This window comes from Microbacterium pollutisoli, assembly GCF_053586795.1.
Map to the genome: position 1 here is coordinate 1 of NZ_JBNYWT010000002.1, position 57,671 is coordinate 57,671.

Here is a 57,671-nt window from a genome sequence, read left to right on the forward strand (position 1 = left end):
GCCGACCTCGCCGAAACCCAGCGTCTCCTCAACATCCGCCCCCGCGCCGTCCTCGGCTTCCACACCCCATCTGAAACACTGAACTCACACATAGCGCGTGTTGCACTGACCACTTGAGACCGCCTGCCGGGTACCCCACATTCGCGCCAACTTGAAGCAAGGCTGCCCCTCGCCCGTGTCATCAAATTGGCGCGTCGGTTGGGAATGGATGCCCGATACCCCCCATTCGCGCAACTTGAAGGAGACAAGCGCTCGCCTCACTCTCACAACCCCGAAAACATGAGAGATCTCTCATGTAAGGGGTAGAGTGCTCAGCATCCGACGTGGGGATGTCGGCATGACCACTTCTGGGGGAATTATGACGATGCGTGCGCGCCTGTCCATGGCGGCCGGACTCTCTCTGATCGTGTCGCTGCTGGCTGTCGCGCCGTCGGCTTCTGCGGCACCGACACTCGCGTCCGATCTCCCGGGCCTGCTGCGGGTCGCCGCCGAGACGACCACGCCCAAGTACGATCGCAGCCGTTTCGAGCACTGGATCGATGCGGATCGGGACGGCTGCAACACGCGCTACGAAGTGCTCATCGAGGAGTCGACCAGCCCGGTGACCATCAGCGGCGGTTGCTCGCTGAGCGGTGGCACCTGGGTGTCGGCCCTTGACGGCGCCGTCGCCAACTCGCCGACCCAGGTCGAGATCGATCACCATGTCGCCCTCGCGGAGGCGTGGCGATCTGGCGCGTCGGCGTGGACGGATGCGCAGCGCCGCGACTTCGCCAATGACCTGGCGTATCCGTATGTGCTGAACGCGACTTCGTCGGCATCTAACCAGTCCAAGGCCGACAAGGACCCGGCCGAGTGGATGCCGACCAACTCGGCGTACCGCTGCGAGTATGCGACGAGCTGGGCGCTCGTGAAGTACCGGTGGTCACTCGCCGTCGACCCGGCGGAGCTCGCCGCACTCACAAACGAATTGAGCGGCGACTGCGGCGCCACGCCGGTGTCACTGTCGACGGTGGCTCTGAACCACTCCGCGCTTCCGACGACCCCCACCGTCACCACGCCTGCGGCAGGCATCACGCGACTCGCCGGCAGCGACCGGTACGCGACGGCCATCCAGGTCGCCCGCCAATACGCGCCGAACGTACCCGCCGTCTTCGTGGCCACCGGCGCGAACTTCCCTGACGCGCTGTCTGCCGCCGCTGCCGCGGCCCTGGTCGGCGGCCCGTTGCTGCTGACCCCCACGGCGGCGCTCCCCGAGTCCGTCGCCAGCGAGATCAAACGCCTGCGTCCCGCGAAGATCTACGTTCTCGGCGGCACCGGCGTCGTGTCGGCGAAGGTGGCCGGCGCCCTCAGCAGGATCGCGCCGACGACCCGCCTCGGCAAGCTCGACCGCTACACGACGGGTCTTCATATCGTCGATTCCCTGTTCACCTCGGCCGGAACGGCCTTCATCGCGACAGGTAGGTCCTTCCCCGACGCCCTCGCCGCCACCGGTGCTGCCGGTGCACTCGACGCCCCGGTGATCCTCGTCGACGGCGCGCGCTCGAGCGTCCCCACGGGAGTGCTGAACTCGCTCCGGCGGCTCGGCGTGACCGATATCGTGATCGCCGGCGGCACCGGCGCTGTCTCCGCCGGCATCCAGAACCAGCTCGCACGCTCGTACAGCGTGACGCGTTCGGGCGGCGCCGACCGCTACGAGACGGCCGCTCTGATCAACGCGCGGTTCTTCCCGACCGGCTCGTCCGACACCGCGTTCCTTGCCACTGCGCTCAATTTCCCCGACGCTCTCGCCGGTGCGGCGCTGGCCGGCACCGTCGGCGCACCGCTGTACGTCACCGCCCCGACGTGCGTCCCCGACTCGGTACGGCCCGACATCGCAGAGTTCGGCGCCTCGAAGACTCTGGTACTCGGCGGCACGAGCGTGGTCAGCGATGCCGCCGCGAAGAACATCGGGTGTCTCGCCTCCGCGGCCCCGACCGTGTCGGGAACGGCGAAGGTGGGCAGCACCCTCACCGCGCGCACGGGCGCGTGGACATCGGGGACGTCGTTCTCGTATCAGTGGTATGCGGGCCGTGCGGCGATCGCCGGCGCCACCGGGACATCACTGAAGCTCGGCACGGCGCAGGCAGGTAAGAAGATCAGCATCAAGGTCACCGGCCGCAAGTCCGGATACACGACCGTCTCCCGCACTTCGGCCGCCACCGCGCAAGTCGGCTATCCGACGCGTACGAGCCCGACGTCGAAGACCTGTCCGTCGTGGGCGCCCATCAAGGGCAACGCGAACTCGATGATCTACCACCTGCCGAGCGGTCGCTATTACGACCGCACCGTGCCCGAGGACTGCTTCCGCACGGAGTCCGCGGCCCGCGCCGCCGGCTACCGCGCCTCGAAGGTCTGACGTCGCGGGTGGGGTGACGCGCCCTTGCACCGCCCCACCTGACGCCTCGCGCGCTTCCCTGACTTGGCGCGTGTGTGGGGAATGGATGCTGAATACCCCACATTCACGCCAACTTGAAGCAGACTGCTCCACGCCCGCCTCGCCAACTTGGCGCGAATATGGGGAATGGATGCTGGATACCCCACATTCGCGCCAACTTGCGGCGGGCTGAGCACCCGACCACAACAGCACCCAGCATGCAGCGCGCCGCGCCCAGCACCCAGCGCGCCGGGCGCTCCGCCTACAGCGCCGGCACGGCGGCGGGCAGCCGGCCCTCGGCCTTGAGCGCGTCGGCCTCGGCCCAGGTCTTCGCCTCGACGTCGAACGCGCCGCGGTAGCGGGCGGCCGGATGCCGGTCGTTCAGGAGCGGGGCGCCGAACAGCTTCTGCCGCAGCGGTCCGGGAGCGTAGGCGGTCTGCGCAAGGCCGCGGTCCTGCAGCACGGGCACGATCTTCTCGGCGAACTCCTCGAAGGACCCGGGCAGCACCCAGTTGATGATGTTCAGGCCGTCGACACCGGCATCCTGCCACTGCTGGATCTGGTCGACGATCTGCTCGGGCGTGCCCACGATGCGGTTGCTGCGGGTGAGTCGGCCGGCGACGTCGGCGACGACCGGCTCCCGGTCGGTGATCGCCTTGCCGATGACCTCCTGGAACCCCTTGGCCGTGTTGGTGTCGATGTCCTTCAGCGGCGTGTCGGGCGGGTATACGCGGCCGGTCTTGTCGACCAGCGCGCTGTGCGCGAGGAACCCCTCGGCGCTCGACCAGCGGTCAAACTCCTCGGCCTTCTCCGCCGCCTCGATCGCGGTGTCGCCGATCACGAAGCTCAGCCCCTGGAAGAACTTGATGTCGCCGGGCTCGCGGCCGTATTCGACGGCCAGGCGGCGCGTCTCGTCGATCTGCCACTTCGCGACCTCGGGGGTGGGGGCGATGATGAACGTCGCTTCGGCGTTCGCGGCGGCGAACCGGCGCCCCGACCCCGACGACCCGGCCTGGAACAGCAGCGGCGTGCGCTGCGGCGACGGTGCCGGCAGGTGCGGCCCCTCGACGCGGTACCGCTCCGACTCGTGGAAGATCTTGTGGATCTTCGACACGTCGGCGTAGACGCCGTTCTCCTTGTCCTTCAGGACTGCGCCGTCGTCCCACGACCCCTCCCACAGCTTGTAGACGACGTCGACGTACTCCTGCGCCCACCGGTACCGCTCCGCGTGGTCGGTCAGCTGCGGCAGACCGAAGTTGCGGGCGCCGTTGTCCTGCGTACCGGTCACGATGTTCCAGGCGATGCGGCCGCGCGAGATGTGGTCGAGCGTCGAGACCTGGCGGGCGAAGTTGAACGGGTGGTTCTGCGCCACGTTCGAGGTCAGTGCGAGCCCGATGTCGGTCGTGGTGACCGCGAGCGCGCCCAGCAGCACCGTCGGGTCGTTGCTGGGGATCTGCAGCCCGTGCCGCGCGTACACGTCGATGTCGGCCTCGGCGTCGCCGTAGTGCCCCGTGACGTCGGCGAAGAACATGGCGTCGAACTTCGCCTCCTCGAGGGTGCGCGCCAGGTCGATCCACAGATTCACGTCTTCGAAGTCGACCTGGCGCGCGTCGGGGCGGCGCCAGTGGCCGTGCTGGATGTGGGAGTTCGTGTTCATCACGAACGCGTTCAGGTGCAGGGGGCGGATCTCGGTCATGTCATGCTCCGTTCGGGTGGGTCTCGAGCGTCGCCAGCGAGGCGACGAGTTCGCGGGTGTAGGGATGCTGCGGGCGCAGGAACACGTCGTCGGAAGCGCCGGCCTCGACGACGGCCCCGTCCTTCATGACCAGCACGCGGTCGCTCATGTGGTGGATGACACCGAGGTCATGCGAGATGAACAGGTAGCTCAGCCCGTGCGCGTCCTGCAGGTCGACCAGCAGATCGAGGATGCGGGCCTGCACCGACACGTCGAGGGCCGAGACCGCCTCATCGAGCACCACGATCTCCGGGGTGGATGCCAGTGCCCGCGCGATCGCGATGCGCTGACGCTGCCCGCCCGACAGGCGCAGCGGCAGCCGGCCGAGCAGGTCGGCCGGCAGCGCGACCTGGGCCAGCAACTCGCGCACGCGGCGTTCCCGCGCGCTCCGCGACAGGCCGGCGTCGGCCGGGATCGCGTCCAGCAGGATGCGTTCGGTCGTCCACCGCGGGTCGAACGAGCTCAGCGGGTCCTGGTAGACCACGGAGATGCGCGAGCGCAGGGCACGGCGCTGCCGGTCGGAGGCGGCCGACCAGGGGTGGCCGAGCAGCGTGACCTCACCGGCATCCACATGCTCGAGGGCCAGCGCGAGCCGCGCGGTGGTGCTCTTGCCCGAGCCGGACTCGCCGACGATGCCGAGTGTCTCGCCGCGGCGCAGCTCGAACGAGACGCGGTCGACCGCGCGGCGGGCGCGGCCGTCGGGGCCCGTGAAGTCCTTGATCAGGTCGCGTGCGACCAGTACAGGTGTGGTCGGCGTGGTGACGGAGCGGGCGGTCTCGCCCCCGCCGCGCACGGGAACCGACGGCGCCACCGCCAGCGGTGCGAGTCGCTCGCCGCGCGTGTGACTGCCGGGCACGGCGCTGATGAGCGCCTGGGTGTACGGGTGCGACGGCGCGGTCAGGACCGTCGCGGCCGGACCCTGTTCGACGACGACGCCGCCCTGCATGACGAGGATCTCATCGGCCAGCTGTGCCACGACGGCGAGGTCATGGCTGATGAGCACGATCGCGGTGCCACGCCGCTTGAGGTCGCCCAGCAGCGCGAGGACCTGTGCCTGCACGGTGACGTCCAAGGCGGTGGTCGGCTCGTCGGCGATCACGACCTCGGGGTCGCAGGCCACAGCCGAGGCGATGAGCGCGCGCTGCCGCAGCCCGCCCGACAGCTCGCCGGCGCGCTGACGGGCGCGCACCTCCGGCTCGGGCACGCCGACGCCGGCGAGCAGGTCGATCGTCTTGCGACGCCGGGCCGCGCGGTCGCGCCAGCCGTGCAGCCGCAGCGCTTCCTCGATCTCGGCACCCACGCGGCGCAGCGGGTCGAGCGAGACGAGGGCGTCCTGCTGGATGAACCCGATGCGGCGTCCGCGGATGCCACGCCACGAGCGCGCGGTTTGCGCGGTCAGGTCATCGGTCCCCAGCCGCAGTGCGTCGGCGGTGACCACGGCGCCGTCGCCGGTGAGCCCGGCGATCGTGCGGGCGGTGACGCTCTTGCCCGACCCCGACTCGCCGACGATCGCGACGCAGCGGCCGGCCGGCAGCGTGAACGAGACGCCGTCGACGATGGGACGCACGGTGCGCCCGCGGCGGAACCCCACCGTGAGGTTCTCGACATGCAGCCGCACGGCGGCGTCCACGCTCTGCGGTGCGGCCTGGGGCCGCTCGGTCACGAGTGTCATCGTCAGTCTCCGCTCTCGAGTCGCGTCTGGATGTGCTTGCCGAGCACGGTGGCCGACAGGGCCAGGGCGAGGATCACGAGCCCGGGGATGAAGGTGAGCCACGGCGCCTGCACGACGTACGGCCGCCCGGCGTCGAGCAGCGCACCCCACTCGGGCGACGGCGGCGCGACGCCGAGCCCCAGGAAGGACAGGCCCGAGGCCCACACGATCGACTGGCCGACGGACATGGTGAACAGCGCGATCAGCGGCCGCAGCGCGTTGGGCAGGATGTGCTGCCGGATGACCCGCCCTCGGCCGTGCCCGAGAGCGGTGGCCGCCTCCACGTAGCCGGCACCCCGCGCCGCGAGGATCTGACCGCGCACCATGCGGGCATATCCGGGCGCGGTGCCGAGCCCGACGGCGAGCACGCTCGTGGCGACGCCCGGCCCGAGGATCGCGACCACGAGCAGCGACAGCAGCAGCATGGGGAAGGCGAACAGCACCTCGATGAACCGGTTCACGATGGTGACCGTGACCCGGTCGGCGAGGGATGCCAGGGATCCCAGCAGGACCGCGAGGGTCAGCGACAGGGCCGCCGCGCCCAAGCCGATCGCGAGCGACAGGCCGGTGCCGTGCACGACCCGGCTGTACAGGTCGCGGCCGGCCTCGTCGGTGCCGAACCAGTGTGCGGCCGACGGCGGCTGCAGACCGGCGGTCAGGTCGACGACGAACGGGTCATGGGTGGCCAGCGTCGCCGGTGCGAGGGCGGCCAGCGCCAGCACCAGCAGTACGAACACCGAGGCCACGACGCTCGGCGCCCGGTGCGGGTGCAGACGCTGGGCCCAGCGGCGGGCGGCGGGGGTGGATGCCGCGGACTCCACGGATAGCGGCTGTTCACCCGACACGGTCGGATCGAGGGGTGTCAGGGTCATGAGATCTTCACTCTCGGGTCGATGAGGGTGTACCCGACGTCGACGAGCAGGTTCACGACGACGTAGGCGAAGGCGATGAGGACGACGACGCCTGTGACGACGGGAAGGTCGTGGGAGCTCACGGCATCCACGAGGGTCTTGCCGATACCGGGCCGGGAGAAGACGGACTCGACGATGACGGCGCCGGAGACCGTCGCGCCCAGGGCCCAGCCGGTGAGGGTGACGGCGGGGATCGACGCGTGCCGCAGCACGTGCCGCAGCCGGATCTGCACATCGCCCATGCCCCGCATGCGCGCGCTCAGGACGAACGGCTGCTCGAGCGTGCGCTCGAACTCCGTGCGCACGGCCTGTCCCATGAAGCCGGCGAGCGGCAGGGCGAGGGTGAGTGCGGGCAGCACCAGCGCGCTCGGCCCCGTGCCACCCATCACCGGGAACCAGCGCAGCTGGAAGGCGAACGCGATCAGCAGGAGGATGCCCAGCCAGTACTGCGGCAGGGCGGCCGTGACGGTGTCGAGCGCCGAACCGAGCGCACGCACCCGCGGGCCGCGTCCGGCGGTGAGGGTCACCCAGACGATCATGAGCACCCACGACAGCGCGATGGCGGCCACGGCGAGCACGAGGGTGGCCCCCAGCTGGTCGCCGATGACCTCCCACACCGGGCGGAACTCGGTGTAGGAGGTGCCGAGGTCGCCGCGGAGCAGTCCGGCCAGGTAGTCGAGGTACTGCGCGACCACAGGGGCGTCGAGCCCGAACTGTGCGTTGACGGGCGCGAGCTCCTCGGGCGTGCGCGCCTGGATCTGACCGGTGCGGATGTTCAGGATGGCGGTGGCGCGGTCGCCCGGCAGCGCGAGCTGGGCGAGGAAGGCGACCGTGGCGGTGCCCCACAGCACGACCACACCGCCGGCGACCTGCGAGAGCAGGCGACCGAGGCCCGCCGTGACGCGCGACCCCGTGGGCGCAGGGGTGCGGGCGTCAGCGGTCACGACCGGCGCCGCGACCTCACTCGACGAAGTACGCGTCATAGAACGTCGGCCCTCCCTGCGCGTGCTCCTGCCAGACGCCCTTCAAGCGGGGCGAAACTGCCAGTGTGCTGAGGCGGTCGTAGACCCCGAACGACAGCGCATGCTCGGCGATGTACTCCTGCGCCTGCGCGTAGGCGGCATGCTGGGCCGCTGCGTCGGGCGCGGAGTTGCCCTGCAGGATCAGCGCTTCCAGCTCGGCGCTGTCGTAGAAGGCGGCGTTGGAGTGGTTCGGGTTGTCCTCGGTGCTCGGCCGCCAGTTGATGTAGAGGATGCCTCCCGAGATCGACGTCCAGTACCCGACTGACAGATCGCGTTCCTCGGCCGTGGAGTAGGCGCCGGCGGCCGACTCGGAGGGCGAGACCGGCACGAGGTCGACCTTGAAGCCGGCCTGCTTCGCCTGCTGCTGCAGCGTCTGCAGGATCGCGCCGCCGTCGCCGTTGATGATGCGCCCGGCGGCGTAGGGCAGCACCACCTCGAGGGTCTGGCCGTCCTTGACGCGGTAGCCGTCGGCGTCGCGGGAGGTCCATCCGGCCGCGTCGAGCAGCCGGGCCGCTTCATCCGGGTCGTAGTCGTACCAGTCGGCGGCCTTCTGGCTGTAGCCCGGGGTGGTCTGGCTGACCGCGCCATTGCCCTCGTAGGGGATCACGCCCTGCCCGATCGTCTCGACGGCCGCCCGGCGGTCGAGGGCGTAGATGAAGGCCTTGCGCACGTTCTCGTCGGCGAACACACCGCGCGACGTCGTGAACGAGATCTGCTGCGGACGCCCGCCGGTGACGTACTTCTCGAGGGTGTAGCCGGCCGCATCGAGCCCGGCCCATTCCACGGCGGGGATGTCGTAGATCGCGTCCGCCTCCCCCGACTGCAGCGCAGCGACCCGGGTGATCGGCTCGGACACGAAGCGCCAGTCGACCTTCTCGACGTGGGCGGGCCCGGTGTGCAGCGCATTGGCCGGCCACGACCGGTAGTCGTCGTTGCGGGCAAGGATCACGTTCTGTCCGCGGTTCCACTCCTCGACGACGAACGCACCGGACCCGATCGGGGCGGCGCAGTTCTCCTCGTCGGTGCGGGTCTGCAGCGCCTGCGGCGATTGGATGCCGAAGTATCCCTGCGTGAGGTTGACGATGAAGTCGAGGTAGGGGCGCGACAGGGTGACCTCGACGGTGTGCTCGTCGATCGCGGTCGCCGACTCGTAGTAGCCACCGAGCCAGACCGCCGCCGTGCCGTTGCCGCCGGCTGCCCAGTAGTCGAAGTTGTAGGCGATCGCCTCGGCGTCGACGGGCGTGCCGTCCGTGAACTCGATGCCCTCCTTGAGCGTGATCGTGTAGGTCAGCCGGTCCTCGGACACCTGCCACGACTCGGCCAGCCACGGCACCGGCTGGCCGTTCTCGTCGAGCGAGAAGAGGCTGTCGAGCACCTGGTAGGAGATGTAGGCCTGCTCGATCCACCCGCCGTAGATGCAGTCGGGCTCCTGCTGGTGGGCGTACACGATCGTGCCGCCCTCCACCGGCTGCGCATTCCCCGCGGGCACCGCCGGGCCGGAGGCCGCGCAGCCGCTCACCATGAGCATCGCCGCAGCGCAGGCGGCGACCAGCGGGACGGTTCTCAGGGCGGTACGGGCAGTCATATCGGGCCTCTCGTCAGGGATGGACCCGGTCAGCCTGACACCGCGGCCGCGCCGTGCGCGCGGGCGGTTGTCGCGTGACGACTCCCCCGGTAACGCGCCGTCACATGCCGTCATCGACGGCCGCGGTGGGTCGCGGCGGAGCCGGCGGGGTATGCCGGGACGGAGCCGCCGGGTGCGAGCGTGACCAAGCCGCCGGGGTGCGGGCCGTGGCGGAGCCACCCGGAGGTATGCCGCGCGCGGCATCCACCCCTGCGTAGAGTCGCGAATACGGCGGTCGGCGCTGACCGTCACCATCCAGTGTGGCTCTCGGGTCGTTCTGACGACCTGAGGAGACCGCCATCAGCACCATCACCGCCCCCGCCTCGACGCTCGGTCCGATCCGGCAGACCTACGCCTCGTCGTTCCCCGCCATCGGCCGCGCCTACACCCAGGTCTCGAATGTCGCGAAGGAGACCGGGCTGCTGGCACGGACGCCGTGGTTCTACGCCCTCGTCGGCACCGCGATCGCACTCGGCATCGGGGGCTGCGTCGCCGGGTTCATCCTGCTGGGCGACAGCTGGTTCCAGCTGCTGATCGCCGGAGCCCTCGGCATCCTGTTCACCCAGGCAGCCTTCCTGGCGCACGAAGCGGCGCACCGCCAGATCCTGAAGACGGGACCGGGCAACGACCGGCTCGCCCGGATCCTCGGCTCCGCGGTCGTCGGGATGAGCTACTCGTGGTGGGATGCCAAGCACTCACGCCACCACGCCAACCCGAACCGCGTCGGCAAGGACCCCGACATCGAGATCGACACGATCTCGTTCCTCGACGAGGACGCCGCGAAGGCGCGTGGCCTGCAGCGCTGGATCACGCAGCGGCAGGGCTGGCTGTTCTTCCCGCTGCTGACGCTCGAGGGGCTGAACCTGCACTTCCTCGGCATCAAGTACCTCGTCACGACGCCGGGGGTCAAGGGCCGCTGGGCCGAGCTCGCGATGATCGTGGCGCGCCTGGCCGTGGTCATCGTGCCGGTGTTCCTGCTGCTGCCGCTGGGCATGGCATTCGCGTTCCTCGGCGTGCAGCTGGCCGTGTTCGGTGTGTACATGGGCGCGTCGTTCGCGCCGAATCACAAGGGCATGCCCATCATCGCGCCCGACGCCCGGCTCGACTTCTTCACCAAGCAGGTGCGCACCTCGCGCAACATCCGCGGCGGCTGGTGGGCCACGTGGCTCATGGGCGGCCTCAACTACCAGGTCGAGCACCACCTGTTCCCGAGCATGGCCCGCCCGCACCTGGCCAAGGCCCGCGAGATCGTCCGCGACTACTGCGCCAGCCTCGACGTGCCGTACACCGAGACGAGCCTGTGGCGGTCGTACGCGATCGTGGTCGACTACCTCAACCGCGTCGGCCTCGCCGCACGAGACCCCTTCGACTGCCCGATGGTCGGTCAGTACCGCCGCGTCTGAGTGCTCGACGGCGCCGGCTCCCAGCATCCACCTAACCCGCGTGGATAGCGTCGGGGCATGGACGCTTCGCGGGCTGTCTCCGTCGTCACCGACATGGGGCTGGAGACGTTCTCCCCCGAGCAGCTGCGCGCGATGCGCGACGAGTTCCAGCGGTTCCTGATGCGGTACCGGTTCGGACTCCGCGAGGTCGAGACCAAGCTCGGGATCCTGCGCGACGAGTTCCAGCTCGTGCACGACTACAACCCCATCGAGCACGTCTCGGGCCGGGTGAAGTCCGCCGACAGCCTCGTCGACAAGGTGGTCCGCAAGGGCATCCCGGCCGACTTCGCGTCGATCCGCGAGCACATCACCGACATCGCCGGCGTGCGCGTGACGTGCAGCTTCGCGACCGACGTGTACCGGCTGTTCGATCTGCTGACCCAGCAGGACGACATCACCGTCGTGCAGGTCAAGGACTACATCGCAGAGCCCAAGCCCAACGGCTACCAGAGCCTGCACGCGATCGTGCGGGTGCCGGTGTTCCTCTCGTCGGGCCGCGTCGACGTCACCGTCGAAGTGCAGTTCCGCACGATCGCGATGGACTTCTGGGCCAGCCTCGAGCACAAGATCTACTACAAGTACGACGGCGCCGTGCCCGAGGGGCTGCTGGCCGAGTTGAAGGATGCCGCGGACTCGGCCGCCGAGCTCGATGCCCGCATGGCGCGACTGCACGGCCAGCTGCACCCCGCGCCGAGCACGCGCCTGACCGCCGTGTGAGGCCGCGCCGCGGGTGTGGCCGCGCGGGTGTGGCCGCGCGGAGGTGGCGCCCCCCGCGAGCGGGCTCGCCCGCGCAAGTTGGCGCTAAAGGGGCTTATGAGGTGCTGATACCCCACATAAGGGCCAACTTCGGGGCGGGGGCCGGGGACAAGGGGGGCCGGCGACGAGTTGGCGCTAAACATTGGCGCCAATTTCCGGCGAGGGTCGGGAACAAAGGTGGCCGAGGGCCGCACGGCCGTGCAACGCGAAGCGGCGCCCGAGCCGAAACCCGGGCGTCGCGCGATCAGCGCGAGTGAAGGATGCTGGTTACCGGGCGCCGTCGCGTCCGGGCAGACGCATCCGCGACCGCGAACTGTACGCCGATCCGCGACCGAGTCAACCGCCTCCCCTGCCGCTCCACCGGTGTCTAGCCTCGCGGTATGGCTATCGAACTGAACCGTCCTGCCCTGGAGAACGCGCGCTCGCTCGTGCGTGACGGCAAGGTCGTGCGCGACGAACGCGACGACTGGTCGGAGGCCGCGCCGACGCCCGACGAGGAGAACAGTTTCATCGAAGAGCACGGCTGGACCGAGTTCTCCCACTGGCACCTCGGCATCGACAAGTCCGAGAACCGCGAGACGAAGCAGGCCTACTCGTTCCCGTTCGGCGACTTCCGCAAGGTTCGACGCTCCGGGGTCATCTCAGGAGAGAGTCGCGCTGGACAGTACGGCCACACCGAGATCCGCAACGAGCTGCGCAAGCTGCTCGAACTGATCGACGGGGAAGGGAAGAGATGAGCGTCGCTACCGGGGCTCTTGCCGCTCGTTCTTGATCAGGGCGCCCGCGGCGATGAACGCCACCGCGGCGGCGATCTGGGCCGCGGTCCACCACGGCCCGGAGAAGTCGAACGGGTACACCGGGTTCCACACGATCGCGACGGCGACGAACACGACCGTCCACCACCACTGACCCGCCTGCAGGGCGAACCACGCGACGATGAGCGCCAGGATCGCCACCACGAACCGGATCACGGTCGCGCCGACCCCGTCGGCGAACAGTGGCGACAGGAACAGTGCGATCGCTGCGAGAAGACCGGGGGCCAGCGCATTCCGCTGGAACGGAGCGGGCTGCTGTCGCGAGGAACTCATGACTCCAGTCTCGCGGATGCCGCGACCGGACAGCGCCGGCGAGCGCTGCCCCACTAGACTGGCGCGCAACCCCGCTCTGCTTGGCGGGTATCCCCGGCCGTGATCTTGGCCGCTTGTCATCCGACGTTCGACTTGCGCCCAGGAGCCCCATGCCCGCCCCACGCCACCGCACCGCCGCCCTCGCGGTACTCGCCGCTCTCACCCTCGCCGGCTGCACCGCCGCCGACGCCGCGCCTCCGGCATCCACCCCCGACGCCGCGCCTCCGGCATCCATCGCCGACGGCCACCCCCTCACGATCGACAACTGCGGCACCGAGGTGACCTTCGACGCCGTCCCCGAGCGGGTGCTCGCGATCAAGTCGACGTCGATCGAGATGATGCTCGCACTGGGCCTGGAGGACCATCTCATCGGCACGGCCTTCTCCGACGGCGAGCCGTCCGCGCAGTGGGCCGACCGGGCCGAGGGCGTGCCGGTCATCTCCGACCGCGTGCCCGGGCAGGAGGCGACCCTCGCGCTCGAGCCCGACCTCGTCTACGCCGGGTGGGAGTCCAACGTGACCGCCGACGGGGCCGGTGACCGCGACACGCTGGCCACGCTGGGCGTCGACACCTATGTGAGCCCGTCGGCCTGCCAGGAGCCCGGGTACCAGCCGCATCCGCTCACCTTCGACCACGTGTTCGCCGACATCGCCGAGATCGGGACCATCTTCGGCGTGCCCGACCGCGCCGAACGTCTGATCGACGAGCAGCGCGCCGCCCTCGCCGCCCTCACCCCCGACGACCGCGGCCTGACCGCGCTGTGGTTCAGCTCCGGCAGCGACACCCCCTTCGTCGGCGCGGGCATCGGCGCCCCGCAGATGATGATGGATGCCGCGGGCCTGACCAACATCGCCGCCGACATCGACGAGACGTGGTCGTCGCTGAGCTGGGAGGTCGTCGTCGAAGCGAACCCCGACGTGATCGTGCTCGTCGACTCGGCGTGGGGGTCGACCGAGAAGAAGATCGGTGTGCTCGAGGCGAACCCGGCCACCGCCGCCCTGCCCGCGGTGCAGGAGGGTCGGTACCTGGTCGTGCCGTTCCCCGCCGCCGAGGCCGGGGTGCGCAACGTGGAAGCGGTCGAGTCGCTGCTGGCCCAGCTTGCAGAGCTCCCGCTGCCGTGACCGCGCTCGCCCCGCCTCCGACAGCCCGGTGCGCCGCGCGCCCCACACGCACGCGCACGGGCGTGTGGGCGCTCGTGCTGCTGGCCGGCCTGGTGGCGTCGGTCGTGACGGCGGTGGCGATGGGTCCGGCCGACCTGACCCCCGGCGAGGTGTGGGGCAGCATCCTGGCACATCTGGGGATCGGCGAATCGTCGTTGTCGCCGCTGCGCGACGGCATCGTGTGGGAGCTGCGGATGCCGCGGGTGCTCGCCGCCGCCGCCGTCGGCGCGGGCCTGGCCCTGTGCGGCGCGATCATGCAGGCCGTGCTGCGCAACCCGCTCGCCGACCCGTACTTATTGGGTCTGTCGTCGGGTGCGTCGTTCGGCGCCGTCGCCGTCATCGTGCTGGGGTTCACCCTGGCGCTGCCGATCGCGGCGTTCACCGGGGCACTGGGCGCCCTCGTCGCGACCCTCGCACTGGCCGGTGCCGTGGGCCGGCTCACGTCGTCGCGGACGATCCTGGCCGGCATCGCCGTGTCGGCGGTGCTGGGCGCCCTCACGAGCCTGGTCATCTTCTGGAGCGCGACCGGCGACAGCTACCGCGAGATCCTCGGCTGGCTGCTCGGATCACTCGCCGGCGTGACGTGGCCGACCGCTGCCGTCGCCCTGATCGCGGTCGCCGTAATCGGGCTGCCGCTGCTGGCAGGCGCCGGCACCCTCGACGCCTTCGCATTCGGCGACCGGGCGGCCGCGTCGCTGGGCATCGCCGTCGGGCGCACCCGCTGGGTGCTGCTGGGCGGCACCGCACTGCTGACCGGGTGCCTGGTGGCCGTGAGCGGTTCGATCGGGTTCGTCGGCCTCGTCATCCCGCACGCCGTCCGCCTGCTCGTGGGCGCGCGGCACCGCGCCCTGTTGCCGCTGTCGCTGCTGACCGGCGCCATCTTCCTGGTGTGGGCCGACACGTTCGCGCGCACGCTGTTCGACCCGCGCGAACTGCCGGTGGGCGTGGTGACCGCACTCATCGGGGCGCCGCTGTTCGCCGTACTGCTGCTGCGCTCGCGGAGGATCTCATGACCGCCCTGCACACCCACGACCTGTCGTTCTCCCGGCAGGGCCGGCTCATCGTCGACGGCGTCGACTGCACCGTCCAAGCGGGATCGCTCACCGCCCTCGTCGGACCCAACGGCGCCGGAAAGTCGACGCTGCTGTATCTGATCGCAGCGGCTCTGCAGCCGCAGTCCGGCGCGATCGCCTTCGCCGGCACCGACACGCGGGAACTGCGCCGCCGTGACCGCGCCCGCTACAGCGCACTGGTCGAGCAGCAGGCCGAGACCGACCTCGACCTCGCGGCCCTGGACGTCGTGCTGCTGGGCCGCACCCCCCACATCCCGCTGCTCGGCGCACCCGGTGAGCACGACACCGAGATCGCGCGCCGCGCGCTCGACCGGGTGGATGCCGGTGACCTGGCCGCCCGCCGATTCCACGAGCTGTCCGGCGGCGAGCGCCAGCGCGTGCTGCTGGCCCGGGCCCTGGCGCAGGAGCCCACGCTGCTGCTGGCCGACGAGCCCACCAACCACCTCGACATCCGCGCGCAGCTGCACACCCTCGCGCTGCTGCGCACCCTCGCCGACGACGGCACGGCGGTGCTCGCCGCCCTCCACGACCTCAGCCTCGCGGCCCAGTACGCCGACCAGGTCATCGTGCTCGATCAGGGCCGCGTCGTGGCATCCGGTCCCCCGGCGACCACGCTCACCGGCGCTCTGATCGAGCGGGTCTACGGCGTGCGCGCCGATGTCGTCGCCCACCCGGTCGACGGCACGCCGCTGATCGCCTTCTCCCCGCTGGCGGCGCCGGCCGGTCCGGTCGCCTCGCCGGCATCGGTAGGCTCGATCGGATGAGCACTCCCCTTCGCATCGGCATCGTCGGCTACGGAAACCTCGGACGCGGCGTCGAGATCGCGATCGACCACAACGACGACATGCGCACGGTCGGGGTGTACACGCGTCGCGATCCACAGACGGTCGCCACCCGGCATCCCTCGACCCCGGTGTTCGCTCTCGACGCGCTCGACGCGCACGCCGACCGGCTCGACGTGCTGATCCTGTGCGGCGGGTCGAAGGCCGACCTGCCGGTGCAGTCGCCCGACCTCGCGGCACGGTTCAACATCGTCGACAGCTTCGACACGCACGCCCGCATCCCCGAGCACTTCGCCGCCGTGGACGCCGCCGCCCGCGCCGGCCGGACCACGGCGCTCATCTCCGGCGGATGGGACCCGGGCATGTTCTCGATCAACCGCGTCTACGGCGAAGCGCTGCTGCCGGCGGGCGAGACCTACACGTTCTGGGGGCGCGGGCTCAGCCAGGGGCACTCCGACGCGATCCGCCGTGTGCCCGGCGTCGCCGCGGGCGTGCAGTACACGCTGCCCAGTGAGGAGGCGATCGCCGCCGTGCGGGCCGGCGGGCGGCCCGAGCTGACGACCCGGCAGAAGCACACCCGGGAGTGCTTCGTCGAGCTCGAAGAGGGGGCAGATGCCGCCGAAGTGCGCGAGGCCATCGTCTCGATGCCGCACTACTTCAGCGACTACGACACCACCGTGACGTTCATCACCGCCGACGAGCTCGCCCGCGACCACGCGGCGATGCCGCACGGCGGCGTCGTGATCCGCAGCGGTGAGACGAGCGCGGGCACCACGCAGACCATCGAGTACTCGCTGGCGCTGGGCAGCAACCCGGAGTTCACCGCGAGCGTGCTCGTGGCATACGCCCGCGCGGTCGGCCGCCTGCACGCCCAGGGCCGCTTCGGTGCGCACACCGTGTTCGACGTCGCGCCCGGGCTGCTGTCGCCCCGCTCGCCCGAGCAGCTGCGCGCCGACCTGCTCTGACCCACGCGCCGCGCAGCGGCGGCGGGTTACAGGGCGCGCAGGCGCGGGGCGAGGTCGCGCTCGAACAGGTTCATGAAGCGCTCCTGGTCGTGACCGGGGGCGTGGAAGACGAGGTGGGTGAAGCCCCAGTCGACGTAATTCTTGACCTGCGCGACGACCGCGTCGGGGTCGGTGCCCACGATCCACCGCTTCGCGACCTGCTCGATGGGCAGCGCGTCGGCGGCCTTCTCCATCTCGATCGGGTCGTCGATATCGTGCTTCTGCTCCTTCGACAGCGACAACGGCGCCCAGAACCGGGTGTTCTCCAGCGCCGCCTCCTCGGTCTCCTCGTACGAGATCTTGATCTCGATCATCCGATCGATCGACGCGAACTCGCGCCCCGCCGCCGCCGCGCCGTCCTTGACGGCGGGGATGAGCTGGTCGACGTACAGCTCCGGCCCCTTGCCCGACGTGCAGATGAACCCGTCACCGGCCCGCCCGGCATACTTGGCCACCAGCGGTCCGCCGGCGGCGATGTAGACCGGGATGCCGCCGTCCGGCACGTCGTAGATCGAAGCCCCGTGGGTGGAGTAATACTCGCCCTCGAAGTCGACCCGGTCGCCGGTCCACAGCGCCCGCATCAGCCGCACCGCCTCGCGCAGCCGCGCGAAGCGCTCCTTGAACTCCGGCCACTCCTGCTGCCCCGCCCCCTGGAAACCGGTCGCGATCTCGTTGAGCGCCTCACCCGTGCCCACCCCAAGGAACACCCGGCCCGGGTACAAGGAGCCCAGCGTGCCGAACGCCTGCGCGATCACCGCAGGGTTGTACCGGAACGTCGGCGTCATCACACTCGTGCCGATCCGGATCCGCTCGGTGCGCTCCCCCACCGCCGCCGCCCACACCAACGAGAACGGCGCATGCCCACCCGTATACCGCCACGGCTGAAAATGATCACTCACCGCCACCGACTCGAACCCGTGCCGCTCCGCAGCCACCGCGATCTCCACCAGCTCGCGCGGGCCGAACTGCTCCGCCGACGCCTTGTAACCGAGGGTGAGGGTCATATATCGCTCCTGTCGTCGGTGGGGGTGGGCTGATCTCCGTGGATGCCGCCGGCCCCGGCCCGCCCGGCCGCGTAGCCCTCCGCGTACCCGTGACGATGCGCTTCGTCGGCACCGAGCCGGAACATGTCCTTCTCGATCGGGCGGACGATGCTCGCGGCGCCGGGCAGGGTCAGTGGGCCGACGAGCCGGCCCATGCCGCGGACGACGGCGACGGGGCAGCCGCTGAGCTTGCCTTTGACGAGGTCTGCGGCGGATGCCAGTTCGTCGGCTACGCACGGCAGGGTGACCACGAGGGGTTTGCCCGCGCTGTCGACCTGCCCGTCCAGCCGGTCGAACACCTCCACGCCGCCGGCCCCGATGGCCACGTCGGTCTGGCCCTCGCGCCAGGCGCGGCCCAGCGTATCGCTGATGATGACGCCGACCTCGACGCCCGCCCGCGACCGCAGCTCGCCGGCCAGCGCCCGCGCCGACGCGTCCGGGTCGAGCGGCAGCAGCAGCACCGTGCCCGGTTCGGTGTTCGAGGCGTCGACACCCGCGGCGGCCCCGACGATGCCGAGTCGGTTCTGCACGATGCGGGTGACGCCGCCGTCGGCCCGCGCCCGTGTCGCCACCACCCGGACAGTCTCCGCCGTGATCGCCGCCTCGCGATCGTCGGCGACGACCGCGCGTCCTTCGGCCTTCGACACGATCTTCGAGGTCACCACCAGGATGTCGCCGTCGGCGAGCGCCTCCCCCGACCGGGCGACGGCGTCGCGGATCAGCGCTGCGAGATCGTCGCCGGCGCGCACCTGCGGCATCCCCGGCAGTGCCCAGACACTCATCCCGCCCATCAGTGCACCAGCTTCGGCAGCACGTCGCGGGCGAACACATCGATGAACTCGTCCTGCGCGCGGCCGACGTTGTGCACGTGGAGGGCGTCGAAGCCGAGGTCGAGCAATCCCTGCAGGTGAGCGCGGTGCACCTCGAGGTCGGCGGTGACCGGGATGCGCGCGCGGATGTCGTCGATCGTGACCGAGCGGGCCAACTGGTCGACATCGAAGGGCGAGCGGATGTCACCGCGCGGAAAGCGCAGCCCGGCCATCGGCCAGTCACGCAGCGCCTGCGCCTGCGCGGCCTCGTCGGTGGGTGCCCAGGACAGCTGCACGTGCGCGGTCGCGCGCGGCGCCGGCGTACCGCGGCTGTTCTCGCGGAAGGCGGTGAGCACAGCGGCCATCCGCGGGAGTGGTCCGGCCTGCACCACGATACCGTCACCGGCGTGCGCTGCCCGGCCCGCGGTCACCGGACCGCCGGCCCACACCTGCGCCGGCGGGGGTTCGGCGGGCATGGTCCACAGCCTCGCCGTCTCGAGCCGGAAGTGGTCGCCGGCGTGCCGCACGTCGTTGCCCTTGGCCGACGCCGTGAACAGGCGGCGGATCACCGCGCTGGCCTCGAACAGCCGCGCGGCGCGCTCGGGCGCCTCCGGCCAGTAGCCGCCGACCACATGCTCGTCGATGGCGTCGCCGGCCGACAGCACGAGGCGGTGCCGGTTCGGGTAGAGGGATGCCAAGGTGGCGCTGGCCTGCGCGAGCGCGGCGGGGTGCATGCGGAACCCGGGCACGGCCGAGACGGTGACCTCTCCGGCGGTCTGCTGCCCGATCGCCCCGGCGACCGCCCACACGAACGAAGCGTTGCCCTGAGCGGGCAGCCACGGTTGAAAGCGGTCGGTGACCACGGTCCCGGCGAAGCCGGCGCGATCCGCGACGGCGGCCAGCCGCACCGCCTCGCGGGGTTCGAGCTGCTCGAGCGCCGCGACGAAGTGGATCTGGGGGCGCGTCGTCACTCTGCACACCTTACTGGATCCGGCCGGGCGCAGCCGGGATCCGGGGTGACGCGATCTCGCCCATACTGAACGGGTGAAGGCAGTCGTCTACGGCGCCGTCGGTGAGATGCCGCAGGTGCGTGAAGTCCCCCGCCCCGTGTGCCCCGCCGGTGGCGCGCTGATCCGGGTGGAGGCCACCGGGGTGTGCCGTTCGGACTGGCACGCCTGGCGCGGCCACGACCCCGTGCCGCTCCCCCACATCCCGGGGCACGAGTTCGCGGGGACGGTCGTCGAGGTCGGGGAGGGCATGCGCTCCTGGGCGCCGGGCGACCGCGTGACGGCACCGTTCGTCAACGGCTGCGGTGCGTGCGCGTACTGCGCCCGCGGCGAGGCGCAGGTGTGCCCCGACCAGACTCAGCCGGGCTTCACCCATGCCGGCTCGTTCGCCGAGTACGTCGTGGTGCGGGCCGCCGACCTCAACCTGGTCGGCCTGCCCGACGCGATCGCGTTCACGACGGCGGCGGCGCTGGGATGCCGGTTCGCGACGGCGTTCCGGGCGGTGTCCGTGCACGGCGCGGTGGGAGCGGGCGACGAGGTGGCGGTGTTCGGGTGCGGCGGCGTCGGGCTGTCGGCGATCGCGATCGCCGTGGCGCTGGGCGCCCGGGTGACCGCAGTCGACGTGTCGCCCGAGGCGCTCGCCCGCGCGCGAGAGCTCGGCGCGAGCGAGGTGGTCGCCGGCCCCGCCCCTGTGGATGCCGTCGTGCACGCGACCGGCGGGGGCGCACACGTGACCATCGATGCGCTCGGCTCGGCCACGACGGCCGACGTCGCTGTGCGAAGCCTGAGGCGGCGTGGTCGGCACGTGCAGGTGGGACTCATGCTCGGCGCCCACGCGACGGCATCCCTGCCCTGGGACCGCGTGATCGCCCACGAACTGACGGTGACCGGCTCGCACGGGATGCCGGCGTCGGACTACCCGGCGATGATCGAGATGATCACCGCCGGTCGACTCGCCCCGGAGCGACTGATCGGCACGCTCACCGATCTGACCGGCGCCGCCGAGGCACTCATGGCGATGGACGCGCCGTCCGCCGCGCCCGGCATCGTGGTCGCCCGCCCCTGACGGTGGATGCCGCCGGTCACCGATCGCCGATCAGCCAGCGTCGCATCCATTCGCGCCGCGCACGGTGCGCCTGGCCGACAGGAGCGGGCGCTTGTCCGCGCAGTCGGAGGCGTCGAAAGGCCCCCGACCAGACGTGCAACTCGGCGTGACACCGTTCGGCCCAGAGCGCCGACGCGAACGCGACGACCCCGTCGCGGAACAGTTCAGCCGTGCCGACGCGCGACGATGCAGATCAGGGCTGGGCGGTCGGCCGTGGGTTCGTGCACGACCTCAGGACGGGCTGACGGCGGGCGGCCCCGACCCGGTGCGCTCAGCCGGCGTCGAACTGCGCTCGCAGGTACTTCGGCGCCTGCACTCGCCACGCTTCTGTGACGAGCTCCGCGAGGTGCTCCTCGTCGATGCGCGCCATGCGGAATGCGACCTTCGGCTCCCCCCACCGCGTCGTAGTGCGCAGGAACACATCGGATGCCATCTCCGTCAGGGCGAGCGCGTCTTCGCGCTCTCCGACCTTGACGCCGACGACGAGCTCGGCGGAGATGATCGCACGCATGTCGGGCGGGATGCTCGGCCACGGATGGCACTCCCAGGCGTAGAGCTTGTTGCGTACGAACCACGCGGCACCACCGGTCGTCGCCCGCTCCTCACTGCCGGGCAGGCGGGCGGCCAGTCGCCGAAGATCATCCAGGTCAGCCACTCCGCGAGTGTAGGGCCGACCACCGACACCGGGTTCGTCGGCATCCGCGGCGCCTGGGGTCGCGGTCTACCCGTGGGATGCCGCGCCGTCAACCCCCGGCGGCACATCGGTGTTCACCGGCACGATGGACTCGGACATCCGACAGACGGACATGTCGACCGAGCCGGTCGCCCGGCACAGAGGACCCCCGCATGCCGCAACGCGACACCCCCGTGGAGATGAGCCCGCCGCCCGACCGCCTCAGGCGCCGCATCACCACGCCGCTGCTGTTCCTGTTCATCCTCGGCGATGTGCTCGGCGCCGGCATCTATGCCCTCATGGGGGTGCTCGCGCAGGAAGTGGGGGGCATGCTGTGGGCGCCGCTCGTACTCGCGCTGCTGCTCGCTCTGCTCACGGCCGGGTCCTATGCCGAGCTGGTGACCAAGTACCCGCGCGCCGGCGGAGCCGCTGTCTTCGCGCAGCGCGCGTTCCGAAAGCCGCTGGTGTCGTTCCTCGTCGGATTCAGCATGCTGGCCGCCGGTGTCACCAGCGCCGCGGGCCTGTCCCTGGCGTTCGCGGGCGAGTATTTCCGTACGTTCATCGACCTGCCCATGATCCCGGTCGCGATCGTGTTCCTGCTGGTCGTGGCCGCCGTCAACATGCGCGGCATCCGTGAATCGATGGCGGCCAACGTGGCGATGACGATCATCGAGGTGAGCGGCCTGGTGATCGTCGTGGTCGTCGTCGCGCTCATGGTCGGCGGGGGCGGCGGGGATGTGAGCCGGGTCATGGAGCCGGCCGGCACCGGCGGGGTCGGGTTCGCGGTGCTCGGTGGCGCGATCATCGCGTACTACTCGTTCGTCGGCTTCGAGACGTCCGCGAACGTCATCGAGGAGGTGCGCGAACCGCGCAAGAGCTACCCCACGGCACTGTTCGCCTCACTGGTGACCGCGGGGGTCGTGTACATCCTCGTGGGTCTGGCCAGTTCGATCGCCCTGCCTGCTGACGAGCTCGCCGCCTCGACCGGGCCGCTGCTGGCTGTCGTCGAGGCCAGCGGCGTCGCCGTGCCGTCGTGGCTGTTCAGTCTCATCGCCCTGATCGCGGTCGCCAACGGCGCACTGCTGACGATGATCATGGCCAGCCGCCTCGCGTACGGCATGGCGGAGCAGGGCCTGCTGCCGGATGTCCTGGCCCGCGTCCTGCCGAAGCGGCGCACACCCTGGGTCGCGATCCTGGCCACCACGGCGGTCGCGGTCCTGCTCACGCTGGTCGGCGACCTGTCGACCCTCGCCGAGACCGTCGTCCTGCTGCTCCTGTTCGTGTTCCTGAGCACGAACATCGCCGTGCTCGTGCTGCGCCGAGACCAGGTCGAAGCCGACCACTTCCGGGTGTGGACGTTCGTCCCCGTGCTGGGCATCGGGTCGTGCCTGCTGCTGCTGAGCCAGCAGCGCCCGCTGGTCTGGCTGTTCGGTGCGGTGCTGCTCGCCGTCGGGGCCGTCCTGCACTTCGTCGCGAAGTGGGCCGACCGCCGCAGCGGAGGTGACCGCCCGGCATCCGCTCACGAAGAGGGCGACCGGCCCACGTCCTGATCCGCGCAGCCCGACCGCTCCGCCGGAGGGGTGGTCAGCGCGCGTGCCGACTGGCAGGATGAGGGGCCAGCACAACGGAAAGGACGACGATGTCCGATCAGATCTTCCTCTACCTGGCGCTGGGGCTCTACTTCGCCGCGATGCTGCTCATCGGGTACCTGGCGTTCAAACGCACGACCGACCACGAGGACTACATGCTCGGCGGCCGCAATCTGCCGCCGTGGGTGGCCGCCCTCAGCGCGGGCGCCTCGGACATGTCGGGGTGGCTGGTGATGGGCCTGCCGGGCGCCATCTACGTCTCCGGCCTCATCGACGCGTGGATCGCGGTCGGCCTCACGATCGGCGCCTACCTGAACTGGCTGCTGGTGGCTCCGCGCCTCCGCGCCTACACGCAGGTGTCGCGCAACTCGATCACCGTGCCGAGCTTCTTCGAGAACCGACTGCGGGACTCGTCGCGGCTGCTGCGCATCCTCGCGGGCATCGTCATCCTGGTCTTCTTCACGCTGTACATCTCGTCGGGCATGGTCGCCGGCGGCGTGTTCTTCGAGAGCTCGTTCAACTCCGACTACGCGCTGGGCATGGCCCTGGTGGCCGGGGTCACGCTGCTCTACACGCTGTTCGGCGGGTTCCTGGGCGCGTCGTTCACCGACGTCGTGCAGGGACTCATGATGGTGATCGCCCTGATCGTCGTCCCGGTCGCGGCGGTGATCACGATCGGCGGGTTCGGCGAGTTCGGGGCGGCGCTGGACGAACTGGCCCCGAACCACCTGTCGCTCACCGGCGGCGCGGCGCTGACCGGCGGCGCACTGCTGGCCATCATCTCGGCGCTGGCATGGGGGCTGGGCTACTTCGGTCAGCCGCACATCATCGTGCGGTTCATGGCGCTGCGCAACCCGCGCGAAGCGAAGACCGCCCGCCGCATCGGGATGAGCTGGATGATCGTCTCGCTGGTGGGCGCGGTCTTCTCGGGTCTGGTCGGCATCGGCTACATGGCCAGCCAGGGCATCGACCTGGGCGACCCGGAGACCGTGGTGCTGGTGATGTCGCAGACGCTGCTGCACCCGTTCGTGGCCGGCCTCGTGCTGGCCGCCGTGCTCGCGGCGATCATGAGCACGATCTCGAGTCAGCTGATCGTGTGCTCGTCGGCGCTGGTCGAAGACCTGTACAAGGTCATGAAGAAGACCCCGCCCGACGGCAAGCGCATGGTGCTGCTCGGCCGCATGGCGGTGTTGGTCGTCGCCATCATCGCGGCGATCCTCGCCATCGTGCCCGACGACACCATCCTGGGCCTGGTCGCATTCGCCTGGGCCGGCTTCGGTGCCGCCTTCGGGCCGCTCATCCTGCTCAGCCTGTTCTGGCGCAAGCTCACCAACTGGGGTGCGCTGGCCGGCATGTTCGTCGGCGCGGCGGGCGTGTTCATCTGGGACGCGGTGTGGACGGAGATGTACGAGCTGCTGCCCGCGTTCGTGTGCGCCCTGGTGGTCGCGATCGTCGTCAGCCTGCTCACCTACCGGGGCGAGTCGGACCGCCAGCAGGAGATCCAGCAGGAGTTCACCGACACCGGGACCCTGCTCACGGTCAACGGCGTCGGTCGCCGCCGCGCGGCCCGGCAGGTGCCTTAAGCCGTCTGCCGCGGGCGGGATGCCGGAGCGCGCACACAACCGCCCGGGCAATGGCATGACCCGCGTCGGCGCTGTCGTCAGCCCCTATCACCATCCGCCCGAATCGCTGCGGGAGGCGGTGCAGACCGCCGAGGCCGCACGGGTGCCCGAGCTGTGGCTGTGGGAGGACTGCTTCCGCGAGTCGGCGTTCGCATCCGTCGCCGCGGCGCTCGCGTGGACGGACCGGTTGCACCTCGGCCTCGGCATCGCGCCGATTCCCCTGCGCAACGTCGCCGCGACCGCCATGGAGATCGCCACGATCGAGCGGATGTTCCCGGGACGTTTCTCGCCGGGCGTCGGGCATGGCGTGCTGCCGTGGATGGCACAGGTCGGTGCGCGGGCGGCATCTCCGCTGTCACTCATGCGGGAATACCTGCCGCCGCTGCGCGCACTGCTGGCCGGTGATGAGGTCACGGCCCGCGGAGATCACGTGAGGCTCGATCGGGTGCGCCTGGATTGGCCACCTGCCTCCGCCCCGCCGGTGTACGCCTCCGCCGAGGGGCCGAAGACGCTGGCGGTGACCGGCGAACTCGCCGATGGGACGATCCTCAACTGGGGATACACGTCCGACGAGGTCGCCGCACAGGTCGCCCGCGTCCGCGAGGCACGTGCCGCCACAGATCGCGACGGCGAGGCGACGATCGTCGCGTATGTCAGTACCGCGTTCGGCGACGGCGCCCGAGGTCGCGTGGCCGATGCGTTCAGCGACCGTGCTGACCCTGAGGCGCGGGGAGTCTGGGGCGACCCTGGTGACGTCGCGACCGGCCTGCGCCGGTTCGTGGATGCCGGAGTCGACGCCGTCGTCCTGGTGCCAACCCCCGGCGACGATGACCTCGTCCCGTTCCTGCACGCCGCCGGCGAGGTCGCTCGGCACCTGGAGTGAGCGCCTCCGCCCGGGAGTTGACTCCTCCTGCGGCCCGGGCCATAATCCTCACGTGGGCACCCGCCCCACCTGAGGATTGTTACTGCACGGCAGGCGAGACCTCCACCGCGTTGAGCGGTGCGAGGTCTTTTTTGTTGCCGTCAGGCGAGACCGGTCACCATCCAATGAAGGAGGAACCGTGGCATCCACGGAGACAGATGTGCATCTGGCACGGACGATCGGCGAGCTCGTCGGCGGACCGGCCAACGTGGCATCGGTACACAACTGCACGACGCGACTGCGTTTCGTCGTGCGCGACGAGAGCAAGGTCGACTTCGAGCGACTGGGCGACACCCCCGGTGTGCTCCAGGCAATACGCGGCGGCGGGCAGGTGCAGGTCGTCATCGGCACCCACGTCGACCGCGTGCGCGACAGCCTGGTGGCGCTGCCCGATTGGCGTGCACTCGAAGACACGACGCCGGCCGCGACGGCACGGCGCCGACCGCTCGACGCCGTGTTCGACTTCCTCGGCGCGACGTTCCAGCCCCTGATCCCGGCGATCACCGGCGCGGCGCTCGTGCAGGTCATTGCGCTGCTGGTCGTGCAGTTCGGCTGGCTGCCGGCCGACAGCCCGACCGCCGCGATCCTGACGGCGACCGGCAACGCGATCTTCTACTTCCTGCCGCTGTTCGTCGCCTTCACGGCGTCGCGCAAGCTCGGCGCGAACCCGTTCGTCGGGGCGACGATCGCCGCCGCGCTGCTGCACCCGAGCTTTACGGCCATCGGTGAACAGGGCGCGGTGGCGCAGGCCTTCGGTTTGCCGCTGTTCATGTACTCCTACGCCAGTTCGATGTTCCCGGCGCTGCTGCTCGCACTCGCCCTGGCCGGCCTCGAGCGGGGCCTGAAGCGCGTGCTGCCGCGTGCCCTGCAGCAGGTGTTCGTGCCCACGATCGAGCTGCTGGTCCTCGTGCCGGTCACCGCGATGGTGTTCGGTCCGATCGGCGTCGTCGTCGGGCAGGGCATCGGCGAGGGCCTGGCCTGGCTGGCCGTCAACGCACCATTCGTCTTCTACGTCATCGTGCCCGTGCTCTGGATCTTCCTGGTCGCGATGGGCATCCACTGGGCGCTGATCTCCATCGCACTGGTCGAACTCGCCGCCGGCACCAGCGTCATCCTGGGCGCGGCCTTCGGTTACCAGTACGCCATGCTCGGCGTCGCCCTGGGCATGCTGATCCGCACGGCACGCGACCGCAACAAGGGCCTGCGCGACACCGCGGCCGCCGCCTCTGTGTCCGTCGCCATCGGCGGCATCACCGAGCCGACCCTCTATGGACTCGTGCTGCCGTACCGTCGGGTGCTCGCTATCGAGATGATCGCGGCGGGGGCGTCGGGTCTCGTGCTCGCGCTGTTCAGTGTGAAGGCGATCGGCTTCAGCCCCGCTCCGATCTTGGCGTTGCCGCTGCTCGACCCCGTGGCGGGGGCTATCGCCGCCCTGGTCGTCGGCGTGGTCGTGCCGATCGTGCTGCTGCAGGTGTGGGGCTACCAGAAGAAGGGTGCCGTGACTCAAGAGAAGGTGACGGATGCCGCCGTGACGCCGGCCGGCGGTTTCCGCGGCGTCGTGGACGGCGCCACGGGCTCGACCCCGATCCTGGTCGGCGCGCCGATCGTCGGCGAGGTCATTCCGCTGTCGCAGACCGGCGACCCGATCTTCTCGGGCGCATTGATCGGCCCGGGCGCCTCCATCATCCCTTCGCAGGGGCGCGTGGTCGCCCCCGTCGACGGCGTCATCGTCGCGGCGCCGGCCACCGGCCACGCGATCGGCATGCGCACTGCCGACGGCCTCGAGCTGCTCATCCACGTCGGCATCGACACGGTTCGCCTCGGCGGGCGTCACTTCTCACCGCAGGTCACCCAGGGCCAGGCGGTGGCGGCCGGTGACGTGCTGCTGGAGTTCGACATGGCGGCGATCGAGCGCGAGGGCTTCTCCCTCGTGACCCCGGTCGTCGTGACCAACCTCGCCGGCGGCCAGCATGTCGACACGGTCGCGCAAGGTCCGATCGAACACGGCCGTCCCCTGTTCACCGTTCAGCCGGCGGCTCGATAGCCTCGCCCCATATGCGTGGTCGCCGGGGCCCGACCTGGCGACCACGCCGGAGCACACATGCGAACCATCACCAAGATCTTCAACAACAACATCGTCAACGCAGTGGATGCCGGTGGCGAGGACGTGATCCTCGTCGGTGCCGGCGTCGGATACCTGACCAGCAAAGGCTCCCCCGTCGACGAGTCACGGGTCGAGCGCGAGTTCCACCTCACGGGGCTGAGCAAGAGCGGCGCATTCCGGGTGCTGCTCGAAGTGCCCTACCCGGTGCTGCGCGCGACGAGCCGGGTGTCAGAGCTGCTCGACAAGACCTATGGCATCCAGTTGCCCGCAGCGGTCGAAGTCGGACTCGCCGACCACATCGCCCAATCCATCCGCCGCATCGATGAGGGCATTCCGCTCTTCAACTCGATGCTGTGGGAGACCAAGATGACCTATCCCGCTGAGTTCGCGATCGCGCTGCATGCCCTCGACGTCATCCACACTGAGGTCGGGCGCAAGCTGCCCCTGGACGAGGCAGGTTTCATCACCCTTCACCTGGTCAACGCCGGCCTGGTCGGCGACCCGGCCCGGGCGATGACGCTGGGCACGGCGATCCGCACCATCATCGAGATCGTGAAGGAGGACATCGGTCTCGAGGTCGACGGCTCGACCACCGCCAGCGCGCGCTTCCTCACCCACATCAAGTTCGTTGTTCAGCGCCTGACGCGCAACCGCGTGCACCACGGCGCCGCGAACGAGTACTTCACCGCGCTCGTCTCCGAGCACGCAGACCTCTACGCCTGCGCGGAGCACATCGCCGCGTACCTCGACGAGTCTTTCGCCGCCGAGGTCACCGAAGAGGAGCGGGTCTACATCCTGCTGCACCTCATCACCCTCCGCGACGAACAGCGTCGCGGCGTCGATCTCTAGACCGTTCGGAGCCTGCGTGCCTCGCCTCATCGTTCAAGCCGACGACATCGGCATCACCCACGCGACGACGCGGGGGATCCTCGACAGCATCACGCACGGCATCGTGCGCGCGACCGGCCTGTTCACCAACCGACCTGACGCCGCCTACGCCGCCGCACGACTGCGCCGACTCGACGGCGTCGATGTCGGCATCGATCTCAACTTCGTCACCGGCGACCCCGTGCTGGACCCGCGTCGCGTGCCGAGCCTCGTGACGGAATCGGGGCGATTCCGCACTTCGGGCGAGATCCGCGCGGCGCATCGGGTCATCGGCGGCGACCCGGTCTACCAGCGCTTTGAGCCCGACCCGTTCGAGCGAGACGAGACGCTGGCCGAAGCGAACGCCCAAGTCGAGCGGTTCGTCGAGCTGATGGGGCGGGTACCCGCCTACGTACATCACCATTCGCTGGTGTCAGAGGTGAGCGACGAGGTCGTGCGCGCCGTCGCCGAAAGGCTCGGCGTGCCGTTCGTGGACGACCTCTACCGCACCGGGCGCCTACCCCTGCTGCCCAACGACTGGTATGCCAAGCCGTTCGCACTGCATGATCAGGCGGCCGCCGACCCGGTACGTGCGATCGAGCGGCTGCTGCCGGCTATCCTCGCTCAGGAGGTCAGCCTGCTCATCGTGCACCCCGGCTACGTCGATGCCGAACTGCTCGACACCAGCACGTACTCTGTCATCCGCGCCCGGGACCTGCAGGCGGTCACCTCGCCGGAGGTGATCGCGATGCTGGAGGACGCAGGCGTGGAACTGACGACGTTCACCGCTGCCGGATAGCCGTCACCCGCTCCACGATCCCGGTGCGTACGCCGCCACCCCATCGGGGCAGGTGGGGCCGCCGAGCACGGCGTTGACGGTGACGCCGGTGCCGCGGGTGAGCCTGAAGGAGTTCAGTGATACCGGCACACATGGCGCACAGTCGACGGCGTCGGGTGCCGTCGCGCCGCCCGCCAAGTGCCGTAAGCCGCCGGCCCGGGAGGGATGCCGGAACGCGCGCACCGGCTGCGACCTCGATCCTGCGGCTGTGCGCGCGATTCAGAGCAACCCGGCGGCGGCGTCGACGAATCGGCGGAGGTCGTCGCCGTCGCCACGCGGCGTCACCGCGCGCAGCACGAGCTCGTCGACGGCGTCGCGATAGGCCCGGATGCCGGAGCCCGCAGCCTCGGGCTCGATGACGGTGTCCGTCGCTGAGACACCCAGGCGTGCGAAGTTGTCCGCGTACGCGCGGATGGATCCGTAGCGTTCGGCTTCGGCGCGCAGCGGCGGCAAGGCGGCCGGGTCCAGCGCCGTACGCGCGTACAGCACGACCCGGGTGTGCGGTGCCACGTCATGCGCCCGCGCCGCTTGGGCGCGCGCGGCATCCGGGGTGAGCCAGTTGAGCACGACCCCGTCGGCGTGCGTGGCCGCCAACCTCCGCATGCGCGGTCCCAGCGCACCGATGTACACCTGGGCGTCGGTTTCGGCGCGGAGCGTCGTGACGGCATCGGTCATGAGGGCCAGCGCTCCGCTCCGCCGCCCGCCGGCACCGATGCCGATCACCAGCCGCTCCTCGGGCAGGCCGAGCGCACGCACGCGGGTGACGATCTCGGCGGCCGGGCGCCGGGTGACGTCGATGACCCCGGCGGCGAGGACGAGCGTGTCGGTCACGGCGGCCGCGGCCGCGAGCGCCTCGAGCGCGTCGCCGTCGGGGGTGTCGTTCACCCACAACGCGCGGAATCCGGCGGCCGCCACGTCGGGGGCGAGGCGCGCAGCCACCTCCGGTCCGACGGCTCCCGCGACTCCCAGCGACACATCTCCCACCATGCTGACAGCCTGCCACGACGCGCCGGAATCAGGACAGCGACAGGAAGAGCTTCTCGAGCTCCGGCAGAGTGACCCCGTCGGCCGATGCATCGTCGCCGTCGACCAGGCAGTCCTTCATCGCGCTCGCGATGATCTGGAACCCCGCCTTGTCGAGCGCGCCGCTGACCGCCGACAACTGGGTCACCACGGCGCGGCAGTCGCTGCCGCGTTCGACCGCAGCGATCACCGCAGCCAGTTGACCGTGCGCGCGCTTGAGCCGGTTGAGGATCTTCCGCTGCACCTCAGCGTCCGCGCTCATGATGGCCTCCCTGGATGTTCGCCGACAGAGACAGAATACCCCCTGGGGTATAGTCGCAGGGTCGATACCGCCCGGGTATCCAGAACGGAGCGAACCATGTGCCGTCCGGTGACATGCACCACCTGCGAGAAGACGACGTGGGCCGGGTGCGGTGAGCACGTCGATGCCGTTCGCGCGGCCGTGCCTGCCGCCCAGTGGTGCACCGGCCATCCGGAGCAGCCGCGGACCGGCGGGTTCCTCGCGCGGATCTTCCCGCGATGACGCCGGAACGCCGGAAGGTCGTGATCGTCGGCGGCGTCGCCGGCGGGATGTCGGCGGCCACCCGTCTGCGGCGCCTCGACGAATCGGCCGAGATCGTCGTCTTCGAGCGCGGCCCGTACGTCTCGTATGCGAATTGCGCCCTGCCCTATTTCGTCGGAGGCGCGATCTCCGACCGTTCGTCCCTGCTGCTGCAGACGCCGGAGACGCTGCATCGGCGCTTCCGGCTCGACGTGCACGTCCGGCACGAAGTGGTGGCCATCGACCCGGATCGGAAGACCGTCGAGGTGCGGGATCTCGACAGCGGTGCGCTGCGCACCGAGGGGTATGACCGGCTCGTTCTCTCCCCCGGAGCGCACCCGCGGGCGGTGGCCGCAGCCACCGGCGTGCGGACCTTCTCGCTGCGCACGGTCGCCGACGCCGACGCCGTGGATGCCGCGATCACACACCGCGGGATGCCGGTGGTCGTGGTAGGCGGCGGCTACACGGGGCTCGAGGCGGCCGAGAACCTCATCGCCCGGGGAGCGCGGGTCACCCTCGTGCAGCGCGGGAGCCAGCTCCTGTCGCCGCTCGACCCCGAGATGGCGGCGCCGCTGGCCGAGACGGTGCGCGCGCACGGCGTCGACCTTCGACTGGGGGTCGAGGTCGCCGCGGTCGAAGAGGGCACAGTCCTGCTCACCGACGGCACCACGGTCGCAACCGAGCTGATCGTCGACACGACCGGGGTGGTGCCCGAGACCGGGCTGGCCGCCGCGGCCGGATTGCGGATCGGCGAGACCGGCGGGATCGCGGTCGACGCGCAGTGCCGCACCAGCGATCCCGACATCTTCGCGGTGGGCGACGCCGCCGAGAAGTCCGACCTCGTCGGCGGGCGAGCGTCCTTGATCACGATGGCCGGATTGGCCAACCGTCACGGCCGCCTGGTGGCCGACGTTATCGCCGGCCACCACATCACGGCCCGCCCGGCCCTGGGCACGGGCATCGTGCAGGTGTTCGACGTCGTCGCCGCGACGGTCGGCTGGAGCGAGAAGGAGCTTCGACGTGCGGAGCGCACCTTCGCGATCGTCCACGTGCACCCCGGTTCGCACGCCGGTTACTACCCCGGCGCGGAGGTGCTGTCGATGAAGTTGCTGTTCGACCCGGCGACCGACGCGATCCTCGGAGCCCAGATCGTCGGCCGCGACGGGGTCGACAAACGCATCGACGTCATCGCGACAGCCATGCACGCCGGCCTGCCGGCACCCGAACTCGCCCATCTCGAACTGGCCTACGCGCCGCAGTTCGGCTCCGCCAAGGACCCGGTGAACTTCCTCGGCTACGTGGCGGAGAACACCCGCTCGGGTCTCACGCCCACGGTGCAGTGGCATGAGTTGGACGCCGCCCAGACGGGTGGGGCGACACTCGTGGATGTGCGCACGCCGGCCGAGTTCGCCGCCGGAGCCATTCCCGGGTCGATCAATCTGCCCCTCGAACAACTGCGGGAACGCCACGTCGAGCTGCCTGAGGGACCACTCGTGGTCCACTGTCAGGTGGGGCTGCGCGGGCATATCGCCACCCGCCTGCTCCGTCAGTTGGGGGTCGACGCACGCAACCTCGACGGCGGCTACCGCACCTGGCGCGCGGGCATGAGCGCCGAGGGGACTGCAGACCCCGTGATCAGGTCTGTGGCGACCAGCTCAGCACGGTGAACGGGTAGCTGTAGGAGAACACCGGCTCGGGCACATGGTCGTTATAACTCGAGATGGTGAAGCTCGAGGTCTACGTCGAGACGTTCGTACAGCTCCTCCGCGTCGGCCCGCCGCTCGTCGCCGCCCAGATGAACCCCGAGCAGACCCGCGATCACCGGGGCGTTGTCCGCGCGCACCAGCCCCCAAGCGGCATCGCGCTCAGCGATCTGCGCAAGCTCCAGGACATGGGCGACAGCGGGCACGCGTCCATTCTGAGGGAAGGCACCGACATCGCCACCACGAGGCAGACGGTTGGAGTCCGTACGCCGACCCTCAGCCAATGCGCTCGACCTTCGACGCCTCGTCGCCGCTGAAGTACACCACTCTGCGAGGTTGAGCGCATCCCGATCCCTCCGGCGCGAATCGCGGAGAGGTTCCGCGAGATCCGGCCCGCAGACCGCGGTGCACCACCCTGATGTAACTGTGCAGAGGTGGCACTCGATCGGGGGTCACCTGGGGGGGGTCACCTGGCGCAATCGGAATGTGAATCGGCCTACATTCCCACTTCGGAACCGACGCGAAAACCCCCGGTTGACCGGGGGTTTTTCCGCGGAGACGGAGGGATTTGAACCCTCGGTCCCCTTACAGGGACTCCACCTGGCAGGGTGGAGCCCTGCGGGTACTCACCGTCGCGTGAGGCGCTCGAGTACTTCGATCACGTGCTCATATGGCCGGTCGGTCGCGCGGCTCATGCCGATCTCGCACGTGCGGTTGGCCGACACGTACGCATCGAAGCCACCGAGATCGTCCGCCGCTGCCGCGACCTCGAACGCCTCCACGTCGGTCGCACTCGCGGTGAGCTCGGGGTGCAGCATCCCTCGGTCGCCGGCGAAGGCGCAGCATCCCCACCCTTCGGGGACGAAGACGGTGTCGGCCACGGCATACGCCAGCGCCGTGAGCGCGCCGGTGGCACCGAGCGCGGTGGTCGAGCATGTCGGGTGCACGGCGATGCGGTCGAGCTTGGCCGATACCTCCACTTTCGGGAGCACCTCGCGCGCCACGTAGGTCGTCGCGTCTTCGATCACCAGGGACGCGTACTCCGGATGCGCGGCTGCGGCCTTGGCGAGCATGACATGGAGTCCCTCGGTGCAGGATGCCGCATCGCACACGACCGGGAGCTCGCCGCCACGACTGGCGCTCCAGAGCGAGGAGAGCACGCGGTCGGTCATCCGGTCATATCCGGACAGGTACCCCTTCGACTTCCAGGGCGTCCCGCAGCAGAGCCCACCAGCATCCTGCGGGACGACGAAAGGGATGTCGGCGCGCGACAGTAGCTCGCGCAGGGCGTCCCTCGAGCCGATTCCGTGATCCTCCGGGCCGAACATCGTGCCGATGCACGCGCCGAACAGCACGACCTTGGCGTCCGCCGAGCTGTCCGCCCGAAGCGGCTTCGATCCGCCACCCGGCAGCCCCGCGTCATACAGGGGAACGATGTCGGCACCGAGCACGGCGCGTCCAACCTTGGTCACCCCGGTGACGAGCGGCGCAGGAAGCGCATCGGCCACGGTGAGCGCGAGTCCGCCGGCGCGCGCGGCCGCTCTCCACCCCTTGGCGGCGACATCCCAGAGGCCGTCCGCGACGGACGACGCCTGCTCGGCGCGCAGCCGCCGCACGAGGTCACCGGTATTGATGTCGACGGGGCAAGCGACACCGCACATGCCGTCGACCGCGCATGTCTGCACACCGTCGTAGTCGTAATCGACGCGGAGCTCCTTCACGAGCTCGGTGTCACCCTGCTCCTCCGCCCAGGCCATGTCGCGGCGGAGCACGATCCGCTGCCGCGGGGTGAGCGTGAGGCTCTTGCTGGGGCAGGTCGGCTCGCAGTACCCGCATTCGACGCAGCGGTCGACCTCCTTCTCGACGGTTGGCACGCGCTTGAGGTCCTTCAGGTACGACTCCGGATCCTCCGACAGCACGACTCCCGGATTCAGAATGCCGTCGGGGTCGAGCATCTTCTTGATGCCCCACATGAGGTCGGTGAGCTCGTCGCCGTACTGGCGCCGCACGAACGGCGCCATGATGCGGCCGGTGCCGTGCTCTGCCTTGAGCGACCCCTGCTGACCGAGCACGAGCTCGACGAGGTCGTCCGTGAAGCGCCGGTAGCGCGCGATGCTGTCGGCGTCGTCGAAGCGCTCGTTCAGGAGGAAGTGCACGTTGCCGTCCTTGGCGTGTCCGAAGATCACCGAGCCGTCGTACCCGTGCTCCTCGAACAGCTCGATCAGCCGCTCGCACGTGAACAGCAGACGGTCCACCGGCACGACGATGTCCTCCAGCAGCGCGGTCGTGCCGGACGGGCGCGCACCCGCGACCGCCGTGTAAAGACCCTTGCGGACGTGCCAGAGCGCCGCGCGTTCCGCAGCATCCGTCGTGAGCCCGGCCTCGACGACCAGCGGAAGGGCGCGCATGTGCGACAGCACGATGTCGGCGCCGTGCACGAGAGCATCCGCGTCCGCCGCGTGCACCTCGACGAGGAGCGCCGCATGCTGATCCACCGGGATGTCGGCGATCGCGCGCGGCACGTCGCTGAGCCCCTGCGCGACGCGCAGCGAGGCGGCATCCAGCAGTTCGATCGTTGCGAGCCCGAGCTCGACGAGCCGGGGGAGGGCGGCCATGGCGTCCGACAGCGTCTCGAACACGAGCAGACCGGTCGCGATCGCCGGGCGCACCTCGATCGTGCGGAACCTCGCCTCTGCGACGAAGGCTAGCGTGCCCTCAGAGCCGATGACGAGGTGCTCAAGGATCTTCACCGGGTCGTCGAAGTCGAGCAGCGCGTTGATGCCGTAACCCATCGTGTTCTTCATCGAGAACTGCCGGCGCACGAACTCGACGCGCTCCGGCGAGGCGAGCAGCCGCTCCCGCAGGGCGAGCAGTCCCTCCGCGATCGCCGGCTCGACGGCGGTCAGCGTCTCGATCGCGTCGGGAGCACCGGTGTCGAGGACGGTTCCGCTGGGCAGCACGAGCAGCAGCGACTCGACGGTGCGGTAGGAGTTCTCCACGGTGCCGCAGGCCATGCCGCTGGAGTTGTTCGCGATCACACCGCCGATCGTGCAGGCGATCTCGCTGGCCGGATCCGGACCGAGCTTGCGACCGAAGCGCGCGAGGCGCGTGTTGACCTGGCGCACGGTCGCACCCGGACCGACTCGGACGATGCGCGCGTCATCCTCGACCGCGATGTTTCGGAACGCGCTGCGAGTGTCGACGAGGATGTCCCCGCTCACCCCCTGGCCGGACAGGCTCGTGCCTCCCGAGCGGAACGTCAGCGTACGGCCGGCCGCGCGGACCGCGCGGAAGACATCCGCCACATCGGATGCCGAGGACGGCGAGAGCACGGCGTCAGGGACCAGGAGGTAGTGCGAGGCGTCATGAGCCTGCGCGAACCGATCGATCGACCGCTCCTTCACCTCGGTCGAGGGCGACAGGAGTGCGCGATCCAGCGGGAAGGTGAGCGACGTCCGCACGGATCCTCCTCGACGGCGACGTAAATTGTCTGACAAGTATACCGCTAGATCGGGCGATCGCTAGACTTGAGCGCATGGCAGCGATCCCGGAGGCAGCACTGGACGTCGTCGGCGTGGTCGACGCCGTGACCGCACGGCTGCGGACCCGCATCCTCGCGGGCGAGATCCGCTCGGGGGAACCGCTCACCGAGGCGGCGGTGTCCCAGGCCTACGGAGTCGCCCGCCCCAGCGCCAAGGCCGCGATCGAGCAGCTCGTCGCGGCGGGACTGCTCGTGCGCACCGCGCACCGCACCGCGCGGGTGGTCGACATCGATTCGGCGACCGTGCACGATGTGTATCGCACGCGGGCGCGGCTCGAGAGCGCGGCCCTGCGTGAGCTCTCGGCCTCTCGCACGATCCCGGCATCAGCGATCGCCGCGAACGCCGAGATCCAGGCAATGCCCCCGGGGCCGAGCGCCGAGACGGTCGACCCCGACCTGCGCTTCCACACCGCGCTCATCGACGCGCTCGGCAGCGAGCGCACCGCCCGCATGTACCGCAGCGTGCTCGACGAGGTCCGACTGTGCATGGCTCAAGTGCAGGAGCGGCGGCTGCTCGGGGCCTCCGTCATCGCCCGACAGCATGCCGCAATCCTGGATGCCGTGCAGGTCGGCGATTCGGATCTCGCCGCCCGCCTGCTCGATGAGCACCTGCACTCGGCGGCGGAAAGCCTCATCAGCGCGCTGACCACACCAGGCCCGTAAGCGCTCGAGATTCCCTTCCATCTCCGCGAACTCCGCCTCGCGGGCACGGACCACGCTGCCTTCGCGCCCCGCGCCAATGCTGCTCCGACCCGCATTGCTCGACTCCCGTTGGCGTGCCTTGACGCGTGTGGACGGCGGCCCGCGCGGAGATCAACCACAGCAAGGGCCTTCCGGTTCGCGCGTCTCTCCGGTGAAGAGACAGGGGACGTTCGGCGGGTTGTTCCACATATGGAACCTACGTTGAATCTATTGAACGATAGAGTGCTTTCGCACTAGGCTCAGGCCGACAACCGTCCAGCACCACGGATCACAATGGAGAGATCGGCATGGTCATCGACTTCTCACGACGAACCCTGCTCATCGGCATGGGAGCGGTCGTCACGACATCCGTCCTCGGCGACTTCGGAGCGCCCATGTCGGCGGCTGCAGCCGCCGACCCTACGACATGGACCGACATCGTCGGCAGGTTCGAGTCCCGGCATGAGCCGTGGTCGGTGTCATTCGGCCCCGAGTACGGAACCGCATCAGGTGGATTCGTGCGAGATGAGGAGCGTGCCGCCGAGGGCGCTTTCTCGGGGCGGCTTACGGCGGACTTCTCGGAATCCGGACGGTATGTGGCGCTGATCAAGTCACTGGACCACCTGGATATCACGAAGGTCCGATTCAAGGTCACCGCTCGCAATGTCACTCGCGTCGCCGTCCGACTCGTCAGCGGAGGGCGAGTCCTCAGGCAGGCGTATGCCGCCGTGCAGCCCACGCCCGGAACGTGGGTCGGTGTCGAGATGGACAGGTGGAACAACATCGTCGGGTTCTCCGACGCGGTCACACTCCAGATCCAAGTCTGGAAGGAGCACCTCGCCAACGCCGCAGACCCGACGGGTGACCTCTGGGTCGACGACGTGCACGTCGATCACCTCGTGCAAGAGCAGAGGCCTGCATCCCTCGAGACCTCGGGTCTGCCGGTGCTGCTGGTGGGCGACGCCGACCCGGTTCCCCTCACGGTGCGGGCCACGTACCCCGACCGCGAAGCGCGTGACGTCACACAGCACTCCAGACTGAGCTCCTCGAACAACGCGGTGATCACGATCGACAGGTTCGGCACCCTCGCGCCGGTGGCCCCGGGGCGGGCCGAGATCCGCATCGAGCATCTCGGCGTCTCACAGGCGTTCCCTGTCGAGGTCCGCGCGCCGCGCGAACTGGCGCCGATAACGATCCATGACGGCAAGTTCCGGGATGGCGACTCTCCGTTCGGGTTCACCGGCTTCAACTACGATCTGTTCCTTCTCAGCTATCCGCGTCGTGCGCTGTGGTCGAGCCTCGATGCCGACATCAGCCTCATGGCCAGCTGGGGACTGGGTGCTATCCGAGTGCCACTCGCCGTGAGCCTGGTGCAACCGGCGAAGGGCGTCTTCCCCGGCGACGTCGGGTGGGTGGGTGAGTTGCGCAAACGCGGGCTGAACACCGAGTTCATCAAGATGCTTGACCATTTCGTCGCACGTGCCGGCGAGCACGGCATCCGCGTGATCTTCGACTGGCACCGCTTTCCCACCGACCCCTACGACTACTGGCAGGGAGGCACGCCCGCCGATCGCGGAACAGGGAAGCCGGGGACGGCCATCTCCTACCTCGCCCCTTCGTCCACGCAGAGCGGTGAACTCGACCTGGCGGATGCTGAGCACCGCACCGTGCTGTTCGAATCCCTCACGTGGATCGCTTCTCACTACAAGGGGTCACCGAACGTCCTCGGCATCGAGGTCCCGCACAACGAGCCGCACGCGACATACATGTCGATTCAGTCGAACTGGCGGCGACTGACGGAGCAGGCATCCTTGGCGGTGAAGGCGGGCGACCCGGATCGCCTGACCTTCGCGATGCCTCCTGCCTACGGGCACGACGTCTCCACCGCGGCGCCGACGTGGCAGTTCTCGAACGTGGTGGACGCGAATGCGCCTCATCACTATCTGCCCAATGCGCCGGTGCCGACGCGCCCCGACGCCCCGACGCGCCATTCGCCGTGGCTGGCCCGTGACATCGACGCGACCTTCGCTTACGCCATCCCAGCGCTGTTCGCCCCGTACTCGACGTCGAAGCATCCGGTCTACAACGGTGAGGGCGGTCACTATGGCTTCGACTCCTTCCTGCCCGACATGGATCGCGTCCAGGCGGCGGACTACATGATGGAGGCGGGCCTGGTGCAGTACTACGCAGCGGGTGCCGCCGGGCAGCTGCACTGGAGCCTCTGGCACAACCTCAACGACTTCGTGCCCTTTGAGGATCTGTTCGAGAAGCACTATCGCCGTTTCTCGGCCGTATATTCGGCTGGTCCTGTCGACTGGTCCGGCGCCGAGGTCGCATTCATCCAGAATCCCGCAGCAGTGCCGCCCGCTAACGGGCACAACTTCGCCGTCGTCCCCTTCGTCCGCCGTGCGCTCGACCTGCACCTGCCGATCTGGCATCTGCTGACGGACGACGAGATCATCGAGACGCTGCTCACCCAAGTGCCATCCGGACTGGAACAGGTGGAGGGAATGGACGCGGCCTTCGACTACAAGGCGGTCGTCGCGGACCGCCGGAATCTCGACCAGCGCGTGCGGCAGGTGCTCGAACGGGACGGCTTCGACAGGCCCATCCTCTGGCTGAACGACGCGGAGGCCCTCACCACCAACGCCTTGGGCTCCTTCCTCCGCAAGGCGGGAGTCGCCGAGGATCGCCGGACGAGCGCGCACCTGCAGCTCGTGTACGGTCCTCAGCACCTCGTGGTCTATCGCCGCAGCGGCGCCGGTGGCAAGAAGCGCATCTTTCCCCGCGTTCGCCGGGATGGGGTGTTCTCTCTCGTGGATGAGTCCGGCGAGACGCGGTACCGGGGGGATGCGAACACGCTGTGGACCCGCGGCATCTCCATCGACCTGCCGAAGTGGCGCAGCGCGATCCTGCGGATCGAGTGATCGCGAACTGTGGACCCGCGGTTCGATATGCCGAACCGCGGGTCCACAGATTGAATCTGGCGAGAAAGCCCACTACGTTGTCCTATTCAAGGAGTCAGCACGGATGCAGCAGGGAGCCGGCATGCGCATCACCGAGGTCGTCACAGCCGTCGCGCCCTTCACGCGCGGAACGAGCCTGGATGACACCCGCATCTCCACGCCCATGGGAGTGTTCCCCCGCCATGCGGAACGACGGTCGTCGTGGCGCGGCCCCGGCGCCGATCTCGTCTGGGTGCTCGTGCGCACGGATGACAGCGAGGTCTGGGGCATCGGACAGTCCCGCGGTGGTCGTGTCACAGAGGCACTGATCCTCGAACACCTCGCCGGCCTGCTGCATGGCCGGGATCCACTGGCCATCTCGGAACGAGTGGCCGAGCTGGACCGGGCCACCCAGCCGTATGCTGCCGGCGGCATCGCCTCGATGGGGATCGCCGCCGTGGAGCTCGCGCTGTGGGACCTTGCCGCACGGGCGGCGGGACTCCCGCTCGTGCGCCTGCTGGGCGGATCGGAATCGGATGTTCCCTATTACCTCACGGTCCCGGATCACTCGCTGTTCGACGTCCTCGAGCCCGAGCTGATCGCCAGGGCTCGAACCGTGAAGATCCCCGCCCGGTTCGGCCCGGCCGACGGCCGGTCGGCGATCACGCGCGTGATCGCCGACCTCGAGGCCACGCGCGAGCGCGTCCCTGAGCATGTGCCGCTCTCCATCGACTGCTTCATGTCGTGGGATGCCGAGTTCGCCAGGCGTGTCGTCCACTGTGCCTCGGATCTCGGTCTGGACTGGATCGAGGAGCCACTGCACCCGCTCGACGTCGACGGGCATCGGATGCTGCGGACGACGTTGCCGGCGCGAGTGGCGTCAGGCGAGCATGTCTTCACACTGCGCGAAGGGCGTCGCCTGGTGGAGGCGGGTTGCGTGGATGTCGCGCAGTTCGACGTCACGTGGTGCGGAGGACTCGAAGTCGCCCGGACTCTGGGTCGGCAGGCCGTCGACGCGGGGATGCTGTTCGCACCGCACGCTGCAGGCCTGCAGCCCTGGGCTACGCACCTGGTGAACGCGTTCGGGCCCGGTGCATGGCTCGAGGTGCTCGTCGGTGTCGATGGCACTGCAGAGGTGCCCACGGTCCGCGACGGTCCGGGCGTCGGGATCGACCCCGCGCAGGTCGGCCTCGCATGATCATCGACTCCCACTGCCACGCCTGGCGCACCTGGCCCTACGAACCCGCTGTGGCCCAGCCGGAGGAGCACGCGTCGCTGCAGCGCGCGTGGCGAGAACTGGTGTCGTGGGGCGTCTCGTCAGCACTCGTCGTCGCGGCGCGGTTGACCGGCAACAGCGACAACAACGAATGGCTCACCGCTCAGGCCCCGGCGTTCGACGGGCTGTTCGCCATCGCGGCGGATTGGGACTCGCGCTGGCTCCCCACCTACCACGCTCCGGACGCGGACGCCCGTCTCGGCGCGATCCTGCGGGAGATGCGCCCGCAGGCGGTCGCGCACTACCTCGGTGACGCCGACGACGGCTGGTTCGGTGAGCCCGCGACCGACGTCGCGCTCGCTCTGCTCGCTGAGCACGCCACTCCGCTCAGTCTTCACGCGCCACCGGGCTGGCGCGATGCCGTCATCGGCGCCGCGCGCCGACACCCCGGGTTGCCGATCGTCCTGCACCATCTCGCATTCAGCGGCCATGACGACGTCGACGACCTGCGGGCGCTTGCGGCCTGCGACAACGTCTACGTCAAGGCATCCGGCGCGTACTACGCATCCGCTGCCGATTCCGCACGGACGCTGGCGGCGCGAACCCGCGCCGCCGTCGACCTGTTCGGTCCGCTGCGCGTGCTGTGGGGGTCGGATCACCCCGTCGCGCAGCGGCGCGGCTTCGATCCGCGTGTCCATCTCGAGGCGGTCGCAGCCGTGCTCGACCCCGCCGAGCAGCGCGCCGTCCTCGGCGACAACGCGCGCCGCCTCTTCTTCGAGGAGCCCGAATGATCCGTCGTATCGCTGTCCTGGGCGCGGGCGAGTGGGCGCAGGCGCACCATCTTCCTGCCCTGGCGGCTCACCCGGATGTGGCACTGGCACGCATCGTGGATATCGACGGCGAGCGCGCAGCCCAGGCCGCCGCACGCTTCGGCGCGGCATCGTGGTCAACATCTCCCGACATGTCCGACGTCGACGCGGTGGTCATCGCCACCCCGCACGCCACGCATGCCGAGCTGACGACGGCGTATCTCGAGCGGGGCATCGCCGTCCTCGTCGAGAAGCCCCTCGCGACCCGGGTCGACGATGCCTTCGCTCTCGTCGCGACAGCGGAACGCACCGGAGTCCCCCTGCTGGTCGGCTACACCGCGCAGTTCAGCAACGCGGCGGCCCGGGTGCGGGAGTGGTTCCACGAGGGGCTGATCGGTGAGCTGCTCCACGTCGCCATCGAGTTCAGCTCCCGTGCCGGCCGACTGTACCGCGCGCACGCGGAAGACTCACGGTCCGCCTACTCGGCCGAGAACGGCGGTCAGGCGGCGACGCAGCTGTCGCACGCCGTCGCCGCCGCACTGTCGTCGCTCGGCCAGGAGGCGACGCGGGTAGCCGGGATCGTGGCGAACCGAGGCACCGCGGTCGATGTCGACGACGCCTTCGTCTTCGCGCTGGGCGGCGGCGCGATGGGGGCGGGGACGTCCACGGGCGCCCTGGCCGACGGGGCCGCGTTGCGTCAGGTCGTGCGTTACATCGGCGATCAGGGATCGATCAGCCACGATCTGCTGTGGGGCCGAGCGACCCTTTCGACCGAAGGCGGCATGCGCTGCGCCGCGCCATCGCATCACGAAGCCCCGTACCCGGCTGCAGGCCCCGTGTCCACGCTCGTGAGCATCCTCGGGGGTGGCCCCAACCCGTCCCCGGTCCGTCCCGCGGCAGCCACGGTCGCCTTCATCGACGCGCTGCAGACGGCGGCGCGCACCGGTCGACTCGAATCCGTCCGTCCACTGCCCGCGCCAATGAGCCGCGACAAGGGAGATCATTGATGAAACTGCTACGACTGGGTCCGGTGGGGCGCGAGATCCCCGCAGTCGAGGACGACGAGGGTCGTGTCTTCGACGCGCGTGACATCACGGATGACATCGACGGCGACTTCCTCGCATCCGACGGCATCAGCAGAGTCCGAGCAGCACTCGACGCCCGCACCCTGCCCGAGCTCGACCACGCCGGGCTGCGCCGCGGAGCGCCGATCGCCCGGCCGACCGCCGTCGTGTGCGTCGGTCAGAACTACGCCGCGCACGCGGCCGAGTCCGGCGACAGTCCACCCGAAGTGCCCATCATCTTCTTCAAGCACCCGAACACCGTCATCGGGCCGGACGACGATGTCGAACTGCCCACGGGCGCCGCGAAGCTGGACTGGGAGGTGGAACTGGGCGTCGTCATCGGGCGACCGGCACACCGTCTCGCCTCTGCCGCGGAGGCTCTCTCGGTGATCGCGGGGCTGGTGGTGAGCCACGACGTGAGCGAGAGGGCGTGGCAGGTCGCCGAATCGGGTGGCCAATGGAGCAAGGGCAAGTGCGCACCCACGTTCAACCCGCTCGGACCCTACCTCGTGCCACTCGAGGACTCACCCGCGCTCGATACCCTCACGCTGTGGTCGCGTGTGAACGGCGAATCGCGTCAGCACTCGTCGACCGCAGACATGATCTTCGATGTCCCGCATCTGATCCACCACCTCTCGCAGTACATGCGTCTGGAGCCCGGCGACCTCATCAACACCGGAACGCCGCAGGGAGTCGCACTGTCGGGCCGCTTCGCGTACCTCCGCACCGGAGATGTCGTCGAACTCGGCATCGATGGGCTCGGGTCTCAGCGGCAGGAGATCGTCGCCGAGCGATGAGCGCTGCCGCCGGTGCCGAGGCTGACCACCCCGGCACCGGGCCGGTGCGCGCATTCGAGCCGGACCGCGTGCCCGGTGATCAGCACCGGCGACCGTGTGCGCGGCAGCTCACTCCTGCCAGGCCACGCTGAGGTGGCCGGAGACCTGGCGGATCTCGATTCGGTCCGTGCCGTCGACCCGCAACACGAAAGCATCCGGTGACAGCGGCGTCTCCACGCGCGCTCCCGCGGCGGAACCCGGGGGCAGAGCGATGATCACGCGCGCGTTCGTCAGTCCCTCGACGCGCAGGCCGCGCGTGCGGTCCGCCGGGAACGGGGCGATCTCGCGGCAGCGCATCATCCCCGAAGCCTCCTGGGTGACGAACACGCGACACTCGGCGTGAACGGATTTCGCGAGCTGATACGTCGCCACCCCGTCTTCGTACCACGCCTCGGCATGGGTCAGCAGCGGCGCTCCGTCCGCGAGCGACAAGCGCAGCCGCAGAGTCGTATCCGGCACGTACCCGCTCAGCCAGTGGGCCCCGGCATGACGACGGATGCCGAGGACAGCACGCGCGGCGTCCGCCGAGCGGAGCTCGTGCGCGACCGAGACGCCGAGCGTCGCCACGGCATCGCGCAGCAGCGCCGCGCTGTCGTCGAAGCGTGCGCGGTCGACGAGCACGCGGTGGCGCACGCCGCGCTCATCGGCCTCGGAGTAGTCGAACGGCGCCGAGCCGCGCACCCAGATCGCCGCCCCCGGCGCTCCAGTGCCCTCGTCACCGCCGTGCACGGTCGCGTAGGGCGCCTCGGTCCCGGCAGGCATGCGCACCCGGGCCAGCAGCCGAACGCCGTCGACCGGATGAACGAGATCGATCGGCCCGTCGGACAGCAGAGCGTTGTGCCGCAGCATCCCGCGGCGCCCGCCCGGCAGACGGTCGCCGACGAGGTCGGTGACCAGCGCGAGGTCGCCCTCGACGACCGCCGCGGCATCGCCCGCATCCGCCCGGTCCAGCCCGAGCAGCCCGAGCGCCTCCTCGGACACCCCACGCAGCGATCCGTAGACGACGACGTCACCGCCACCATCCTGGTGTGCGTGCAGCGCGGCGACGACGTGCGCGGTGAGCGCGCCCGCGGGCACGATGAGGATGCTGCTCGCGAGCGCACCCGACCTCTGCGCGCCGGCGACCTCATCGGTGCTGACGACCGTGTTCAGCGGCAGTCCCGCGGTGATCGCCGCGGACAGGTACCAGTCCTCCGCGTACGGCCGCGCGATCGTCTCGGGGTCGGCGGCCATGGCCTCGTGGTACTCCCGGAACGGATACACCCAGACCAGCGGGCCGGCCGCGTCGGGCCGGGTCTCGAGGTCGATGGCGATCGCGGTGCCCACCTCACGCGCGCACCGCTCGTCGAGCACGCCATGCGCGGTGTCGATCGAGAGGATGTTCACCTCGCGGGGCGGCTGGATCATGCCGTCGCCGGTCACCCGGGCGACGCTCAGCGGCAGGTGGATGTCGAAGGTCTCGCGGTGATAGAAGTCCCACCACGGCTGCTGCCAAAACCACGGGTCGTTGGCGTAGAAGCGGAACCGGTACCCCTCTGAGCCCCTCGGCAGCATCGCGATGCGCGACAGGTACCCGCAGATCTCGATGCCGAAGTCCTCGTTCAGCGGACCCCACGGTGAGTTCGGAGGCGGACCGGCGATGTGGCCGCGCTCGTAGATCTCCAGGGCAGGCACACTGTCGGCTCCGATGTCGATGCCGGCGCTCTGATTCGTGCCGCGCACCTCGATGGGCACGGACAGCTCGCGGCGCAGGTCGTCCCAGAACTCCAGCGCCCGCGCCCGCAGGCCAGCGGTGCGGTCGGTGTGGAACTCCGCCCCGTCGAACGATTCGCCCAGCTCCGACCAGGCGTAGCCGCTGAAGCCGAAGCCGTTCGACAGCCACAGGTAGTCGAAGCCCATCGCTGCGAGGTAGTCCTCGGCCTGCCGCCCGAGAAACTCGCCGAAGCGGGTGCCGGCGGGGATGCCGTCGGGGTACGCGGCATAGCGATGGTCGTCGGCGTCGAGCACCGAGAAATGGCGCACCATCTCGATGATCGGCCCGATACCGACATCGGCGCCGCGGGCGAGGATCTCAGGATGCCGGCGGAACTTGAACGCCGAGGCCGCGAACTCCGGCCCGGGGTCGAAGGTGGCGCCGACGCGGGTCGGGATGCCGCGGCGCTCGCCGGTCTCGCGGATGATCCGCACGAGCGAGCGGATGCGGTCGTAGTCGAGCGCGGGCGGATCGTCGCGGTAGCGCACCGCCACCCGCTCGGGCTCCTTGTGCTCGCCGTAGGGCTCGGCGTCAACGTTGTTGAAGCCGATGGTGTCGGCCCACACGACGGGCGCGTCGAGGTCGCCCGCCCAGTCGAGGATCTCGCTGCCGTCCGAGATCCACAGCAGCAGCGAGCACTCGGCGGCGGTGGCCAGCAGCGTGCTCCACTGCGTGAACATCTCCTCGACGCCGGCGCGCAGCGAGGCGTCGTCGAAGGCGTCGAAGGGCTTGAGTGAGGTCTCGAGGGTGACGGTCGCCAGCTCCGACGCGAGACGTCGCGCGCGGGCCGGGATGCGCTCAGGACTGCGAGATGTCATCGCTGATGCGCTTCCGGAGCTTCTGTGCGGCGTCCTGCAGAGCCGTGAGTGCGGCGTGAATGTGCTCGTCGTCGAAACGGTGGACGGGTCCGCTGACCGACAGGGCCGCGACGATCTGCTCGTCTCGGGAGAGCACGGGCACGGCGACGCAGCGGATGCCGAGGATGTACTCGCCGTGATCCTCGGCGTAGCCGAGCTCCCGCACGCGGACCAGATCAGCCTTCAGCGCGGACAGGTCGGCCATGGTCGTCTCGGTGAACTGCTCCAGCTCGCCGTGGGGGTAGAGGGCGTCGAGCTGGGCTTCGTCGAGGCCGCTGAGCAGAGCCTTGCCGAGTCCGGTGGCGTGCGCGGGAAGCCGCGCGCCGATGCGCTGGTCGAACACGAGCGTGTGCGAACCGGGGCTCTTGGCGATGCACACCTGCCCCTGTCCGGAGAGCACGGCCAGGCGGACCGTCTCGTCGATCTGGTCGCGCACCTCGTCCATGAAGCCTCGTGCCCGCTGGCTGAGCGTCTGCGCGTGGTCATAGGCCTGCCCGACCTCCCAGGCGCGCAGTCCCAGACTCAGCCGCAGGTCGGCGTCGCGCTCCACCCAGCCGCGATCGATGAGGGCTCCCAGCACGTGATGCACGCTGGACTTGGGCAGTCCCAGGCTCGACGCGATGGTCGTGAGGGTCTGGCCCTCTTCGGCGTCCGCGAGCAGTTCGAGAACGCGCAGGGCCCGGTCTGCGGCCGGCGCGGTGATTTTCGAGGAGGCGTCGTCTGGCATCATCTTCCGTTCGATATGCCGAATGGCTGTTGCTTTGGCTGAACGATACTGGGCACCCTACTGGGCACCCGTCGGCGATGTCCACCGAACCGCTGCTCGACCGAGCGCCCGGCGGTCCTGTCGGATAGCTACGGCGAGTGCGGCTTGCGCCGCGTCGGCTTTCGGGCTTAGTCTGCACGATACAGCATAAGAAAATCCGGTTCCAGATGTGGAACAGAATGGTGAACAGTGTCTCTGCCCCTCCCCACCACCGCGACGCACGCCGCCGCCCCGGCGGCGACGATGAGCGCGCTCGTCCTCGAGGACTACGGTCGCATGGTCGTGGCGCAGCGGCCGGTCCCCGTCGTCGGCGATGGCGAGGTGCGGGTGCGTGTGCACGGCGTCGGTATCTGCGGCTCGGATCTGCACGGTTTCACCGGCGCAAACGGCCGGCGCTTTCCCGGGCAGGTCATGGGTCACGAAGCGGTCGGCACCGTGGATGCCGTCGGCGCAGGCGTGACATCTTTCACGGGGGGCGAGCGAGTCGTCGTCAATCCGACGCTTGCCTGCCAGGCGTGCGACTGGTGCGCACGCGGCCAGCAGCACATCTGCCCGCAGCGGCGCGTGCTCGGTGTCGACCCGACTCTGTCCAGTGCCTTCGCGGAGTTCTTCGTCGTGCCCGAGCGCAACCTCATCCCGTTCGACGGCATCCTGCTGCACGGGGCACTCGTCGAGCCGCTGGCCGTCGGCTACCACGCCGCCCGGCGCGCGGGCGTGAGCGCTGGAGACACCGTCGCCGTCATCGGCGGAGGACCGATCGGTCAGGCCGCCGCGCTCGCCTGCATCCGTCTGGGGGCCGCCCGCGTGATCGTCGGCGAACCGCGCGAGGCGCGCCGGCGGCTGCTCGAGGACATCGGCGCAGAGACATTCGATCCGTTCACCGCGAGCGCCCCGCTCGGCGCCGGAGAAGCGGATGCCGCGATCGACGCGGTCGGTGCGAGCGAGACCATCCTCACCGCGCTCGAACTGACAGCTCCCGGTGGCACGGTCGTGCTCGTCGGGATGGATGCGCCCGCCGTCGAACTGCAGGCATACCCCCTGACCACACAGGAGCGCTCGCTCGTCGGCGCCTTCTGCTACACCGCCGAGGAATTCGCCGAGACGGCGGCCTGGGCGGCCACGGTGCCCGAGACCCTCGATCGGCTGATCGAGCGAGCGGTCCCGCTCGACGAGGGCCCTGCGGCCTTCGAAGAGCTCACCGACCCCGAACGCCTCGCCGGGAAGATCATCATCGAGTTCCCCGCGAAGCCCGAGAGCGCCGGACCACCGGCTTCCTCTTGACCGTCCTGCACGACCCGAGTTACCAATCATCCAATGGAGGATCGCATGTCACAGTTCATGTCGAGTCGTCTCACCCGGCTCGCCGGGGTGTCACTCGTCGCGGCGCTGGCCCTCACGGGCTGCTCCGCGCAGAGCGAGGAGGCGCCCAACAGCACCGGTGAGGTGACTGGGGAGCTGAGCATCGCCACCACGAGCGACGTCGGCATCGGCGCGCTCATCGAATCGTTCGAGAAGGAGACCGGGGTCGGCTTCGAGACCACGTTCGCCGAGGCGGGCGCGCTCAACGAGCAGCTCTCGCTGCAGATCAACGGCGGGACCGCACCCGACATCTTCCGCTCCGCGCCGGGCTGGGCGGCACCGTCCTCGGTGCTCAACCTCGCCGCCATCGGCGCCGTGCGCGACCTCTCCGGTGAGGACTGGACCGCGAACGTGCCGAAGGCGTTCGACTCGCTGCAGGTCTACGAGGGTGGCACCTACGCCTACCCCACGTTCGGGCAGGCCATCCTCGCCTTCTACAACATCAGCGTCTTCGAGGAGGTCGGCGTCACCCCGCCCACCACGTGGGATGAGCTGATCGAGGTCTCCGACAAGCTCAAGGCCGCAGGCAAGGTGCCGATCTCGCTCGGCTTCGCCGACAACTACGTGACGCAGTTCATCACCTACGCGCTCTCGGCCACCCTGGTCAACGGCGCCGAGCCTGACTTCTACGAAGAGCTCGACGCAGGCAAGACCACGTTCGCGGAATCGGACGGATGGCGCGAGACCTTCGAGAAGATCGTGAGCCTGATCGACGACGGCTACACCACCGCCGACCCGCTCGGCACCCCTGGTGACCCGGCGATGCAGGCGGTCGGCAACGGCGATGCCGCGATCGTCATCATGCCCTCGGGCGCCTCGCCGAACCTCGCCAAGATGACCGAGGGCGGCTGGGACAACCTGGGCATCTTCGCCTTTCCCGCCACGAACTCGGCTGACGACACGTTCATCCCGTTCAGCCCCGACTTCCTCGTCGTCAGCAGCAAGACCGAGAACCCGGATGCCGCTCTCGCGTTCCTGGACCACATCTCCCAGCCCGACAACGCGGCGGCATTCGCCGAGGCGCAGGGCGCCATCCCCGCGCTGACCAACGCGACGCCGGTCGACAACCAGCTCAACACCGCCATCCAGGTCTACCTGGATGAGGAGCGCACCACGCCGTTCGCCAACCACATCTGGCCCGGCGGAGAGGTCGCCGCGGCGCTCATGGCAGGCCTGCAGCAGGTCGTCCAGGGCGACAAGGACATCGACGGGCTGCTCGCCGACCTCGACACCGCCTATGCCGGAGTCAAGCGTTGACGATGACCGCCATCCCGAGGAGCCCTGCGGAGGCGCAGGGCTCCTCGGAGCGACCCGCCCGCAAGCAGGACCGGGTGTTCCGCCTCAACCGGGTGCCGCAGTGGTTTCTGCTGCCGGCCCTCATCTTCTACATCGTCGTCGTGCTGTACCCGAGCGTCGCGGGCAGCGTGCTCGCCTTCACCGACGCCAGAACGCTGCGCGGCGGCGACTGGGTCGGTTTCGAGAACTTCGTCACCATCCTGCAGAACGAGGCCGCTCGCGCCGCGCTGCTGAACACGCTCACGATCGCCGTCACCCTCACGATCGTGCAGACCACGCTGGGTCTGCTGCTGGCGGTCGCGCTGAACAGCGCCATCCGCGGACGCAACCTGCTGCGCACCATCTTCTTCGCCCCGATGATGCTGCCCCCGATCATCACCGGTCTGCTGTGGCAGTACATCTACACGCCGAACGGTCCGCTCGACTCCGCGATGGACTTCCTGGGCCTGGGTGATTTCAAGGCCAGCTGGCTCGGTGACGCGAACATCGCCCTGTGGTCGATCATCGGCAGCGTCATCTGGCATCACGTCGGCATGTCGATGGTGATCTACCTCGCCGGACTGCAGGGCATCCCCGACGAGCTCTACGAAGCCGCCGCTGTCGACGGCGCGGGGCCGATGCGCAGGTTCTGGAGCATCACCCGCCCGCTGCTGGGCCAGGCGACCACGATCGCCACCGTGCTCACCATGACTTCGTCGCTCAAACTGTTCGATCAGATCTTCGTGATGACCGGCGGCGGCCCCGGGGTATCGACCCAGACGCTGTCGCTCATCATGTACCAGGAGGCGTTCGTGTACGGCAAGCAGGGCTACGGCTCGGCCATCGCCCTCGTACTGACCATGATCGTCGCAGCCATCGTCTTCGTGCAGATGAGCATGACCCGCCGAGGGGAGCAGGAGGCTTGAGTACCATGACCCTCACTGTCCCGAAGAGCGAGGCTGCGCCCCGCAGACGGCGGATCCGACACGGCTACGGTCGTCCGCTGCTCGAAGTGGTCATGGTCCTGGTGACCGTGGCGTACCTGTTCCCGCTGTACATCATGCTGACAATGTCGTTCAAGACGCCGGTCGAGATCGCCGAGTCGTCGGTCGCCCTACCCAAGGGGCTGTTCCTCGACAACTACGCCACGGCGTGGTCACAGGCGAACCTCGGCCGGGCGCTGCTGAACAGCGCGCTCATCACGAGCGTCAGCATCACCCTCGTCGTGATCGTCGGCGCAATGGCGGGGTACGCCATCGCACGCGGCAACCGCCGCACCAGCACGCCGAAGCTGATGCTGTTCATGCTCGGCCTGATGATCCCCGGCCAGCTCGGCATGGTGCCGCTGTACAACCTGATGCGCGACGCCGGTCTGCTGCAGAGCTATTGGTCGCTGATCATCTTCTACGCGGGGTCGATGATGCCCCTGACGGTGTTCCTGTACACCGGGTTCCTGCGGGCCCAGTCGTCGACATACGAAGAGGCGGCGCGCATCGACGGTGCCGGCTGGTGGCGCTCGTTCTGGCATGTCGTGTTCCCGCTGCTGCGGCCGGTCACCGGCACCGTGATCATCGTCAACGCGATCAACATCTGGAACGACTTCCTCACTCCGCTGCTGTACGTGTCCGGTTCGGCGAACCGCACGCTGCCTGTCGCCGTGTTCTCGTTCCAGGGCGAGTTCGCCAGTGAGTGGGGCCTGATCTTCGCCGGCATGGTGATCGCGGCGCTGCCGGTGCTCATCGTCTACTTCTTCCTGCAGCGGCACATCATCCACGGCTTCGCCGGCGGACTGAAGGGATGAGCGCGCTCGTCCCCATCGCGTCCACGACGCACCAGCCGGTGCGCGTGGGTGACGGCCGCAACCTCTCGGACGGCACGACGCAGACCCTCAGCACGCTGTTCACGCACGAGCTGCTGAGGCCCGCCGACAGCATCCGGCTCGTCTTCGCGAACTGGTACGACACCGACGGCGACAGCCTGCCCGGTACCGACCCGATCCGGGTCCGTGCCGAGGTGCGGGCGGGCGGCATCCTGCCGGTGACGTTCGACGGACGCGATCACGTCAGGATCGAACCAGGAGAGACCGTGCTGTCCGACCCCGTGCCGCTCGATCCGCACGGCCGTGTGGGGACGGATCGGATGCGACTGTCGACCTGCACGGTCGTCTCAGTGGCGCGAGGCGGGCGGTTCCCGCTCGGTTCGAGCACAGACGCCTCCTCGGGGGAAGGGGTCGCGGTGGGAGACCTTCGCGGCCGGGCCGTGCCCACGGCATCCGTCTACGGATACGGGCCGTGGCAGCTGCTCGCCGAGGGACCGACTGCAGGGTCGCTGCTGCTCGTGGTGGGCGACTCGAACGGGGTCGGCTTCGGCGACCGCCGAGGCGGCGCCGAGCACTTCGGCTGGGTGCGCCGCCGGTTCGACGGACGCAGCGATGTGATGAACATCTCGGTCAGCGGCGCGCGTCTCGAGAACAGCATGACACCGGCGCAGCTGGCGCTGCGGCTGGCGCAGGTGCAGTGGTCGTTGCCGACCACCGTGATCACGGCGCTCGGCACGAATGACATCCGCTGCGGGGGGCCGGGGGTCGAGGAGGTGCGAGAGCGGATGCTAAATCACTGGGGCGTGCTGGCCACCGTTGCGCCGCGCCTGATCGCGACCACGGTGCCGCCCGCGACGACGAGCATCGACGGCTGGCACACGCTCGAGGGGCAGCGGCTCGATCACGGCAATGACACCCGCCTCATCATCAACGACTGGCTGCGGACCGTTCCCGCCCCGCTCGACGCCGTGTTCGATCTCGCCGCAGCGGTCGAGGCCGAGCCCGGGCTGTGGCGGCCCCGTCTCACAGAGGACGGTGTCCACCCCAGCCCTGAGGGTCACGCGGCGATCGCCGAGGCGGCGCGCGAGTTCGTGTTCGAGGCGGCGGGCGTCGAAGAGAGCCGTCAGCTCACCTGACCGATCTTCGAGAAGAAGTCCTCGAGAAGATCCCGCGTGTCCAGAGGATCTGCTGAAGCGGATGGAGGACGCCTTCCAAGGCTGACGCACAGAGTCCGAGAGGGCCCCCGGAAGGTGCGCCCTCTCGCATATCCGGGTGACGATCAGCGCGGTCCCGCGGTGGAATCGCGGACGATCAGCACCGGGGGGTCAGCCTCGATGACGGTGCGCGCTCCGCCTTCGGCGAGCCGCAGCAGGGTCCGGGCAGACAGTTGGCCGAATGCATGGATGTCACGGCTCATGGCAGTCAGCGGCGGGCGGGTGATGCGGCAGAGCACGGAATCGTCGCCGGCCAGCACGGCGACATTTTCGGGGATGCGTACGCCGCGCGCGATGAGACCCTCGACGGCACCTGCGGCCATCACATCGTTGTCGAACGTGATCGCCGTCGGGGCGCCGTCGACGTCCAGCAACTCGTTGACGGCGGCCGCACCGCCCTCCCGCGAGAAGTCGGCACTGACCACCGACGGTGAGCCGCCCGCGTCGACCACGGCTGAAAGAAACGCCGCCGCCCTTCTTTCGGTATGCGAAAATCCGGCGGGACCGGCGACTCTGCCGATGCGCCGGTGGCCAAGCGCGACGAGGTGGTCGACGGCCCCCTGAATCACCGCAGACTCGTCAGTCCACAACACGGCATGGCCACCGGCGTCGTCGGGATGTGCAAGCGCCAGAGCTGTGAAACCGAGTTCGTCGACGAGCTCCAGCCGTGGGTCTTCTGGGACGAGCACGTCGACCAGCAGGACCGCGCTGACCCGGCCGCTTTCGTGCCAGCGGTGATAGGCATCGAGTTCAGATGACATATCGGGCACGACCTGCAGGATGAGTGCCCAGTCGTGCGCAGTGAGCACGTCTTCGAGGCCTGCCATGAAGTCGTTGTAGAAGGCCTCGATCCCCAGCGTCCTCACCGACCGGCGCAGCACGAGCCCGACCGCCGTCCGCTCCCGGTCAGCGGCGCTCCTCGTCCTCGTGATCATGCTCAGCAGTATCACGCATTCCGCGGATCGCAGAGATCGTTCGCCGAGCGCAGCACCCTCGGATCCGTGAACGCCGCGGGTTCCAGGCCGGGCCGGGCCTGAACCCGAATCTCCGCGACCTCGCCCGGCAGCAGTGTGAGCAGCCCGTCTTGGGCCCGGGCCCCGGCATCCACTTTGTCGGCGAGGACCGTCAGGTCCTTGACCAGACTCCGAGCCTCGACGCGGACCGCGTACCCGCCAGGCACCTCTGTCGCGGACGCAGCGACGACGTCCGACTGCAGGAGGAGTGCAGGGTCTTCGGCGAAATACCAGAATGCCCGCTCGCCACTGTCTGCGATCACGGCGACGAACTCGGCGGAAGAGTCGGCGGCGGATGCGATGGATGCGGGAACGGTGATCACTGTCGCGCTGCGGGCATCGACCTCGACGGGCATTCGCTCCTGGGCGAGTATCTCGCCGAGGAGCGAGCGGCGTGTCAGTGTCACGGTCGTCGACAGGGCTTCCGCGGCGTCGTTATGCAGCACCGCAACCAGAGCCCCTTCGCGGGGCTGAATCGTCAGCAGCCGGTCGGCGTAGACGCGTCGGAGCGCGTGCCACAGCGGCTTGCGATGGCGCATGCTGTCGACGGCCGCCCAGGACACGACGGGCCAGCAGTCGTTCAGCTGCCAGACGATCGATCCGCGGTTCAACGGGAACAGCGACCGGAAATGCTCGATACCGTAGGCCACCGCCCGCGCCTGATTCAGCTGCATCGTCCAGTGCCAGTCCTCGTAAGAGTCCGGCTGCGGCAGGTGCTCGCCGAGGCCGCGCTGCAGCTTGCCGTTGCCGTCATCGGCCTTCTGATGCACGAGCATGTTCGGACCGAAAGGATCGCGCGGCTCGTCGTGTACGGCGTACTCCAGGGTTGACCAGGCGGGCGGCCCCTGGAAGCCGAACTCCGACACGAACCGCGGCCGGTAGTCGCGATAGTGGGTGTAGTCGACGCGGTTCCACACGTCCCAGATGTGCATGGTGCCGTGCGCATCGTCGTTGGGGTGCACGTAGCGGCTGAACGAGAACGGGCTACCCTCGGAGTAGGGCGTGTTCGGCGCGAGCTGCCGGACGATGCGAGGGAACAGATCGATGTAATACCCCTCGCCCCAGGTCATGGCACCCAGCTGCGAGCGCCAGTTCCAATCGATGTAGCCCCAGATGTTCTCATTGCCGCCGTTCCACACCACGAGACTCGGATGCGCGGTGAGTCGGGTCACGGCCTCGACGGCCTCGGCTTCGAACTCCGACCACAGCGCGTCGTCCTCCGCATAGGCTGCGCAGGCGAGCAGGAAGTCCTGCCAGACGAGGATGCCGTTCTCGTCGCAGAGATCGTAGAAGTCCTCCGACTCGTAGATGCCCCCTCCCCAGACCCGCAGCATGTTCATGTTCGACTCGAGGGCATCGGTGATGCTCTTCTGCAGCGTGTCGCGAGTGATGCGCGGGAAGAACACGTCGTCCGGGATCCAGTTCGCGCCGCGGATGTAGACGTCCTCACCGTTGACGATGATGCGGAACGCGCTGCCCTGCTCGTCGGGCGCGACGTCGATCTCGACGCTGCGGAACCCGATCCGGCGGCTCCAATGGGACAGCTCGTCGCCTGTTTCGCTCAGCAGGCGCACGTCGAGCTCGTGACGGGTCTGCTCGCCGTAGCCACGCGGCCACCACAGGGCGGCGCCGGGCGCGTCGATCGTTGTGGATGCAGAGGTCTGCCCGGGGCCGAGGGCCACGAGCGCCGTCTGACCCGCCACCTCGACCGCGAGCTCCGCGCCGGCTGCGGGCTCGGTGTCAGCCCACTCGACGTCGACATGGACGGTCACGGTCGGCACCCCGTCGATGACGTCGACAAGGGGACGCACCGCGGCGATCCGCGCGCCGGACCAGGAGTGGATGCCGATCGGCTTCCAGATCCCGACCGAGGCGAGGTCGGGACCCCAGTCCCAGCCGAAGTTGCATGCGGCCTTGCGCATGGCGTTGAAGGGGTTCTCGTACGAGTGCGGACGCTTGCCGAGCAGAGCCTCCTGCTCGCGTGCGTAGGCATACGGTGAGCGGAACGTGATCACGATGTCATTGCAGCCTGGGCGCAGCAGCTCTGCGACGGGGAGCCGATAGCTGCGGTGCTGGTTGACGGTGCGAGCAACGGTGACGCCGTTGAGCTCGACGTGGGCGACGGTGTCGAGACCCTCTGCGACGAGGTCGACGCGGGTGTCGCCCGTGTCGGACCAGTCGAAGCTCGTGCGGTACTCCCAATCGCTCTCGCCGATCCAGCGCAGCGACGCCTCGGCGTCGTCGACGAAAGGATCCGTGATGAGCCCGGCCGCGAGCAGATCGGTGTGCACCACTCCGGGGACTTCGGCCGGCACGGCATCCAGGCGGCTCGCCAGGTCATCCGGTGCCTCGCCCGTGACGAGACGGACAGTCCAGCCGGTGGTCAGGTCATGATGCATGGTGGTTCTCCTCGTCGGGTATGGGCCGACTCTAGTGGACTTTCTAAAGCAAGTGAAATTAGTCACTCATGCAGTGCGCTCACCGCCGTGTGCGATCGATACACTGAGCGTCGCCCCCCGTCGGCAGGCGTGAAGGGAAGTGCATGATCAAGGCGTCCGATGCGGTCCGCGCACAGCGTACGAACACGCGTGGACTCATCCTTGAAGCGATCCGCACACGCGGCCCGATCAGCCGAGGCGAGCTGGCCGAGGCGACGGGCCTCACTGCTGCGACGATGACCAATGTCGTCCGCCGGTTGCTCGAGGACGGCCTCGTCCTCGAGACCGGAAGGGGGGAATCGACGGGCGGCAAGCGCCGCGTGCTGCTGGAGGTCGACGCGGGCGCGCGCTTCGGCGTCGGGATCCAGCTGGGATTCGGCTCGACCGTGCTCGTGGTGTCGAACATGTGGGGAGCCGTGGTCGGCCGGTCGCGCATGGCCGGCATCGGCCGGGCGCATCCTGATGAGTACATCGAGCGCCTCGCCATAGGCCTTCTGGACCTCATCGACTCGCTGGGGCTGGACCGTGATCTCGTCGTTGGCGCGGGCGTCGCCGTGCCTGGTTCGTTCGACGGGTTCAGACAGTCGCCGGACACCCAGGAACTTCTCGAAGCGTGGGCATCCTTCCCCCTGCAGGACCGGCTCGTCGAGTACACCGCCGTGGACGCCGTCGCGGAGTGCGAGGCGATCGCGGCGGCGATCGGCGAGCGGTGGAGCGGGGCCGTAGCCGACTCGGAGGCTTTCGCCGTCATCCTCATGGAAGATGCGATCGGTGTGGGCGCCGTGCTGCAGGGTCGCGCGCTGCGCGGTGCGCACGGTCACGCCGGCGACCTCGGTCACATGCTCATCGACCCCGCCGGTCCCTCCTGTACGTGCGGAGCCAGAGGGTGCCTTGTCGCGGTGGCAGGACCGGCTGCTTCACTGCGCCGCTACAGCTCCGCGGTCGGCCGGCAGGTTAGTACCGCACGTCTCAACGCTGCGGCAGTGGCAGGCGATCCCGTCGCGGTGTCCGCGCTCGCGCCATCGGTGAATGCATTCGCAACCGCGGCCGCGAGCATGACCGACATGCTGGATCTGGAGCGGATCGTGTTGGCCGGTACCGGATTCGGCAGCGCGATGTCGCTGTTCATCACCGGCATCCAGACTGCTCTCGACGAGCGATCGCGCCGCCGGGGCAGGCCACCGGTGATCGTCCAGGCGTCCGTCAGCGTCCGCGACGCTCCGGCGCTCGGCGCCGCAGCACTTGTGCTGCACGAGGAGATGATCGGCGCGGGCATGCCGCCGGGCATCGTCGCGGCGCGCTGATAGACGCTGCTGCTGCCGGTAGGACGAGGGCGTGGACAGCGCGCGGCTGCGGATCGGTCACACAAGGGGAGCGGCGTCGCGTTGCGGCTTCGCTTTCGCCGCGCTTCTGGGCGTCCCGGCATGCTTGGCTCTCACGCTCATCCACTGCGCGCGCTCGTCACGCGGAAACTTCTCG

General features: G+C 69.6%; 47 protein-coding genes (1 of these 47 running past the window's edge). 28 read left to right on the forward strand and 19 right to left on the reverse strand.

Going from position 1 to position 57,671, the window contains the following annotated elements; genetic code table 11:
- Positions 1-364: 364 nt before the first annotated feature.
- Positions 365-2,395 (forward strand): cell wall-binding repeat-containing protein, encoded by a 2,031-nt coding sequence (locus tag ACQ143_RS04840; protein ID WP_449569596.1) that lies wholly within the window; start codon positions 365-367, stop codon positions 2,393-2,395.
- Between the two features lie 280 nt (positions 2,396-2,675).
- On the opposite strand, the gene ACQ143_RS04845 is transcribed toward ACQ143_RS04840, so the two are convergent.
- Genes ACQ143_RS04845 through ACQ143_RS04865 form a run of 5 tightly spaced genes read right to left on the reverse strand, consistent with a single transcriptional unit; the run spans position 2,676 to position 9,377 of the window.
- Positions 2,676-4,109 carry an NtaA/DmoA family FMN-dependent monooxygenase gene (locus tag ACQ143_RS04845; RefSeq protein WP_449569597.1) on the reverse strand — a complete coding sequence of 478 codons (1,434 nt, stop codon included), beginning with the start codon at positions 4,107-4,109 and terminating at the stop codon, positions 2,676-2,678.
- A 1-nt stretch (position 4,110) separates the two neighbouring features.
- Positions 4,111-5,820 carry a dipeptide ABC transporter ATP-binding protein gene (locus ACQ143_RS04850; protein ID WP_449569598.1) on the reverse strand — a complete coding sequence of 570 codons (1,710 nt, stop codon included), beginning with the start codon at positions 5,818-5,820 and terminating at the stop codon, positions 4,111-4,113.
- Between the two features lie 2 nt (positions 5,821-5,822).
- Positions 5,823-6,731: an ABC transporter permease gene (locus ACQ143_RS04855; protein ID WP_449569599.1), complete on the reverse strand. Its 909-nt coding sequence runs from the start codon at positions 6,729-6,731 to the stop codon at positions 5,823-5,825.
- The gene (locus tag ACQ143_RS04860) at positions 6,728-7,714 is read right to left on the reverse strand and encodes an ABC transporter permease (RefSeq protein ID WP_449569600.1); all 987 of its coding nucleotides are present in this window, start codon (positions 7,712-7,714) and stop codon (positions 6,728-6,730) included. The genes ACQ143_RS04855 and ACQ143_RS04860 overlap by 4 nt, the downstream gene beginning before the upstream one ends.
- A gap of 16 nt (positions 7,715-7,730) precedes the next feature.
- Complete coding sequence (locus ACQ143_RS04865; RefSeq protein ID WP_449569601.1) at positions 7,731-9,377, reverse strand: ABC transporter substrate-binding protein; 1,647 nt, start codon at positions 9,375-9,377, stop codon at positions 7,731-7,733.
- A 338-nt stretch (positions 9,378-9,715) separates the two neighbouring features.
- Between ACQ143_RS04865 and ACQ143_RS04870 the strand changes: the two genes are divergently transcribed.
- The 3 genes from ACQ143_RS04870 (at position 9,716) to ACQ143_RS04880 (ending at position 12,351) form a co-directional block, all read left to right on the forward strand.
- On the forward strand, positions 9,716-10,819 hold the full coding sequence (locus ACQ143_RS04870) for a fatty acid desaturase family protein (protein ID WP_449570126.1): 1,104 nt from the start codon (positions 9,716-9,718) through the stop codon (positions 10,817-10,819).
- Between the two features lie 57 nt (positions 10,820-10,876).
- The gene (locus ACQ143_RS04875) at positions 10,877-11,575 is read left to right on the forward strand and encodes a GTP pyrophosphokinase (RefSeq protein ID WP_449569602.1); all 699 of its coding nucleotides are present in this window, start codon (positions 10,877-10,879) and stop codon (positions 11,573-11,575) included.
- Between the two features lie 419 nt (positions 11,576-11,994).
- On the forward strand, positions 11,995-12,351 hold the full coding sequence (locus ACQ143_RS04880; protein WP_449569603.1) for a hypothetical protein: 357 nt from the start codon (positions 11,995-11,997) through the stop codon (positions 12,349-12,351).
- A 6-nt stretch (positions 12,352-12,357) separates the two neighbouring features.
- Here the strand turns inward: ACQ143_RS04880 and ACQ143_RS04885 are convergent, their stop codons facing one another.
- Positions 12,358-12,702: a DUF6804 family protein gene (locus ACQ143_RS04885; protein WP_449569604.1), complete on the reverse strand. Its 345-nt coding sequence runs from the start codon at positions 12,700-12,702 to the stop codon at positions 12,358-12,360.
- A gap of 149 nt (positions 12,703-12,851) precedes the next feature.
- Here ACQ143_RS04885 and ACQ143_RS04890 point away from each other — a divergent pair, with 149 nt between their 5' ends.
- The 4 genes from ACQ143_RS04890 to ACQ143_RS04905 are packed head-to-tail and all read left to right on the forward strand — an operon-like array spanning position 12,852 to position 16,721.
- Positions 12,852-13,862 (forward strand): putative F420-0 ABC transporter substrate-binding protein, encoded by a 1,011-nt coding sequence (locus ACQ143_RS04890; RefSeq protein WP_449569605.1) that lies wholly within the window; start codon positions 12,852-12,854, stop codon positions 13,860-13,862.
- A complete protein-coding gene (locus ACQ143_RS04895) occupies positions 13,859-14,914 on the forward strand; it encodes a putative F420-0 ABC transporter permease subunit (RefSeq protein ID WP_449569606.1) in 1,056 nt (351 codons plus the stop codon). Before ACQ143_RS04890 ends, ACQ143_RS04895 begins: the two co-directional genes overlap by 4 nt.
- Positions 14,911-15,738, forward strand: coding sequence for an ABC transporter ATP-binding protein (locus ACQ143_RS04900; protein ID WP_449569607.1), 828 nt, complete (start codon positions 14,911-14,913; stop codon positions 15,736-15,738). The genes ACQ143_RS04895 and ACQ143_RS04900 overlap by 4 nt, the downstream gene beginning before the upstream one ends.
- Positions 15,735-16,721 (forward strand): diaminopimelate dehydrogenase, encoded by a 987-nt coding sequence (locus ACQ143_RS04905; protein WP_449569608.1) that lies wholly within the window; start codon positions 15,735-15,737, stop codon positions 16,719-16,721. The genes ACQ143_RS04900 and ACQ143_RS04905 overlap by 4 nt, the downstream gene beginning before the upstream one ends.
- 26 nt (positions 16,722-16,747) lie before the next feature.
- Here ACQ143_RS04905 and fgd read toward each other — a convergent pair whose 3' ends face one another.
- The 3 genes from fgd to ACQ143_RS04920 are packed head-to-tail and all read right to left on the reverse strand — an operon-like array spanning position 16,748 to position 19,583.
- Positions 16,748-17,764 carry a glucose-6-phosphate dehydrogenase (coenzyme-F420) gene (gene fgd / locus ACQ143_RS04910; RefSeq protein ID WP_449569609.1) on the reverse strand — a complete coding sequence of 339 codons (1,017 nt, stop codon included), beginning with the start codon at positions 17,762-17,764 and terminating at the stop codon, positions 16,748-16,750.
- A complete protein-coding gene (gene cofE / locus ACQ143_RS04915; protein ID WP_449569610.1) occupies positions 17,761-18,594 on the reverse strand; it encodes a coenzyme F420-0:L-glutamate ligase in 834 nt (277 codons plus the stop codon). The genes fgd and cofE overlap by 4 nt, the downstream gene beginning before the upstream one ends.
- Entirely contained in the window at positions 18,594-19,583 is a 990-nt protein-coding gene (locus ACQ143_RS04920) for a TIGR03557 family F420-dependent LLM class oxidoreductase (protein ID WP_449569611.1), read from the reverse strand. Before ACQ143_RS04920 ends, cofE begins: the two co-directional genes overlap by 1 nt.
- 73 nt (positions 19,584-19,656) lie before the next feature.
- Here ACQ143_RS04920 and ACQ143_RS04925 point away from each other — a divergent pair, with 73 nt between their 5' ends.
- Complete coding sequence (locus ACQ143_RS04925; RefSeq protein WP_449569612.1) at positions 19,657-20,685, forward strand: zinc-dependent alcohol dehydrogenase family protein; 1,029 nt, start codon at positions 19,657-19,659, stop codon at positions 20,683-20,685.
- A gap of 310 nt (positions 20,686-20,995) precedes the next feature.
- On the opposite strand, the gene ACQ143_RS04930 is transcribed toward ACQ143_RS04925, so the two are convergent.
- The gene (locus tag ACQ143_RS04930; protein ID WP_449569613.1) at positions 20,996-21,379 is read right to left on the reverse strand and encodes an MmcQ/YjbR family DNA-binding protein; all 384 of its coding nucleotides are present in this window, start codon (positions 21,377-21,379) and stop codon (positions 20,996-20,998) included.
- A 191-nt stretch (positions 21,380-21,570) separates the two neighbouring features.
- Between ACQ143_RS04930 and ACQ143_RS04935 the strand changes: the two genes are divergently transcribed.
- The 6 genes from ACQ143_RS04935 to ACQ143_RS04960 all read left to right on the forward strand — a co-directional run bounded on the left by ACQ143_RS04935 (position 21,571) and on the right by ACQ143_RS04960 (position 29,300).
- A complete protein-coding gene (locus ACQ143_RS04935) occupies positions 21,571-22,947 on the forward strand; it encodes an APC family permease (RefSeq protein ID WP_449569614.1) in 1,377 nt (458 codons plus the stop codon).
- Positions 22,948-23,036: 89 nt separating this feature from the next.
- The gene (putP, locus tag ACQ143_RS04940; protein ID WP_449569615.1) at positions 23,037-24,569 is read left to right on the forward strand and encodes a sodium/proline symporter PutP; all 1,533 of its coding nucleotides are present in this window, start codon (positions 23,037-23,039) and stop codon (positions 24,567-24,569) included.
- Between the two features lie 55 nt (positions 24,570-24,624).
- Positions 24,625-25,491, forward strand: coding sequence for an LLM class flavin-dependent oxidoreductase (locus ACQ143_RS04945; protein WP_449569616.1), 867 nt, complete (start codon positions 24,625-24,627; stop codon positions 25,489-25,491).
- A gap of 178 nt (positions 25,492-25,669) precedes the next feature.
- Positions 25,670-27,574, forward strand: a complete 1,905-nt coding sequence (locus tag ACQ143_RS04950; protein ID WP_449569617.1) for a glucose PTS transporter subunit IIA — start codon at positions 25,670-25,672, stop codon at positions 27,572-27,574.
- A 57-nt stretch (positions 27,575-27,631) separates the two neighbouring features.
- Positions 27,632-28,483 carry a PRD domain-containing protein gene (locus tag ACQ143_RS04955; protein ID WP_449569618.1) on the forward strand — a complete coding sequence of 284 codons (852 nt, stop codon included), beginning with the start codon at positions 27,632-27,634 and terminating at the stop codon, positions 28,481-28,483.
- Between the two features lie 16 nt (positions 28,484-28,499).
- Positions 28,500-29,300: a ChbG/HpnK family deacetylase gene (locus ACQ143_RS04960; RefSeq protein ID WP_449569619.1), complete on the forward strand. Its 801-nt coding sequence runs from the start codon at positions 28,500-28,502 to the stop codon at positions 29,298-29,300.
- A gap of 258 nt (positions 29,301-29,558) precedes the next feature.
- Here the strand turns inward: ACQ143_RS04960 and ACQ143_RS04965 are convergent, their stop codons facing one another.
- Both ACQ143_RS04965 and ACQ143_RS04970 read right to left on the reverse strand, forming a co-directional pair.
- Entirely contained in the window at positions 29,559-30,326 is a 768-nt protein-coding gene (locus tag ACQ143_RS04965; RefSeq protein WP_449569620.1) for an LLM class flavin-dependent oxidoreductase, read from the reverse strand.
- A gap of 28 nt (positions 30,327-30,354) precedes the next feature.
- A complete protein-coding gene (locus ACQ143_RS04970) occupies positions 30,355-30,624 on the reverse strand; it encodes a metal-sensitive transcriptional regulator (protein WP_449569621.1) in 270 nt (89 codons plus the stop codon).
- 257 nt (positions 30,625-30,881) lie between these two features.
- On the opposite strand from ACQ143_RS04970, the gene ACQ143_RS04975 reads away from it, so the two are divergent.
- The gene (locus tag ACQ143_RS04975) at positions 30,882-32,570 is read left to right on the forward strand and encodes an FAD-dependent oxidoreductase (protein WP_449569622.1); all 1,689 of its coding nucleotides are present in this window, start codon (positions 30,882-30,884) and stop codon (positions 32,568-32,570) included.
- Positions 32,571-32,611: 41 nt separating this feature from the next.
- Here the strand turns inward: ACQ143_RS04975 and ACQ143_RS04980 are convergent, their stop codons facing one another.
- On the reverse strand, positions 32,612-32,812 hold the full coding sequence (locus tag ACQ143_RS04980) for a DUF3375 family protein (protein ID WP_449569623.1): 201 nt from the start codon (positions 32,810-32,812) through the stop codon (positions 32,612-32,614).
- Positions 32,813-33,232: 420 nt separating this feature from the next.
- Positions 33,233-36,067 (reverse strand): FAD-binding and (Fe-S)-binding domain-containing protein, encoded by a 2,835-nt coding sequence (locus tag ACQ143_RS04985; RefSeq protein WP_449569624.1) that lies wholly within the window; start codon positions 36,065-36,067, stop codon positions 33,233-33,235.
- Between the two features lie 74 nt (positions 36,068-36,141).
- Between ACQ143_RS04985 and ACQ143_RS04990 the strand changes: the two genes are divergently transcribed.
- The 6 genes from ACQ143_RS04990 to ACQ143_RS05015 all read left to right on the forward strand — a co-directional run bounded on the left by ACQ143_RS04990 (position 36,142) and on the right by ACQ143_RS05015 (position 43,659).
- Entirely contained in the window at positions 36,142-36,810 is a 669-nt protein-coding gene (locus tag ACQ143_RS04990; protein WP_449569625.1) for a GntR family transcriptional regulator, read from the forward strand.
- Between the two features lie 326 nt (positions 36,811-37,136).
- Entirely contained in the window at positions 37,137-39,755 is a 2,619-nt protein-coding gene (locus ACQ143_RS04995; protein ID WP_449569626.1) for a glycoside hydrolase family 5 protein, read from the forward strand.
- 103 nt (positions 39,756-39,858) lie between these two features.
- Positions 39,859-40,971, forward strand: coding sequence for a mandelate racemase/muconate lactonizing enzyme family protein (locus tag ACQ143_RS05000; protein WP_449569627.1), 1,113 nt, complete (start codon positions 39,859-39,861; stop codon positions 40,969-40,971).
- Entirely contained in the window at positions 40,968-41,780 is an 813-nt protein-coding gene (locus ACQ143_RS05005; protein ID WP_449569628.1) for an amidohydrolase family protein, read from the forward strand. The genes ACQ143_RS05000 and ACQ143_RS05005 overlap by 4 nt, the downstream gene beginning before the upstream one ends.
- Positions 41,777-42,805, forward strand: coding sequence for a Gfo/Idh/MocA family protein (locus ACQ143_RS05010; RefSeq protein WP_449569629.1), 1,029 nt, complete (start codon positions 41,777-41,779; stop codon positions 42,803-42,805). The genes ACQ143_RS05005 and ACQ143_RS05010 overlap by 4 nt, the downstream gene beginning before the upstream one ends.
- Positions 42,805-43,659 (forward strand): fumarylacetoacetate hydrolase family protein, encoded by an 855-nt coding sequence (locus ACQ143_RS05015; protein ID WP_449569630.1) that lies wholly within the window; start codon positions 42,805-42,807, stop codon positions 43,657-43,659. The genes ACQ143_RS05010 and ACQ143_RS05015 overlap by 1 nt, the downstream gene beginning before the upstream one ends.
- 108 nt (positions 43,660-43,767) lie before the next feature.
- On the opposite strand, the gene ACQ143_RS05020 is transcribed toward ACQ143_RS05015, so the two are convergent.
- Together ACQ143_RS05020 and ACQ143_RS05025 are read right to left on the reverse strand one after the other, a co-directional pair.
- Positions 43,768-46,269: a hypothetical protein gene (locus ACQ143_RS05020; protein WP_449569631.1), complete on the reverse strand. Its 2,502-nt coding sequence runs from the start codon at positions 46,267-46,269 to the stop codon at positions 43,768-43,770.
- On the reverse strand, positions 46,250-47,038 hold the full coding sequence (locus ACQ143_RS05025) for an IclR family transcriptional regulator (RefSeq protein WP_449569632.1): 789 nt from the start codon (positions 47,036-47,038) through the stop codon (positions 46,250-46,252). The genes ACQ143_RS05020 and ACQ143_RS05025 overlap by 20 nt, the downstream gene beginning before the upstream one ends.
- Before the next feature lie 225 nt (positions 47,039-47,263).
- On the opposite strand from ACQ143_RS05025, the gene ACQ143_RS05030 reads away from it, so the two are divergent.
- The 5 genes from ACQ143_RS05030 to ACQ143_RS05050 are packed head-to-tail and all read left to right on the forward strand — an operon-like array spanning position 47,264 to position 52,663.
- Entirely contained in the window at positions 47,264-48,355 is a 1,092-nt protein-coding gene (locus ACQ143_RS05030; RefSeq protein ID WP_449569633.1) for a zinc-dependent alcohol dehydrogenase, read from the forward strand.
- 45 nt (positions 48,356-48,400) lie between these two features.
- Entirely contained in the window at positions 48,401-49,690 is a 1,290-nt protein-coding gene (locus ACQ143_RS05035; RefSeq protein WP_449569634.1) for an ABC transporter substrate-binding protein, read from the forward strand.
- Positions 49,691-49,692: 2 nt separating this feature from the next.
- Positions 49,693-50,634, forward strand: a complete 942-nt coding sequence (locus ACQ143_RS05040) for a carbohydrate ABC transporter permease (RefSeq protein WP_449569635.1) — start codon at positions 49,693-49,695, stop codon at positions 50,632-50,634.
- A gap of 5 nt (positions 50,635-50,639) precedes the next feature.
- Positions 50,640-51,509, forward strand: a complete 870-nt coding sequence (locus tag ACQ143_RS05045) for a carbohydrate ABC transporter permease (protein ID WP_184219968.1) — start codon at positions 50,640-50,642, stop codon at positions 51,507-51,509.
- Complete coding sequence (locus ACQ143_RS05050) at positions 51,506-52,663, forward strand: SGNH/GDSL hydrolase family protein (RefSeq protein WP_449569636.1); 1,158 nt, start codon at positions 51,506-51,508, stop codon at positions 52,661-52,663. The genes ACQ143_RS05045 and ACQ143_RS05050 overlap by 4 nt, the downstream gene beginning before the upstream one ends.
- A gap of 143 nt (positions 52,664-52,806) precedes the next feature.
- On the opposite strand, the gene ACQ143_RS05055 is transcribed toward ACQ143_RS05050, so the two are convergent.
- On the reverse strand, positions 52,807-53,676 hold the full coding sequence (locus tag ACQ143_RS05055; protein ID WP_449569637.1) for a LacI family DNA-binding transcriptional regulator: 870 nt from the start codon (positions 53,674-53,676) through the stop codon (positions 52,807-52,809).
- A gap of 11 nt (positions 53,677-53,687) precedes the next feature.
- Positions 53,688-56,153 carry a glycoside hydrolase family 2 protein gene (locus ACQ143_RS05060; RefSeq protein ID WP_449569638.1) on the reverse strand — a complete coding sequence of 822 codons (2,466 nt, stop codon included), beginning with the start codon at positions 56,151-56,153 and terminating at the stop codon, positions 53,688-53,690.
- 143 nt (positions 56,154-56,296) lie between these two features.
- Here ACQ143_RS05060 and ACQ143_RS05065 point away from each other — a divergent pair, with 143 nt between their 5' ends.
- The gene (locus ACQ143_RS05065; protein ID WP_449569639.1) at positions 56,297-57,496 is read left to right on the forward strand and encodes an ROK family transcriptional regulator; all 1,200 of its coding nucleotides are present in this window, start codon (positions 56,297-56,299) and stop codon (positions 57,494-57,496) included.
- Between the two features lie 57 nt (positions 57,497-57,553).
- Here ACQ143_RS05065 and ACQ143_RS05070 read toward each other — a convergent pair whose 3' ends face one another.
- Positions 57,554-57,671, reverse strand: the 3' portion of a protein-coding gene (locus ACQ143_RS05070) for a DNA alkylation repair protein (protein ID WP_449570127.1). It continues 644 nt past the right edge of the window; 118 of the gene's 762 nt are visible here — the last part of the coding sequence; the start codon falls outside the window, past its right edge; the stop codon is at positions 57,554-57,556.

Coding starts and splice junctions, on each gene's coding strand:
- ACQ143_RS04845 (WP_449569597.1), bottom strand. CDS start 4,109: ATGACCGAGATCCGCCCCCTGCACCTGAACGCGTTCGTGATGAACACG.
- ACQ143_RS04885 (WP_449569604.1), bottom strand. CDS start 12,702: ATGAGTTCCTCGCGACAGCAGCCCGCTCCGTTCCAGCGGAATGCGCTG.
- putP (WP_449569615.1), top strand. CDS start 23,037: ATGTCCGATCAGATCTTCCTCTACCTGGCGCTGGGGCTCTACTTCGCC.
- ACQ143_RS05000 (WP_449569627.1), top strand. CDS start 39,859: ATGCAGCAGGGAGCCGGCATGCGCATCACCGAGGTCGTCACAGCCGTC.
- ACQ143_RS05015 (WP_449569630.1), top strand. CDS start 42,805: ATGAAACTGCTACGACTGGGTCCGGTGGGGCGCGAGATCCCCGCAGTC.
- ACQ143_RS05005 (WP_449569628.1), top strand. CDS start 40,968: ATGATCATCGACTCCCACTGCCACGCCTGGCGCACCTGGCCCTACGAA.
- ACQ143_RS04990 (WP_449569625.1), top strand. CDS start 36,142: ATGGCAGCGATCCCGGAGGCAGCACTGGACGTCGTCGGCGTGGTCGAC.
- ACQ143_RS04935 (WP_449569614.1), top strand. CDS start 21,571: ATGCCGCAACGCGACACCCCCGTGGAGATGAGCCCGCCGCCCGACCGC.
- ACQ143_RS04955 (WP_449569618.1), top strand. CDS start 27,632: ATGCGAACCATCACCAAGATCTTCAACAACAACATCGTCAACGCAGTG.
- ACQ143_RS04840 (WP_449569596.1), top strand. CDS start 365: ATGCGTGCGCGCCTGTCCATGGCGGCCGGACTCTCTCTGATCGTGTCG.
- ACQ143_RS04970 (WP_449569621.1), bottom strand. CDS start 30,624: ATGAGCGCGGACGCTGAGGTGCAGCGGAAGATCCTCAACCGGCTCAAG.
- ACQ143_RS05040 (WP_449569635.1), top strand. CDS start 49,693: ATGACCGCCATCCCGAGGAGCCCTGCGGAGGCGCAGGGCTCCTCGGAG.
- ACQ143_RS04855 (WP_449569599.1), bottom strand. CDS start 6,731: ATGACCCTGACACCCCTCGATCCGACCGTGTCGGGTGAACAGCCGCTA.
- ACQ143_RS04995 (WP_449569626.1), top strand. CDS start 37,137: ATGGTCATCGACTTCTCACGACGAACCCTGCTCATCGGCATGGGAGCG.
- ACQ143_RS04890 (WP_449569605.1), top strand. CDS start 12,852: ATGCCCGCCCCACGCCACCGCACCGCCGCCCTCGCGGTACTCGCCGCT.
- ACQ143_RS05050 (WP_449569636.1), top strand. CDS start 51,506: ATGAGCGCGCTCGTCCCCATCGCGTCCACGACGCACCAGCCGGTGCGC.
- ACQ143_RS05065 (WP_449569639.1), top strand. CDS start 56,297: ATGATCAAGGCGTCCGATGCGGTCCGCGCACAGCGTACGAACACGCGT.
- ACQ143_RS05045 (WP_184219968.1), top strand. CDS start 50,640: ATGACCCTCACTGTCCCGAAGAGCGAGGCTGCGCCCCGCAGACGGCGG.
- ACQ143_RS05060 (WP_449569638.1), bottom strand. CDS start 56,153: ATGCATCATGACCTGACCACCGGCTGGACTGTCCGTCTCGTCACGGGC.
- ACQ143_RS04965 (WP_449569620.1), bottom strand. CDS start 30,326: ATGGTGGGAGATGTGTCGCTGGGAGTCGCGGGAGCCGTCGGACCGGAG.
- ACQ143_RS04865 (WP_449569601.1), bottom strand. CDS start 9,377: ATGACTGCCCGTACCGCCCTGAGAACCGTCCCGCTGGTCGCCGCCTGC.
- ACQ143_RS05055 (WP_449569637.1), bottom strand. CDS start 53,676: ATGATCACGAGGACGAGGAGCGCCGCTGACCGGGAGCGGACGGCGGTC.
- ACQ143_RS05025 (WP_449569632.1), bottom strand. CDS start 47,038: ATGATGCCAGACGACGCCTCCTCGAAAATCACCGCGCCGGCCGCAGAC.
- ACQ143_RS04975 (WP_449569622.1), top strand. CDS start 30,882: ATGACGCCGGAACGCCGGAAGGTCGTGATCGTCGGCGGCGTCGCCGGC.
- ACQ143_RS05020 (WP_449569631.1), bottom strand. CDS start 46,269: ATGACATCTCGCAGTCCTGAGCGCATCCCGGCCCGCGCGCGACGTCTC.
- ACQ143_RS04945 (WP_449569616.1), top strand. CDS start 24,625: ATGACCCGCGTCGGCGCTGTCGTCAGCCCCTATCACCATCCGCCCGAA.
- ACQ143_RS04880 (WP_449569603.1), top strand. CDS start 11,995: ATGGCTATCGAACTGAACCGTCCTGCCCTGGAGAACGCGCGCTCGCTC.
- ACQ143_RS04850 (WP_449569598.1), bottom strand. CDS start 5,820: ATGACACTCGTGACCGAGCGGCCCCAGGCCGCACCGCAGAGCGTGGAC.
- ACQ143_RS05010 (WP_449569629.1), top strand. CDS start 41,777: ATGATCCGTCGTATCGCTGTCCTGGGCGCGGGCGAGTGGGCGCAGGCG.
- ACQ143_RS05035 (WP_449569634.1), top strand. CDS start 48,401: ATGTCACAGTTCATGTCGAGTCGTCTCACCCGGCTCGCCGGGGTGTCA.
- ACQ143_RS04875 (WP_449569602.1), top strand. CDS start 10,877: ATGGACGCTTCGCGGGCTGTCTCCGTCGTCACCGACATGGGGCTGGAG.
- ACQ143_RS04905 (WP_449569608.1), top strand. CDS start 15,735: ATGAGCACTCCCCTTCGCATCGGCATCGTCGGCTACGGAAACCTCGGA.
- cofE (WP_449569610.1), bottom strand. CDS start 18,594: ATGGGCGGGATGAGTGTCTGGGCACTGCCGGGGATGCCGCAGGTGCGC.
- ACQ143_RS04900 (WP_449569607.1), top strand. CDS start 14,911: ATGACCGCCCTGCACACCCACGACCTGTCGTTCTCCCGGCAGGGCCGG.
- fgd (WP_449569609.1), bottom strand. CDS start 17,764: ATGACCCTCACCCTCGGTTACAAGGCGTCGGCGGAGCAGTTCGGCCCG.